This is a genomic window from Burkholderia sp. LS-044 (assembly GCF_004803625.1).
In the GTDB taxonomy this organism is placed as follows: domain Bacteria; phylum Pseudomonadota; class Gammaproteobacteria; order Burkholderiales; family Burkholderiaceae; genus Burkholderia; species Burkholderia cepacia.
This window is the reverse complement of the sequence record NZ_SSWO01000024.1, coordinates 1-55,727: the sequence shown is the minus strand read 5'-3', so window position 1 is coordinate 55,727 and position 55,727 is coordinate 1. Positions and strand designations below refer to the sequence as shown.

The 55,727-nt window shown below is 68.1% G+C and carries 52 protein-coding genes and 3 pseudogenes (1 of these 55 running past the window's edge); 35 read left to right on the top strand and 20 right to left on the bottom strand.

Going from position 1 to position 55,727, the window contains the following annotated elements:
- Positions 1-1,581, top strand: the 3' portion of a protein-coding gene (locus E9536_RS37385; RefSeq protein WP_027788986.1) for a Na+/H+ antiporter. 87 nt of this gene lie to the left of the window's left edge; only the last 1,581 of its 1,668 coding nucleotides appear in the window; its start codon lies off the left edge, out of view; the stop codon is at positions 1,579-1,581.
- 93 nt (positions 1,582-1,674) lie between these two features.
- On the opposite strand, the gene E9536_RS37380 is transcribed toward E9536_RS37385, so the two are convergent.
- Together E9536_RS37380 and E9536_RS37375 are read right to left on the bottom strand one after the other, a co-directional pair.
- On the bottom strand, positions 1,675-5,247 hold the full coding sequence (locus E9536_RS37380; protein WP_136472650.1) for an indolepyruvate ferredoxin oxidoreductase family protein: 3,573 nt from the start codon (positions 5,245-5,247) through the stop codon (positions 1,675-1,677).
- A gap of 1,876 nt (positions 5,248-7,123) precedes the next feature.
- Positions 7,124-7,681 carry a sugar O-acetyltransferase gene (locus E9536_RS37375; protein ID WP_060171966.1) on the bottom strand — a complete coding sequence of 186 codons (558 nt, stop codon included), beginning with the start codon at positions 7,679-7,681 and terminating at the stop codon, positions 7,124-7,126.
- 362 nt (positions 7,682-8,043) lie between these two features.
- Between E9536_RS37375 and E9536_RS37370 the strand changes: the two genes are divergently transcribed.
- Positions 8,044-8,658 carry a glutathione S-transferase gene (locus tag E9536_RS37370; RefSeq protein WP_060082766.1) on the top strand — a complete coding sequence of 205 codons (615 nt, stop codon included), beginning with the start codon at positions 8,044-8,046 and terminating at the stop codon, positions 8,656-8,658.
- A 43-nt stretch (positions 8,659-8,701) separates the two neighbouring features.
- Here E9536_RS37370 and E9536_RS37365 read toward each other — a convergent pair whose 3' ends face one another.
- Together E9536_RS37365 and E9536_RS37360 are read right to left on the bottom strand one after the other, a co-directional pair.
- Positions 8,702-9,664: an ion channel gene (locus tag E9536_RS37365; RefSeq protein ID WP_027788982.1), complete on the bottom strand. Its 963-nt coding sequence runs from the start codon at positions 9,662-9,664 to the stop codon at positions 8,702-8,704.
- 178 nt (positions 9,665-9,842) lie between these two features.
- Positions 9,843-10,862, bottom strand: coding sequence for a sulfate ABC transporter substrate-binding protein (locus E9536_RS37360; RefSeq protein WP_048026803.1), 1,020 nt, complete (start codon positions 10,860-10,862; stop codon positions 9,843-9,845).
- Positions 10,863-11,313: 451 nt separating this feature from the next.
- On the opposite strand from E9536_RS37360, the gene dapA reads away from it, so the two are divergent.
- On the top strand, positions 11,314-12,207 hold the full coding sequence (gene dapA, locus E9536_RS37350; RefSeq protein ID WP_136472648.1) for a 4-hydroxy-tetrahydrodipicolinate synthase: 894 nt from the start codon (positions 11,314-11,316) through the stop codon (positions 12,205-12,207).
- 2 nt (positions 12,208-12,209) lie between these two features.
- On the opposite strand, the pseudogene E9536_RS42295 reads toward dapA, so the two are convergent.
- From E9536_RS42295 to E9536_RS37335, 3 genes and pseudogenes are all read right to left on the bottom strand, one after another.
- A pseudogene (locus E9536_RS42295) lies at positions 12,210-12,386 on the bottom strand (PIN domain nuclease); the annotation flags it as partial.
- Complete coding sequence (locus E9536_RS37340; RefSeq protein WP_060199409.1) at positions 12,386-12,595, bottom strand: hypothetical protein; 210 nt, start codon at positions 12,593-12,595, stop codon at positions 12,386-12,388. The gene E9536_RS37340 and the pseudogene E9536_RS42295, both read right to left, overlap by 1 nt.
- 115 nt (positions 12,596-12,710) lie before the next feature.
- A complete protein-coding gene (locus E9536_RS37335) occupies positions 12,711-13,763 on the bottom strand; it encodes a LysR substrate-binding domain-containing protein (protein WP_136472646.1) in 1,053 nt (350 codons plus the stop codon).
- A gap of 106 nt (positions 13,764-13,869) precedes the next feature.
- Here E9536_RS37335 and E9536_RS37330 point away from each other — a divergent pair, with 106 nt between their 5' ends.
- Positions 13,870-15,141, top strand: a complete 1,272-nt coding sequence (locus E9536_RS37330; protein WP_136472644.1) for an MFS transporter — start codon at positions 13,870-13,872, stop codon at positions 15,139-15,141.
- 54 nt (positions 15,142-15,195) lie between these two features.
- On the opposite strand, the gene E9536_RS37325 is transcribed toward E9536_RS37330, so the two are convergent.
- Positions 15,196-15,834, bottom strand: a complete 639-nt coding sequence (locus E9536_RS37325; RefSeq protein ID WP_136472642.1) for a glutathione S-transferase N-terminal domain-containing protein — start codon at positions 15,832-15,834, stop codon at positions 15,196-15,198.
- Positions 15,835-15,946: 112 nt separating this feature from the next.
- On the opposite strand from E9536_RS37325, the gene E9536_RS37320 reads away from it, so the two are divergent.
- The 3 genes and pseudogenes from E9536_RS37320 to E9536_RS37310 all read left to right on the top strand — a co-directional run.
- A complete protein-coding gene (locus E9536_RS37320; protein ID WP_136472640.1) occupies positions 15,947-16,867 on the top strand; it encodes a LysR substrate-binding domain-containing protein in 921 nt (306 codons plus the stop codon).
- A gap of 266 nt (positions 16,868-17,133) precedes the next feature.
- Complete coding sequence (locus tag E9536_RS37315; protein ID WP_027788974.1) at positions 17,134-17,418, top strand: hypothetical protein; 285 nt, start codon at positions 17,134-17,136, stop codon at positions 17,416-17,418.
- Between the two features lie 45 nt (positions 17,419-17,463).
- Positions 17,464-17,859, top strand: a pseudogene (locus tag E9536_RS37310) (alkaline phosphatase family protein); the annotation flags it as partial.
- 165 nt (positions 17,860-18,024) lie between these two features.
- Here the strand turns inward: E9536_RS37310 and E9536_RS37305 are convergent.
- Positions 18,025-18,648, bottom strand: coding sequence for an alpha/beta hydrolase (locus E9536_RS37305; protein ID WP_027788972.1), 624 nt, complete (start codon positions 18,646-18,648; stop codon positions 18,025-18,027).
- Between the two features lie 359 nt (positions 18,649-19,007).
- Here E9536_RS37305 and E9536_RS37300 point away from each other — a divergent pair, with 359 nt between their 5' ends.
- From E9536_RS37300 to E9536_RS37285, 4 genes are read left to right on the top strand one after another with little or no spacing between them, the layout of a single operon-like run.
- Positions 19,008-19,949 carry a glyoxylate/hydroxypyruvate reductase A gene (locus E9536_RS37300; protein ID WP_136472668.1) on the top strand — a complete coding sequence of 314 codons (942 nt, stop codon included), beginning with the start codon at positions 19,008-19,010 and terminating at the stop codon, positions 19,947-19,949.
- A gap of 26 nt (positions 19,950-19,975) precedes the next feature.
- Positions 19,976-20,908, top strand: coding sequence for a hydroxymethylglutaryl-CoA lyase (locus E9536_RS37295; RefSeq protein WP_027788970.1), 933 nt, complete (start codon positions 19,976-19,978; stop codon positions 20,906-20,908).
- Positions 20,909-20,934: 26 nt separating this feature from the next.
- Positions 20,935-21,441: a YbaK/EbsC family protein gene (locus tag E9536_RS37290; protein ID WP_027788969.1), complete on the top strand. Its 507-nt coding sequence runs from the start codon at positions 20,935-20,937 to the stop codon at positions 21,439-21,441.
- Positions 21,438-21,644 (top strand): DUF1289 domain-containing protein, encoded by a 207-nt coding sequence (locus tag E9536_RS37285; protein WP_059695266.1) that lies wholly within the window; start codon positions 21,438-21,440, stop codon positions 21,642-21,644. The genes E9536_RS37290 and E9536_RS37285 overlap by 4 nt, the downstream gene beginning before the upstream one ends.
- Before the next feature lie 264 nt (positions 21,645-21,908).
- Here E9536_RS37285 and E9536_RS37280 read toward each other — a convergent pair whose 3' ends face one another.
- A complete protein-coding gene (locus tag E9536_RS37280) occupies positions 21,909-22,811 on the bottom strand; it encodes a DMT family transporter (protein WP_027788967.1) in 903 nt (300 codons plus the stop codon).
- A 113-nt stretch (positions 22,812-22,924) separates the two neighbouring features.
- Here E9536_RS37280 and E9536_RS37275 point away from each other — a divergent pair, with 113 nt between their 5' ends.
- On the top strand, positions 22,925-23,416 hold the full coding sequence (locus tag E9536_RS37275; protein WP_011353413.1) for an Lrp/AsnC family transcriptional regulator: 492 nt from the start codon (positions 22,925-22,927) through the stop codon (positions 23,414-23,416).
- A gap of 27 nt (positions 23,417-23,443) precedes the next feature.
- On the opposite strand, the gene E9536_RS37270 is transcribed toward E9536_RS37275, so the two are convergent.
- Positions 23,444-24,340 carry an alpha/beta hydrolase gene (locus E9536_RS37270; RefSeq protein ID WP_060208720.1) on the bottom strand — a complete coding sequence of 299 codons (897 nt, stop codon included), beginning with the start codon at positions 24,338-24,340 and terminating at the stop codon, positions 23,444-23,446.
- A gap of 290 nt (positions 24,341-24,630) precedes the next feature.
- Here E9536_RS37270 and E9536_RS37265 point away from each other — a divergent pair, with 290 nt between their 5' ends.
- Complete coding sequence (locus E9536_RS37265) at positions 24,631-25,590, top strand: nitronate monooxygenase family protein (protein ID WP_027788966.1); 960 nt, start codon at positions 24,631-24,633, stop codon at positions 25,588-25,590.
- Positions 25,591-25,692: 102 nt separating this feature from the next.
- Here the strand turns inward: E9536_RS37265 and E9536_RS37260 are convergent, their stop codons facing one another.
- The 3 genes from E9536_RS37260 to E9536_RS37250 form a co-directional block, all read right to left on the bottom strand.
- Positions 25,693-26,655 carry a LysR family transcriptional regulator gene (locus E9536_RS37260; protein ID WP_021157442.1) on the bottom strand — a complete coding sequence of 321 codons (963 nt, stop codon included), beginning with the start codon at positions 26,653-26,655 and terminating at the stop codon, positions 25,693-25,695.
- 180 nt (positions 26,656-26,835) lie between these two features.
- Positions 26,836-27,912: a porin gene (locus E9536_RS37255; protein WP_027788965.1), complete on the bottom strand. Its 1,077-nt coding sequence runs from the start codon at positions 27,910-27,912 to the stop codon at positions 26,836-26,838.
- 345 nt (positions 27,913-28,257) lie between these two features.
- On the bottom strand, positions 28,258-28,740 hold the full coding sequence (locus E9536_RS37250; protein WP_124673891.1) for a peptide-binding protein: 483 nt from the start codon (positions 28,738-28,740) through the stop codon (positions 28,258-28,260).
- 346 nt (positions 28,741-29,086) lie between these two features.
- Here E9536_RS37250 and E9536_RS37245 point away from each other — a divergent pair, with 346 nt between their 5' ends.
- From E9536_RS37245 to E9536_RS37215, 6 genes are all read left to right on the top strand, one after another.
- Entirely contained in the window at positions 29,087-30,118 is a 1,032-nt protein-coding gene (locus E9536_RS37245) for a bile acid:sodium symporter family protein (RefSeq protein WP_059492026.1), read from the top strand.
- A gap of 462 nt (positions 30,119-30,580) precedes the next feature.
- Entirely contained in the window at positions 30,581-32,419 is a 1,839-nt protein-coding gene (locus E9536_RS37240; RefSeq protein WP_027788962.1) for an EAL domain-containing protein, read from the top strand.
- Between the two features lie 384 nt (positions 32,420-32,803).
- Positions 32,804-33,823 carry a LacI family DNA-binding transcriptional regulator gene (locus E9536_RS37230; protein ID WP_021163757.1) on the top strand — a complete coding sequence of 340 codons (1,020 nt, stop codon included), beginning with the start codon at positions 32,804-32,806 and terminating at the stop codon, positions 33,821-33,823.
- Positions 33,820-35,100: an AGE family epimerase/isomerase gene (locus tag E9536_RS37225; RefSeq protein ID WP_027788958.1), complete on the top strand. Its 1,281-nt coding sequence runs from the start codon at positions 33,820-33,822 to the stop codon at positions 35,098-35,100. Before E9536_RS37230 ends, E9536_RS37225 begins: the two co-directional genes overlap by 4 nt.
- Positions 35,097-36,005, top strand: coding sequence for a carbohydrate kinase (locus tag E9536_RS37220; protein WP_124546649.1), 909 nt, complete (start codon positions 35,097-35,099; stop codon positions 36,003-36,005). Before E9536_RS37225 ends, E9536_RS37220 begins: the two co-directional genes overlap by 4 nt.
- 101 nt (positions 36,006-36,106) lie before the next feature.
- Complete coding sequence (locus tag E9536_RS37215) at positions 36,107-36,328, top strand: hypothetical protein (protein ID WP_021163760.1); 222 nt, start codon at positions 36,107-36,109, stop codon at positions 36,326-36,328.
- A 24-nt stretch (positions 36,329-36,352) separates the two neighbouring features.
- On the opposite strand, the gene E9536_RS37210 is transcribed toward E9536_RS37215, so the two are convergent.
- Both E9536_RS37210 and E9536_RS37200 read right to left on the bottom strand, forming a co-directional pair.
- A complete protein-coding gene (locus tag E9536_RS37210) occupies positions 36,353-36,547 on the bottom strand; it encodes a DUF2905 domain-containing protein (protein WP_021163761.1) in 195 nt (64 codons plus the stop codon).
- Between the two features lie 296 nt (positions 36,548-36,843).
- On the bottom strand, positions 36,844-38,037 hold the full coding sequence (locus tag E9536_RS37200) for an SAM-dependent methyltransferase (RefSeq protein WP_059695260.1): 1,194 nt from the start codon (positions 38,035-38,037) through the stop codon (positions 36,844-36,846).
- 13 nt (positions 38,038-38,050) lie between these two features.
- On the opposite strand from E9536_RS37200, the gene E9536_RS37195 reads away from it, so the two are divergent.
- From E9536_RS37195 to E9536_RS37155, 9 genes and pseudogenes are all read left to right on the top strand, one after another.
- On the top strand, positions 38,051-38,794 hold the full coding sequence (locus E9536_RS37195) for an SDR family oxidoreductase (RefSeq protein ID WP_060082750.1): 744 nt from the start codon (positions 38,051-38,053) through the stop codon (positions 38,792-38,794).
- A 78-nt stretch (positions 38,795-38,872) separates the two neighbouring features.
- Positions 38,873-39,277, top strand: coding sequence for a dihydroneopterin aldolase (locus E9536_RS37190; RefSeq protein WP_027788955.1), 405 nt, complete (start codon positions 38,873-38,875; stop codon positions 39,275-39,277).
- Positions 39,274-40,269 carry a tRNA 2-thiocytidine(32) synthetase TtcA gene (gene ttcA / locus E9536_RS37185; protein ID WP_136472634.1) on the top strand — a complete coding sequence of 332 codons (996 nt, stop codon included), beginning with the start codon at positions 39,274-39,276 and terminating at the stop codon, positions 40,267-40,269. The genes E9536_RS37190 and ttcA overlap by 4 nt, the downstream gene beginning before the upstream one ends.
- A 135-nt stretch (positions 40,270-40,404) precedes the next feature.
- A complete protein-coding gene (glmU, locus tag E9536_RS37180; RefSeq protein WP_027788953.1) occupies positions 40,405-41,766 on the top strand; it encodes a bifunctional UDP-N-acetylglucosamine diphosphorylase/glucosamine-1-phosphate N-acetyltransferase GlmU in 1,362 nt (453 codons plus the stop codon).
- A 55-nt stretch (positions 41,767-41,821) separates the two neighbouring features.
- The gene (glmS, locus tag E9536_RS37175; protein ID WP_027788952.1) at positions 41,822-43,639 is read left to right on the top strand and encodes a glutamine--fructose-6-phosphate transaminase (isomerizing); all 1,818 of its coding nucleotides are present in this window, start codon (positions 41,822-41,824) and stop codon (positions 43,637-43,639) included.
- A 157-nt stretch (positions 43,640-43,796) separates the two neighbouring features.
- Positions 43,797-44,000: pseudogene (locus E9536_RS37170) on the top strand (type II toxin-antitoxin system RelE/ParE family toxin); the annotation flags it as partial.
- A complete protein-coding gene (locus E9536_RS37165; protein ID WP_060199360.1) occupies positions 43,996-44,316 on the top strand; it encodes a DNA-binding transcriptional regulator in 321 nt (106 codons plus the stop codon). The pseudogene E9536_RS37170 and the gene E9536_RS37165, both read left to right, overlap by 5 nt.
- A gap of 82 nt (positions 44,317-44,398) precedes the next feature.
- Positions 44,399-44,854 (top strand): hypothetical protein, encoded by a 456-nt coding sequence (locus E9536_RS37160; RefSeq protein WP_059695250.1) that lies wholly within the window; start codon positions 44,399-44,401, stop codon positions 44,852-44,854.
- Entirely contained in the window at positions 44,854-45,072 is a 219-nt protein-coding gene (locus E9536_RS37155) for a hypothetical protein (protein ID WP_021162109.1), read from the top strand. The genes E9536_RS37160 and E9536_RS37155 overlap by 1 nt, the downstream gene beginning before the upstream one ends.
- A gap of 109 nt (positions 45,073-45,181) precedes the next feature.
- Here E9536_RS37155 and E9536_RS37150 read toward each other — a convergent pair whose 3' ends face one another.
- Together E9536_RS37150 and E9536_RS37145 are read right to left on the bottom strand one after the other, a co-directional pair.
- Positions 45,182-46,018, bottom strand: a complete 837-nt coding sequence (locus tag E9536_RS37150) for an FTR1 family protein (protein ID WP_136472632.1) — start codon at positions 46,016-46,018, stop codon at positions 45,182-45,184.
- A 12-nt stretch (positions 46,019-46,030) separates the two neighbouring features.
- The gene (locus tag E9536_RS37145) at positions 46,031-46,363 is read right to left on the bottom strand and encodes a cupredoxin domain-containing protein (RefSeq protein ID WP_136472631.1); all 333 of its coding nucleotides are present in this window, start codon (positions 46,361-46,363) and stop codon (positions 46,031-46,033) included.
- A gap of 363 nt (positions 46,364-46,726) precedes the next feature.
- Between E9536_RS37145 and E9536_RS37135 the strand changes: the two genes are divergently transcribed.
- The gene (locus E9536_RS37135) at positions 46,727-46,927 is read left to right on the top strand and encodes a heavy-metal-associated domain-containing protein (protein WP_021162112.1); all 201 of its coding nucleotides are present in this window, start codon (positions 46,727-46,729) and stop codon (positions 46,925-46,927) included.
- Between the two features lie 62 nt (positions 46,928-46,989).
- Here E9536_RS37135 and E9536_RS37130 read toward each other — a convergent pair whose 3' ends face one another.
- Positions 46,990-48,480: an aldehyde dehydrogenase gene (locus tag E9536_RS37130; RefSeq protein WP_060350020.1), complete on the bottom strand. Its 1,491-nt coding sequence runs from the start codon at positions 48,478-48,480 to the stop codon at positions 46,990-46,992.
- 97 nt (positions 48,481-48,577) lie between these two features.
- Positions 48,578-49,129: a cupin domain-containing protein gene (locus E9536_RS37125; RefSeq protein WP_059490496.1), complete on the bottom strand. Its 552-nt coding sequence runs from the start codon at positions 49,127-49,129 to the stop codon at positions 48,578-48,580.
- A 413-nt stretch (positions 49,130-49,542) separates the two neighbouring features.
- Here E9536_RS37125 and E9536_RS42290 point away from each other — a divergent pair, with 413 nt between their 5' ends.
- The 6 genes from E9536_RS42290 to E9536_RS37095 form a co-directional block, all read left to right on the top strand.
- Entirely contained in the window at positions 49,543-49,767 is a 225-nt protein-coding gene (locus E9536_RS42290) for a hypothetical protein (RefSeq protein ID WP_072437498.1), read from the top strand.
- A 283-nt stretch (positions 49,768-50,050) separates the two neighbouring features.
- Positions 50,051-50,839, top strand: coding sequence for a gamma-glutamyl-gamma-aminobutyrate hydrolase family protein (locus E9536_RS37115; RefSeq protein WP_136472627.1), 789 nt, complete (start codon positions 50,051-50,053; stop codon positions 50,837-50,839).
- A gap of 29 nt (positions 50,840-50,868) precedes the next feature.
- On the top strand, positions 50,869-52,206 hold the full coding sequence (locus tag E9536_RS37110) for a glutamine synthetase family protein (protein ID WP_027788944.1): 1,338 nt from the start codon (positions 50,869-50,871) through the stop codon (positions 52,204-52,206).
- Between the two features lie 37 nt (positions 52,207-52,243).
- Positions 52,244-53,677, top strand: a complete 1,434-nt coding sequence (locus E9536_RS37105; RefSeq protein WP_136472625.1) for an aspartate aminotransferase family protein — start codon at positions 52,244-52,246, stop codon at positions 53,675-53,677.
- Positions 53,678-53,738: 61 nt separating this feature from the next.
- Positions 53,739-54,854, top strand: coding sequence for a polyamine ABC transporter substrate-binding protein (locus tag E9536_RS37100; RefSeq protein WP_027788942.1), 1,116 nt, complete (start codon positions 53,739-53,741; stop codon positions 54,852-54,854).
- Positions 54,855-55,042: 188 nt separating this feature from the next.
- Positions 55,043-55,727: ATP-binding cassette domain-containing protein (locus E9536_RS37095; protein WP_136472623.1), on the top strand; the 685-nt coding region annotated here is incomplete at its 3' end.

The following is a 55,727-nucleotide window of genomic DNA, read 5'->3' as shown; positions in this document are numbered from 1 at the left end:
TTGCCGCTGATGCAGATCGCCTTCGGCGCGATGCTCGCGTGGCCGAAGCTGAACCTGCACGTCACGTTCGATCCCGAAATCTTCATGCTGCTGTTCATTCCGCCGCTGCTGTTCGCGGACGGCTGGCGGATTCCGAAGCGCGAGCTGTACCTGCAGCGCCGCGCGATCCTGATGCTCGCATTCGGGCTCGTGTTCATGACGGTACTCGCAGTGGGCTACTTCGCGCACTGGCTGATACCCGAGTTGCCGCTGCCGATCGCGTTCGCGCTCGCGGCCGTGCTGTCGCCCACCGACGCGGTCGCGCTGTCGGGCATCGCAGGAAAGGGCCGGATTCCGCCGCAGCTGATGCACATCCTCGAAGGCGAAGCGCTGATGAACGACGCGTCGGGCCTCGTCGCGCTGAAATTCGCGATCGCGGCCGCGCTGACGGGCATGTTCTCGCTGCGCGATGCGTCGGTCACGTTCGTGATCGTCGCGGCCGGCGGCCTTGCGACGGGCGCGATCGTGTCGTGGGCGTTCAGCGCACTGTCGACGCGCTTCCTGAACGCCGAGCAGGAAGGCGATCCGGCCCCCGGCATCGTGATGACGCTGCTCGTGCCGTTCGCGGCCTACCTGTTCGCCGAGCACCTCGAGCTGTCGGGCGTGCTGGCGGCCGTGTCGGCCGGGATGATGATGAATTACACGAGCTTCTCGCGCAAAAGCACCGTTGCATCGCGCGTGCGCGCCGAAAGCACGTGGGCGATGATCGAGTTCGTGTTCAACGGCATGGTGTTCATCATGCTCGGGCTGCAGCTGCCGCACATCATCGGCCGCACGCTCGTCGACGCGCACCACACGAGCGACGCGCTCGTCGGCCGGATGATCTTCAACGTCTGCGCGATGATGCTCGCGCTGTACGCGATCCGCTTCCTGTGGGTCTGGCTGCTGCGCTGGTTCGCGAGCCGTCGCGCCGCGCGCCAGGGCCTCGCCGGCACGATGGCCGGCACCCGCACGATCGCGGTGATGACGGTCGGCGGCGTGCGCGGCGCGGTCACGCTCGCCGGCGTGCTGTCGATTCCGGTCGCGCTGTCCGACGGCGTGCCGCTGCCGGGCCGCGACACCGCGGTCTTCATCGCGTCGGCGGTGATCCTCGGCTCGCTCGTCGTCGCGGTGATCGGCCTGCCGCTGCTGCTGCGCGGCGTGCGTTCGTCGCGCAGCCCGCTCGGCGACGAGGAACGCGCCGCGCGCGCGGCCGCCGCGCAGGCCGCGATCCGCGCGATCGACTCGTCGCACGACGCGATCTCGGCCGATCTCGACGAATCGGGCGCCGCGCGCTGCGCGGATATCTCCGCACGCGTGATGGACCAGTACCGCCGCCGCCTCGCGACGCTCGCCGAGGACGGCCCCACGCCGCGCGCCGAAGCGAAGCAGGCCGAAACGATGGAACTGCAGATGCGGATCGCGGCCGTGCGCGCGGAACGCACCGCGCTCTACCGGCTGCGCAGCGACAGCAAGATTTCCGACGAGACGCTGACGAAACTGCTGCGCGAGATCGACCTGTCGGAAACGGCGCTGTCGACGCGCAAGAAAGGCATTCTCTGACGGACGGCCGCCGCTGCCGGTGCGCAGCCGCCGCTCATGAAAAAAAACGGCGACGCACCAGCGTCGCCGTTTTCACATCCGCCCGAGCGCGCGTTACTTCGCGACCACGACCGGAATCCCCTTCAGCATGCCCGCGCCCTTCATCTCGTCGAGCGCATGCTGCACGGCCGCGCTCGTCGCCGCGTCGATGCCGAGCTGCAGTGCGAGCTCGCGCTCCGCGCGCTTCACGCCGGCCAGGTTGCGCACCTTCACGTGACCGAAGCCGCGCACGCGGGCATGCAGGTCGGCCAGTTGCGCGACCAGCGCCGCATTGCCGGCCGTCATCGCGGCGAGCGCCCGTGCGAGCGTCGTCTCGTAGTCGTCGGCGAGTGCGCGTTCCATCTTGCGCTCGACGGTGCGGCCGAACGGGTCGAGCCACGTGCCGCGCAGGCTGCGCACGCGCGCCAGCACGCCGAACACCGGCCACATCCACTGGCCGAACACGCGCTTCTTCGGCACGCTGCCGTCGCTGCCGGCCTTCGCGACCGTCGGCGGCGCGAGGTTGAACTTCACGCGATAGGCCTGCCCCGGCACGCCTTCGAACTGCGCTTCGAGCGCCGTGCGGAACGCGTCGTCCGTGTACAGCCGCGCGACCTCGTATTCGTCCTTCACCGCGAGCAGCCGGTAGAACGTCGTCGCGACCGCGCGCGTGAGCGCCTCGTCGCCCTTCGCACGCGCCGCGCTCACGAGCGCACGGTAGCGCTCGACATAGCGGGCGCCGCCGTACGCTTCGAGACGCGCCTCGCGATCGGCGATCAGCTCGGCGAGCGTCTCCGGCGCGGCATGCGCGGCCACCGTGTGGCGCGCGTTCCACAACGCCTCGAGGCCCGCCGCGTCGCCGGCCGCCATCCGGCCGATCGAGAACGCGAGCTTGTTCATCGGCACCGCGACGTTGTTCAGCTCGATCGCGCGCATCATCGCCGCGAGCGACACCGGCACGAGGCCGAGCTGCCATGCATAACCGAGCATCAGGATGTTCGCGCCGATCGAGTCGCCGAGGAACTTCGCGGCGAGCGCCTGCGCGTCGCAGCTCGACAGGTAGCCGTCGCCGGCCGCGTGACGCATCTTCTCGAGCAGCGCGTCCGCATGCAGGTTCGCGTCGGGGTTCTGCACGAACGATGCATTCGGGATCCGGTGCGTATTGACGACGATCCGCGAACGTTCGTGACGCACCGTCTGCAACGCCTCGGCGCTCGCGCCGACGACCATGTCGCACGCGAGCAGCACGTCGGCCTGCTGCGTGTCGATGCGCACCTGGTTCAGCCACCGGTCGCTCGACGCGATCCGCACGAACGACAGCACCGAGCCGCCCTTCTGCGCGAAGCCCATGAAGTCGAGCACCGACGCGCTCTTGCCTTCGAGGTGCGCGGCCATGCTGATCAGCGCGCCGACCGTCACGACGCCCGTGCCGCCCACGCCCGTCACGAGCATGTCGAACGGCGCCGCGTCGAGATGCGTCGCGGGCACCGGCAGCGCATCGACGCGCGCGGCGAGCGCGGCTTCGTCGAATGCGGCACCGGCGGCCTTCTTCAGCGCCGCGCCTTCGACCGTCACGAAGCTCGGGCAGAAGCCGTTCACGCACGAATAGTCCTTGTTGCACGACGACTGGTCGATGCGGCGCTTGCGGCCGAGCGGCGTTTCGAGCGGTTCGACCGACAGGCAGTTCGACTGCACGCCGCAGTCGCCGCAGCCTTCGCACACCGCGTCGTTGATGAACAGGCGCTTGTCCGGGTCGGGGAATTCGCCCTTCTTGCGGCGGCGGCGTTTCTCGGCCGCGCAGGTCTGGTCGTAGATCAGCACGGTGACGCCCGGCGTCTCGCGCAGCTCGCGCTGCACCGTGTCGAGTTCGCTGCGGTGATGGAACGTCGTGCCTTTCGGGAACAGCCCGTGGTGACCGTCGTACTTCTCCGGTTCGTCGGACACGACGACGAAGCGCGACACGCCTTCCGCCTCGACCTGCCGCGCGATCTGCGGCACCGAGATGCTGCCGTCGACCGGCTGGCCGCCCGTCATCGCGACCGCGTCGTTGTAGAGGATCTTGTACGTGATGTTCGCTTTCGCGGCGACCGCCTGGCGGATTGCGAGGATGCCCGAGTGGAAGTAGGTGCCGTCGCCGAGGTTCTGGAACACGTGCTTCGTGTTGGTGAACATCGCGTGCGCGGCCCAGTCGACGCCCTCGCCGCCCATCTGGATCAGCCCCGTCGTGTCGCGCTCCATCCACGACGCCATGAAGTGGCAGCCGATGCCGGCCTGCGCGATCGAGCCTTCCGGCACCTTCGTCGACGTGTTGTGCGGGCAGCCCGAGCAGAAGTACGGCGTGCGCTTCACGGCATCCGCCTCGTTCGACAGGATCTGCGGCGCGACGAGATCGACGACGCGCTCGCGGCGGTCGAGCGCCGGCTTGTGGCGCGCGAGCCATTCGGCGAACACGGGCAGGATGCGCGACGGGCGCAGCTCGCCAAGCTCGGACAGCAGGCAGGCGCCTTCGGCATCGTGCTTGCCGAGCACGCGCGGGCGCGCGCCCTCGGTGCGGTTGTACAGATAGTCCTTGATCTGCTGCTCGATGACCGGGCCCTTCTCCTCGATCACGAGCACTTCGGCGAGCCCGTCGACGAAGGTCTCGATGCGCGTCATCTCCAGCGGATACGACAGGCCGACCTTGTAGATCCGCACGCCGGCCGCGTCGAGGTCGGCCACCGTCAGGTCGAGGCGGCGCAGTGCTTCCATCAGGTCGAGGTGCGCCTTGCCGCAGGTCACGATGCCGACATTCGCCTGCGCGCTCGGCGCGATCCACTTGTCGATGCTGTGGGTGCGCGCGAAATGGCGCACCGCGTCGAGCTTCGCGGCAAGGCGCGCTTCGATCGTCAGGCTCGGCAGGTCCGGCCAGCGGTTGTGCAGGCCGCCCGCCGGCGGCGTGAAGCCTTCAGGCGCCGGCCAGTGCGTCTGCAGCGCGTCGAGGTCGACGGTCGAGCCCGACTCGACCGTTTCGGAGATCGCCTTGAAACCGACCCACGCGCCCGAGTAGCGCGACAGCGCCCAGCCGTACAGGCCGAATTCGAGCATGTCGGCGATGTTCGCCGGGTTCACGACCGGCATGTGCCACGCGATCATCGCGAAGTCGCTCTGGTGCGGCATCGACGACGACACGCAGCCGTGGTCGTCGCCCGCGACGACCAGCACGCCGCCATGCGGCGACGAACCGTACGCGTTGCCGTGCTTCAGCGCGTCGCCCGCGCGATCGACGCCCGGGCCCTTGCCGTACCACATCGCATACACGCCCTCGACCGTGCGCTCGGGATCGGCCTCGACGCGCTGCGTGCCGAGCACGGCCGTGCCGCCGAGTTCCTCGTTGATCGCGGGCAGGAAGCGCACGCCGCCGGCATCGAGCAGCTTCTTCGCCTTCCACAGCTGCTGGTCGACCATGCCGAGCGGCGAACCGCGATAGCCGCTGACGAAGCCGGCCGTGTTGAGCCCCTGTTCGGCGTCGACCGTGCGCTGCATCAGCAGCAGGCGGACCAGCGCCTGCGTGCCGGTCAGGAAGATCCGGCCGCGCGTCGCGGTCAGGTTGTCGGTCAGGCGGTAGTCGGACAAGGCGGGCGTGCCATCGACGGGCAAGCGGGCGGTCATGGGGGAAGTCTCCTGATTGTGCTGTTCTGGGCTGCGCGGCAGGCGTCGGACGACGCGTGGGGCACGGCAGCGAATGGCTCTATTTTTTCGCGCGCAGCCGAGAATGTTTTTTCTCATCTTGCTCGGACGGAGCTGTAGCGAGAAAAACTGCGCAGGTTTTTGACCGAATTTGAGATAGTTCTCGCGCGCGGCGGCCGGGCGAGATGGGCGACGTGTCGGGGCAGACGGGCTGTTTGCCGGGAACGCGCGGGATTGCCCGACGACGGCCCGGGTATGCGGCGGTTGACGCTCGCGCCCCGTGTGACAAGGGTTTCGGCGGGTGGAGGCGGTCACGCTCACCGTTGAAATGCACAGCGTTCCGATTGGGCGGCGGCGCGGGATGTCCACAATCCCGCTCTCGTGCTCACCATTCGATTGCACAGGGTTTCGAGTGGCGCAGGGGCCGGGATATCCACACCGTTCTCGGCATGCGGCACGCTCGAGTGCCGACGCTCACCGTTGAAATTCACAGCGCGGCGAGTGGGTTTCGGCGATGGATATCCACACCGGAAATGGCGCATGACGCCGATCCGGCGTTCACCCTCACCGATCGAATACACAGGGGCGCGACTGGGTTTGTCGGCCGGTGTCTCGCCCGGACAGGCAGGCCGGAACCCGCATGCGGCACAATCGCGGGCTCGCGCTCACCGTTGCAATACACAGGGCTTCGAGTGGCTGCCATGGCGGTTATCCACGTCCGATCCGGCAGAACCGCCCACCACGCGGGCACCCTCACCGTTGAAAACCACAGCGCTTCGAGTGATCCGGCGCGCGGGATATCCACATGGGCAAGAATCCGCCGGGCGACAGCGGGTGCGCCCCGGAAGGCGCCGCCGGCCGGCATTCCGCGCCGGAAGGGGCTCATCGGTCGGTCGAGCGCTGATGCTCACCGTCGCAGCGCTTCGAGTAATCGGGAACGCAGGATATCCACATGGACGAGAATCCGCCGAGCCATGGCGGAGGGCCTGGAAGCGCCACCGCGCCGGCGGCATTCCGTGCCAGAAGCGGCTCATCGGCCAGTCGAGCGCTGATGCTCACCGTCGAAATACACAGTGCCGCGAGTCGTTTCGGCTGCCGGATATCCACACGGGAGCCCGCGCTATCTTCGCTCACATGCTCGCGTGCGAGCCGGATGTGCACGACGCTTCAGGTGGTGTTGGCTTGGGCTTGAGCGGCCGAATGATCGCATGCTGGTGCGCTGACCGCCTATCGCGTGTCGATGCGCGCCTTTGCGGGCACGTCGAGTCGCTCGCGAACGCGGCGATGCGCGGCAAAATCGGCGCATTGCAGACCATTCCACCGCGCTCACCGTTAGAATGCACGGCCCTTCGGGTGGCAGCCGATGCCGGGATATCCACGTCGCGGCGCATCCGCGGTTCGGCCACGATGCGCGCGTTCGGCTAGAATGCGCGGCGCGCCGAACCTCGGCAAAAGTCAGGAAACCCCGCCGGGAAAGGCGCGCCGCGGGATCGGCGCCGACCCTCACCGTCGAATTCCACAGCATTTCGCCTCGTTCCGCGGGCGAGTTGTCCACAACCCGCTTCATGCACTTCGCATCATCCGGCGACCCTCACCTGTGAAATCCACAGGGCGCCGAGTCGTTTCGGCGTGAGGATATCCACATCCGATCGCACTGCGCGGCCTTCGTCGAAACATCGGCAGGCGCGGCCCGAGCCTCCACCGGCGGCTATCGGGCAGACACCGGAAAGCCCCGTCCGGACGGCCTCGACGGCACCCTCACCATTCAAATGCACAGCGTTTCGAGTCGCCTCGAGGGTCGGTTATCCACATCCGTCCGGCCAGACTGCTTCGAACGGGCACGCGCCCTCGTGCTGCGTCATTCGGCAATCGACCGGATGACCGCTGCCGGATTACCGCCAACCAGCACATTCGGCGCAACATCCCGCGTGACGACGGCCCCGGCCGCGACCACCGAGTTCTCGCCCACCGTCACACCGCCGACGATCGTCGCGCCGGCGCCGATCCATACGTTGCGTTCGATCACGATCGGCTTCGCGACGACGAAATCGCGCCGCCGCGAAGGTTCGACGGGATGGCCCGACGTGATGAGACTGACGTTCGGCCCGATCATCACGTCGTCGCCGATCGCGAGTCCGCCCAGGTCGTAGAACGTGCAGTTCTGGTTGACGAACACGTTGCGACCGAGCTTCATGCCGGTGCCGCCCGTCGCATGGAACGGCGGGATCAGCACGAAGCCGTCGTCCACCGGCGTGCCGATCAGTTCGCCGAACAATGCGCGGACTTCCGCGGCATCGTCGAATGTCAGGCGGTTGATCCGCGCGGCGATCGCCATCGCCCGCTTGATCTCGGCCACCATCGCCGCCGACTCCGGCGTTCTTCCCGGAATGATCGTGGTGCGATCGTCGTTTGCCATGCGTGAGTTGTCTCCCATGATTTCCCTGTTTCGTGTCGTATCGGCGAATGCGGCCGGATGCGAGTCTTGCCGTGCGCACGGGCACTGCGGGCGTCACGACGCCGGGCAAGTGACGCTGGCTTGCGCCGGAATTTTTCATCGTGTTTATAACTAGTATGAATATGACTAGTTATTAGCTTACTTCCTTGTCGCATCGAGCTTTGCCCGGTTTTCCACTCGAAACGCCACGCGTCCGGCCATCATTCGCAGATAGTCGCCGCTCGCCGGGCGCCCCTGGCCGGGCGCCCCTGTCCGAACCTCCGGCGCTCGGGTACGCTTGAGCATCCACCGGACCGACGGCTGCACCCAATCACGGAGGCACGATGAAGCTCTACTACTGGCCGAAGACCCGGGCATTCCGGGCGCTGTGGATGCTCGAAGAGCTCGGTGTGGTGTACGAACTCGTGCCGATCGACCTGCGCTCGCATGAACAGGGCAGCGACGCGTTCGTGCAGGTCAACCCGATGGCCAAGCTGCCCGCGCTCGACGACGGCAGCGTGCCGTTCGCCGAATCGGGCGCCGTGCTGCTCTATCTCGCCGACCGCTGCCCGGGTGCCGGGCTCGGCATCGCGCCCGACGATCCGCTGCGCGGCCGCTTTCTCCAATGGATGTTCTTCACGCCGACCTGCCTCGAACCGGCGATGGCCGAAAAATTCACCGGCGCGTCGGGCAATCCGGTCGCATTCGGCTGGGGCAACATCACGCGCGTGCAACGCGCACTCGCGCAAACGCTCGCCCATCATCCATGGCTCGTCGGCGACCGCTTCACCGCGGCCGACCTGCTGCTCGCCAGCACGCTGAAGATCGCGTTCGACGCGCATCTGCTGCCGCACGAAGGCGTGCTCGGCGACTACGTCGCGCGCGCCGAGGACCGCGACGCATTCCGCCGCGCGGTCGCGATCGAACAGCGCGAAGCGGCGCGCCTGCTGCATGCGTGACGCGTCGCGCGCGGGCGGTGCCGCCAGCCGCCCGCGGGCGTACCTACGCAGCCGGGCCCGGCGCCGCTGCGTCGGCATCGACCACCGCGCCCGGCGAGCCGCGCTCGTCGGTATCGGTGTCGACCGGCACGACTTCATGAAAATGCGTGTAGTCGATGTGCGTGATGCCGTCTTCGTCGTGCATCAGGTCGACATAGCGGTGACGCCAGCGGATTTCGCCATGCACCCACGTGTGACGCGCCTGCATCACCTGCGCGGTCGTCTCGTCCGAGCCTTCGATCGTGATCAGCAACGACGCGTCGCGCGCGGCGAGCGATTCGGGCGTCTCGCCGAACAGCGCGCTCGATTCGTCGATCACGTGCATCAGGTTCCAGCCGAGCAGGAAAATCGGGTGCTCGCTGCGCACGAGCGGCAGGTCGTGGATCTTGCGCAGCGTGTAGCCCTCGTGCGTGCCCTCGATCCGCATCAGCCGCAATTTCGCCTGCGCCTCGGCAATCACGTTCTGGCGCGCGTTCGCGGCGCGCACCATCAGCGTCATCCTGCCGTTCAGCGGCCGGACGATCGCGTAGCGCGCGAACAGGATCTTCGCCTGCGGTCGCGAAAACCGCGCGAACACGAGCCCCGTGGCCAGCGCGATGCCCGACATCCCGATGAAGATCTCGAATGTCGCGACCAGGTGCGCATAGACGGTTTGCGGATGCATGTCGCCGTAGCCGACGGTCGCGAGCGTCTCGACGCTGAAGAAGAACGCGCCGCCGAACCCGGCCGGTGACTGGTTCGCGATCGACGCGTGGCCGAGCAGGTAGAGCATTGCAAAGCCGCCGTTGAGTAGCAGGAACAGCACGGCGAGCGACAGGAAGAAAACGGGCCAGCTCACCGTCAGCGCGCGGTGATAGAGGTCGCGCCAGCCGAGCGGCGGCATCCCGTACGCAATGACCGGGCGTGTGCCCGACCAGATCTTGCGGCCACGGCCGCGGGAGGCTGGGGAGGACGAATCGACATTCATCGCGCGGCGCCGGAAGCAGGAAGGCGATGAGCGTAGCACGCGCGGCTGCGGCCGGGTATGCGTGCCGGTTCGGAATGAGCGTCCGCCGCGCCGCCGGCCGCCAGGCACAAAAAAGCCGGCCGCGGAAGCGGCCGGCTGCGTCGTCAGCGCGTGGACAGGCGCGCGGTGTGCGCGGCGCTCACTTCCGGTCGACGATCACCTGGTCGAACGTGCCGCCGTCCGCGAAATGCGTCTTCTGCGCGTTCGCCCAGCTGCCGAAAACCTGCTCGACGCTGAACGTCTTCAGCGGCTTGAACTCGGCAGCATGCTTCTTCAGCACGTTCGCGTCGCGCGGGCGCAGATGGTGCTGCGCGATGATCTCCTGCGCTTCCGGCGTGTACAGGTAGTCGAGATACGCCTGCGCGACCTTGCGCGTGCCCTTCTTGTCGACGACCTTGTCGACGACGGCGACGGGCGGCTCCGCGAGGATGCTCGCCGACGGATACACGGCGTCGAACTGCGCGCCCGACGCACCGGTGTCCATCAGCGCGACTTCGTTCTCGAACGTGACCAGCACGTCGCCGATGCCGCGCTGCGTGAACGTCGTCGTCGCACCCCGGCCGCCGGAGTCGAGCACCGGCACGTTGCGGAAGATCGCCTTCTCGAAGTCGATCGCCTGCTGGTCGGTCGCGCCCTTCTGCTTCTGGAAGCCCCATGCGGCGAGATACGCATAACGACCGTTGCCCGACGTCTTCGGGTTCGCGATGATCACCTGGACACCCGGCTTCGCGAGATCGCTCCAGTCCTTGATCGCCTTCGGGTTGCCCTTGCGCACCAGGAACACCATCGTGGTCGAGTACGGCGAGCTGTTGTCCGGGAAACGCGCACGCCAGTCCTTCGGCAGCAACTGGCCGCGCTCGGCGAGCAGGTCGATGTCGTTCGGCTGGTTCATCGTCACGACATCGGCCTGCAGCCCCTGCAGCACCGACAGCGCCTGCGCGCTCGACGCGCCGTGCGACTGCTTGATCGCGACCGTCTCGCCGGTCTTCTGCTTGTACGCGGCGGCAAAGCCCGTGTTGATGTCCTTGTACAGCTCGCGCGTCACGTCGTACGACACGTTCAGGATCGACGTGTCCGCGTGCGCGGCCGACGCCGCCACGACCAGCGCCGCCGCCGCGCCCGTGTGCAGCCAGCGGCCGATCCCCTTCATGCTTGCCATCGTGATATGCCCCGCTTCCAGTGGTGGTGAATGTGCGTGACGGCACGCGTACGCGCTGTCATCGAAACGTAAGCGGGCATTCTAGCGGCCGGGCGCTGCGCGCTTTCCAATCAGTCGTGGAAAGCAAATCTCGATTCCTGCTAAACAGCGGCGGACACTCGCGTGCGCAGCGAATCCGGTGTTAAGATCGCCGCTCAGCCCATTCACGGTTCCTCCATGTCCGCTGCCCTGCGCTCGCTTCCGATCCTCGCCGCCGTCGCGGCAGGTGCGCGCGCGGCCGGGCTGAAACTGAAAAAACGACTCCTCGACTGACGGGGACGTCGCGTCCCGTCAGGCGAATGCCGGACGGGATGCCCGCAGGTCGTTTCATTCTCCTTGCACGCATGCCTCGCTCCGGCCCTCCGCCGGCGGAACGGTTCCTTCCCACTCCGTTTCCACCATGAGGCTTTGCATGAACACACGTTTCGAAGGTATCTGGCTGCCGATCATCACGCCGTTCCACCACGGCGAAGTCGACCATGCCGCGCTCGCGCGACTCGCTCGCCACTATGCGGACGCGGGCATCGCGGGCTTCGTCGCGGGCGCGACGACGGGTGAAGGCGTGCTGCTCGACGCACGCGAACAGGACGCCGTGTTCGCGACGCTGCGCGACGCGGCGCCCGGACTGCCGATCGTCGTCGGGCTGACCGCGAGCGCGACGCATTTCGCGGCCGCGCGTGCGCGCGAACTCGCGGAGTTGCGGCCGGACGGGCTGCTCGTCACGCCGCCCGTGTACGTGCGGCCGACGCAGGACGGCATCCGCCGCCACGTCGAGGCGATCGTCGACGCCGCCGACCTGCCGGTGCTCGTCTACAACATCCCGTACCGCACCGGCGTGAACGTCGAACTGGACACGCTGCAGGCGCTTGCGCGCGACCCGCGCGTCGCGGGCCTCAAGGAATGCGGCGGCACGCTCGACCGGATGAGCCGGCTCGTGCACGACACGCCGCTCGCGATCCTGTCCGGCGACGACAACCAGAACTTCGCGGCGATGTGCGCCGGTGCGCACGGCGCGATCGCGAGCAGCGCGCACGTGCTGCCCGAATGGCATGTGCGCATCCATGCGCTGCTGCGCGACGGCCGGCTCGCCGATGCGCGGCGCCTGTCGGTCGCGCTGCAGCCGCTCGTCGCGGCGCTGTTCGCGGAGCCGAATCCGGCACCGGTGAAAGCCGTGCTGGCCGCGCAAGGTTGGTGCGAGGACGGGTTGCGGCTGCCGTTCGTGCCGGCGAGCGAAGAGTTGCGGGAGCGGCTGGCCGCGCTCTGCGCGGAACTGGACGAAACCGCACCGGACGCCGCAGCGGCATGACGCTTGCCGACGTCGATATCGAGCTTCCCCAAGCCGGCCTTGATGGCGGCCTCCCAGCTACTCGCGCTGCTGACGAAACGCTCGTCGGCGGCCGAAATCAGTCAGCACGCCCGTGCGCTGAGCTTGGGGTCATCGGTCACGATCCACAAAAAGACGTGCGTGTCGAGCAACAACCGCATCAGCGCCCTTCGAACGCATCCAGCAGGTAATCGGGCAGCGGCGCATCGAAATCGTCCGCGATCCGGGCTTGCCCTTGCAGGACACCGAACCGAACGGGCGGATTGGCAGACGCGAGTCGACCGGCTGACGCCCCGTCGCCGCGGATCGTGGTATCTGCCCGTTGGGCCGGATCGACCGCACCGGCACCGGGCGTATTCGCGTTTTGCATGACGACCTCCGTTTCAAGTGATCGTCACTGTAGTCAGGTTCACCCGATCGATCCATTCGGCCAATCGGCAGAGGGATTGCCGAACCGCAACCCGCGGCGGCAATCGAACGTTTCGTCACGCCGCCAGCGCCGCCACCGCCCCCTCCGTCGCATCCCGCACCGCCTGCGTCACGATCCACGCGAGCCGGTCGACGGTCGGCGTCGCCGACGACGTGCGCCGCAGCAGGATCAGCGGCAGGCTCGGCAACGCAGGCAATCCGAGCGAAGCCGCATCGAGCACGCGCACCGACGCGGGCAGTCCGTAATGCGAACGCACCGTCAGCCCGAGGCCGGCCGCCGCCGCGGCCCATAACCCGGCGAGACTCGGCGTCGTGAATGCAACGCGCCACGGCACGCCCGCGCGGTCGAGCGCATCGGTCGCGGCGCCGAAGAACCGGCACGGCCGGTCGAACACGACGAGCGGCAGCGCCTCGCCCGCGGCACGGCCGCCCGTTGAGGCGTGCGCGGCAGCCGCCCCGACTTCCGCCCCTTCGTCGGCCCCACCCGGCACGCCGAACCCGCCCGCCCCCGCCGCCCCGACCCACTGCATCGGCACCTGCGCGATCACCTCGCTGTCGATACCCGGCCGCGACAGTAGCGCAGCCGACACCGGATCGCCCCACACCAGCGCGAGATCGAGCTGGTTCGCGTCGAGCCGGTCGAGCAGGTCGGCATTGCGCGCCACGCGCGCCTCGATCCTCACCTTCGGATGCGCACGCGCGAACCGCCCGAGCACGTCGGGCAAAATCGCCTCGCCGAAATCCTCCTGCAACCCGACGCGCACCCAACCGTCGAGATTGACGCCGCGCACGGCCGCGGCCGCCTCGTCGTTCAGCTCGATCATCCGCCGCGCATAACGCAGCATCGCGTCGCCGGCATCGGTCAGCGCAAGCCCGCGCCCGGATTTCACGAACAACGGCGTGCCGGCCTGCTCCTCGAGCTTGCGGATCTGCGCGCTCACCGCCGACGACGAGCGCGCGACGCGGTCGGCCGCCTTCGCGAAACTGCCGAGATCCACGCCCGCGACGAGGCTGCGCAGCGCCGCCACGTCGAAGTTGGGCCGGGCCAGCGCGGCATCGGCCAGCGCGAGCGACTCGCCGCCGCCGCGTGGAATGTCTTGTCCGGGCATTTCAACCATCCTGTTTTATCGAACGATTCATCAAGAACTTTCCGATTTTCAGGATGAATGTAGGTCGCCAGACTGTGGATGTCAATTTCCAACCGGGCCTGCCGCCATGGATACCACCTGCATCGCCTCCCCCTCCTCGCCCGCCCGCGATGTACGCGGCCCGGCCCATCGCTGGCGCGTGCTGGCCGCCGGCGTGGCCGCGAACATGAGCTTTTCGGCCGCGGCGGCCGGCATCCCGACCACCGCCGTGTGGATGCGCACGGCCTACCACCTCGACAACGGCTCACTCGGCCTCGTGCTCGGCGCGCTCGGCTTCGGCGTCGCGCTGTCCGAGCTGCCGTGGGGGATCGCCGCCGACCGCTTCGGCGATCGCCGCGTGCTGCTGACCGGGCTCGTCGCGACGGCCGCGATGCTCGCGCTGATGGTGTGCACGATCGTCCCGAGCGCGCACGCGGTGCCGCCGCTGGCGCGCGTCGTCGTGGCGATGTGCTGCGTCGGCCTGCTCGGCGGCAGCGTGAACGGATCGAGCGGACGCGCGGTGATGCGCTGGTTCGGCGAGCGCGAACGCGGGCTCGCGATGAGCATCCGCCAGACGGCCGTGCCGCTCGGCGGCGGCGTCGGCGCGGCGCTGCTGCCGTCGCTCGCGTCGCATCTGGGCTTCGCGGCGGTATTCGGTGCGCTGATGCTGCTGTGCGCCGGGTCGGCCGTGCTGACCTGGCGCTGGCTGCACGAACCGCCCGCCGACCCGGCTGTCGCACACGGTGCCGCGCATCGACCGGCCGCTCGGCCGCAACCCGCGCGGCTCGCGCACGGCCCGCTCGCGAGCGCCCGCGTGTGGCGCATCGTGCTCGGCATCGGCCTGCTGTGCGCGCCGCAGTTCGCGGTGCTCACGTTCGCGACGGTGTTCCTGCACGACTTCGGCCGGCTCGGCCTCGCCGGCATCAGCGCGGCGATGGTCGTGTTGCAGCTCGGCGCGATGGTGATGCGCGTATGGAGCGGCCGCCATACCGACCGGCACGGCAACCGGCGCGCGTACCTGCGCGGCTCGGTGCTCGTCGCGGCCGGATCGTTCACGCTGCTTGCCGCCGCGACGGCCGGCAGCCCGCACGTGCCGCTCGCCGCGATCGTCGCGATTCTGGTGTTCGCGGGCGTGTGCGTATCGGCGTGGCATGGCGTCGCGTACACGGAGCTCGCGACGCTCGCAGGCGCGAACCACGCGGGCACTGCACTCGGGATGGCGAACACGGTCGTCTACCTCGGGCTGTTCGCGACGCCGCTCGCGATCCCGCCGCTGCTCGCCGTCAGTTCGTGGAGCGTGGTCTGGCTCGCGGCCGCGCTGGTTGCCGGCGCGACCTATCCGCTGTTCGCCACGCGCTAGCGGCCGCACGCGGCACGCGGGCACCGCGGCCCCGCCACGACGCCCGCATCCCGGTCAGGCCGCTTCGCGCGCCAGCGCGCGGCGCACGGCCGGCCGGTCGGCCTCGCGCTGCGCATGCGCGGTCCATGCGGGGTGCCGCGCCATGTCGAGCCCGATCGCGACACCCCAGCGATACAGCACGAACAGGAACGGATCGACGATCGAATGCGCGCCCGGCTCGGCCCACGTGCGGCCGTCGGCGAGCGCGGCTTCGATCGTCTCGTTCGCGGCTTCGATCACGCCGCGCCCGTGCGTGCTGACTGCCCCGTGCAGCGCGGGATCGCCGATGAAGCGGCCCGGCCGCCACAGCGCACCGTAGCCGACGCCATGCACCCAGCCGACCAGCCAGGCGAGCCATTCGTGGCATCGCGCCTCGCGCAGCGGATCGCCGAGCGGCAGCAGTTGCGCGTCCGGATAACGGCGCGCGAGATACGTGAGGATCGCGGGCGTTTCGGTCAGCACGCGCGGCTCGCCCGGAATCTCGAACACGGGCACGCGTGCCTTCGCGTTGATCGCGAGATAACGCGCTTCGAGGTTCTGCTGCTTCTGCACGGAGACGATCTCGACGTCGAACGGCGCGCCGGTTTCCTCCAGCGCGATGTGAGCGGCGAGCGAGCAGGCGCCCGGCGAAAGATAGAGACGATATGCGTTCATGGTGGCGTGGCCCGACGGGACTGTGGAAGACGGAACCGAGTGTAGGAACGCGTGCATGCCCGCCGCAAACGATGAATTGTCGTGCTCGGGCATTAGTGCTACTAATACCCGCATGAAACGCATCCACCTTCCTCCGCTGCAGACGCTGCGCGCGTTCGAGACCGCCGTGCGGCTGCAGAGCTTCACGCGCGCGGCCGACGCGCTCGCGCTCACGCAAGGCGCCGTCAGCCAGCACATCCGCGCGCTCGAGGCGCAGCTCGGCTACCCGCTCTTCACGCGCGAGCGCAACGGCGCGACACCGACGCACGCCGCGCACGCGCTCGCGCTGCAGGTGCGCCAGGGCCTCAGCGTGCTCGAGCGCGCGTTCGAGCCGGCCCTCGCCGCGCGCAGCCGCCCGCGCACCTGCGACGTCACGCTGAACGTCAGCGTGCTGCCGAGCGTCGCCGAACGCTGGCTCGCGCCGCGCCTGCCGCGCTTCTCGGCCGCGCATCCGCACATCGCGATCGCGCTGCACCCGGACGTGGCGCTCGCGCCGCTGCGCAAGCGCGACCGCATCGACGTCGCGCTGCGCTACGGGCCCGGCACGTGGCCGGGCGTGGTCGCCGAGAAGCTGATGAACGAGACGATCTTCCCGGTCGCGAGCCCCGCGTACCGCAATCGCGACGGCGTCGCACCGCGCGCGCCGGCCGATCTCGTGCGCGCCACGCTTCTGCGCCATCCCGCGCAGCCGTGGGAACCGTGGCTCCAGGCCGCGCGGCTCGACCTCACCGAATCCGCGCGTGCGCCGCGTTTCACCGATGCGAACGCGCTGATCGACGCAACCTTGAAAGGGCGCGGCGTCGCCCTCGCGCGCCGCTCGCTGATCGAGCCCGAACTCGCGGACGGCACGCTCGTGCGCGTATCGTTGGTGCGCGTGACCGACGTGTATGCGCACTACGTCGTGTGGCGCCCCGGCCATCCGCACGAATCGGCGATCCGAACCTGGCTCGACTGGCTGCGCAGCGAAGTGCGGCGGCGCACGCCGCGGCACTGACGCGACGCGATCGGTTGCTCGCGTTCATCGTCAACGGTCAGGCTGCCTTGGACGCGCTCACGCATCGCATCGCGCGCCCGGGTAAAAGTGCCCGCCTCGCAACGTCCGCCGGGAAATATTGCGCGCCCGCCACGCCGTGCAGGCGGATGGTCAGGATATCGAAAGCAATCCGCGATCACGCGACAGTCGCAAACGATTCACCGAAACGTCGCATCGCACCGGCATACTCGAAAACGTTTCCCGATCAGCCTGCCAGGAGAGAAGTCATGCGTCGCGTTTCCGCCGTCGTCGTTTTTTGTGCCGCCGCTTTCGTCGCCGCCTGCAGCGACGACGCGCCGCACGACGCACACACGACCGACGCGTCCCAGCAGGCCGGCGCATCGGCCGGCTCCGCCAGCGCATTCAACCGCGATGCATCCGCGAACGCCGCCGCGTCCGACGCAGCGCCGCTCGCGCCGCCCGTCGTGCACTACCCGCCCGATGACGACGACGACGCGAAACCCGCGGCGAATGCGGCCGCGTCGAGTGCCGCCGCGTCGTCACCGGGCTGACCCCGCCGCTTCCGTCCCCCGACCGCAGAACCGAGGTGAAATAACATGACGTCATCGAGCCGCCGCCGTTTCCTGCATACCGTCGCACAATCCGCGGGCGCCGCCGTCGCGCTCAACGCCTTCCCCGAATCGATCCGCCGCGCGCTCGCGATTCCCGCCGCGCGCGGCACCGGCACGATCCGCGATGTCGAGCACATCGTCGTGTTCATGCAGGAAAACCGCTCGTTCGATCATTACTTCGGACACCTGCGCGGCGTGCGCGGCTACAACGACCGCTTCCCGATCCCGCTGCCCAACGGCAAGCCGGTGTGGTACCAGCCGTCGAAGGCCGACCCGGGCAAGCCGGTGCTGCCGTTCCGGCTGAACACGCTGACGACGAGCGCGCAGTGCGTCGGCGATCTCGACCACTCGTGGTACAAGACGCACGCGGCGATCGACGGCGCGGCCGGCACGTTCTCGCGCCGTTTCGCGGGCCACGTCGAAAACGGCCGGCCGAGCTATTCGGATCCGGCGGCGGTGCGGCCCGTGTCCGCGGCATAAGCGCGACGGCACGGCATGGCGCGGCACCCGCCGCGCCGCACGGGTCGCCCGCCCGGCCCGGCGGAATCAGATCGCGTGCGCGAGCGCGCGATCGACGAGCGCGGCCTCGAAGCCGTCGTCCGCGTCGCGAAAGCGCAGTGGTGCCGCGCAGTGGACGAGCGTGTCGATGAAGTACTTCGCGCGCGGCCACGGCCCGAAGCCGGCCGCGGTGTTGATGTGCCCGGCGTCGCCGAGGTTCACGAACGCGCTGCCCAGGTGCTGCGCGAGCGTGCGCGCGTCGGCAAGCGGCATCCACGGATCGGTCTCGCTGCCGATCACGATCGACGGCACGGCGAGCCGGCGCGCGTCGAACGGCCCGGCAAACGTGAATTTCTTCGGACTGGCGGGCGCGACGAGCAGCACGCCCGCGACATCGCCCGTACGCGGCCACTGCGCGAGCGCATGCGCGGTCGCGAGGCAGCCGAAGCTGTGCGCGGCCAGCACGAACGGCCCGCGTTCGCGGTCGAGCAAGGTGCGCACCGATTGCGCCCAGCGCGCGAGATCGGGCGCGTCCCAGTCGTCCTGCTCGACGCGCAGCGAGCGCGGGAACTGCCGTTCGAGCCAGGTCTGCCAGTGAGCGCCTTCGCTGCCGTGCAGGCCCGGGACGGTAACGAGGCGCGGCGGCCACGCCGATTTGCTGCATGCGCGCATGATTGCCCTCGCTTGCTTGAAGACGGGATTCGATTGTGGCGCGGCGCGCCCGGCGGCCGAACCAATATTTTGTGCTTTGCTTTTGCGCGGGGCGGCCCTCCGCGGGGCGGCCTTCCGCGGGGCGGCCACGCCGGTCGCCCACGCCGGTCGCCCGCCCCGCGCACCGGCGCGCGATGCGCCGCGAAACCGTAGAATGTGGGCTTCCCGTCAGCTTCACACGGAACCGGGGCCGGGCGCCGATGCGCGCCGGGCGCCCGGTCGTCAGGAGACGCCCGATGTCCGCTACGCCCGCCGGCGCGCCGCGCCCGGCTCCGCTCGCCGTTCCCGTGACGCGCCTCGCCTGCGCGCGCAGTCGTCCAATGAAGATCCTGTTCCATTCCCCGCACCAGGAAGCAGGCGCGTGGCGCGACGAGATCGCGCATGCGCTGCCGGAAGCCGAACTGCGCGCGTGGCAGCCGGGCGACACGGCCGCCGCCGATTACGCGCTCGTCTGGCGCGCGCCGCGCGAATTCTTCACCCCGCGCGACGGCCTGCGCGCGATCTTCAACCTCGGCGCCGGCGTCGACGCGCTGCTCGCGCTCGACCGCGCGCAACCGGGCACGCTGCCGCCGCACGTGCCGCTCGTGCGGCTGGAAGATTCGGGCATGGCGCAGCAGATGGTCGAATACGTGACGCACGCGGTGCTGCGCTACCTGCGCCGCTTCGACGAATACGACGCGCAGCAGCGCGAGCGCCGCTGGCAGCCGCTCGAGCCGCATGCGCGCGCCAGCTTCACCGTCGCCGTGCTCGGCCTCGGCGTGCTCGGCGCGCAGGTCGCGCTCGCGCTCGCCGCGCTCGGCCTGCCCGTGCGCGGCTACAGCCGCAGCGCGAAGCAGCTCGACGGCGTCACGACCTTCGCCGGCGACGGTGCGTTCGATGCGTGCATCGACGGCGCGAAGGTGCTCGTCAACCTGCTGCCGAGCACGCCCGACACCGACGGCATCCTGTCGTCCCGCACATTCGCGCGGCTCGCGCCCGGTGCGTATGTCGTCAACGTCGCGCGCGGCGCGCATCTCGTCGAGGCCGACCTGCTCGATGCGCTCGCGAGCGGCCGGATCGCCGCCGCGACGCTCGATGTGTTCCATCAGGAGCCGCTGCCGGAGGATCACCCGTTCTGGCGCGCGCCGCGCATCACGATCACGCCGCACAGCTCGGCCGAGACACTGCGCGCAGAGGCCGTCGAGCAGATCGCCGGCAAGATCCGCGCGCTCGAGCGCGGTGAGCGCATCGGCGGCATCGTCGACTACACGCGCGGCTACTGAACCTGCAAGCAAACCTGGAGACAACCATGACGTTCCCCACCGCCGTCAAGATCGTCGAAGTCGGCCCGCGCGACGGGCTGCAGAACGAGAAGACCTTCGTGCCGACCGACGTGAAGATCGCGCTCGTCGACCGGCTGTCGCGCGCCGGCTTCCGCAACGTCGAGGCCGCGTCGTTCGTGTCGCCGAAATGGGTGCCGCAGATGGCCGACGGCGCCGACGTGATGGCCGGCATCGAGCGCCGCGCGGGCACCGTGTACTCGGTGCTCACCCCGAACCTGAAGGGCTTCGAGAATGCGCTCGCCGCGCGCGCCGACGAAGTCGTGATCTTCGGCGCGGCCAGCGAGGCGTTCTCGCAGCGGAACATCAACTGCAGCATCGCCGAGAGCATCGCGCGCTTCGAGCCCGTCGCGAAGGCGGCGAAGGATGCGGGCGTACGGCTGCGCGGCAGCGTGTCGTGCACGCTCGGCTGCCCGTACCAGGGCGAAGTGCCGGTCGCATCGGTCGTCGACGTCGTCGAGCGCTTCGCGGCGCTCGGCTGCGACGAGATCGACATCGCCGATACGATCGGCGTCGGCACGCCGAAGCGCACGCGCGAAGTGCTGTCGGCCGTCACGCGCGTGTTCCCGCGCGAACGCCTGTCGGGCCACTTCCACGACACCTACGGCCAGGCACTCGCGAACATCTACGCGGCGCTGTTCGAAGGGATCGAGATCTTCCACGCGTCGGTCGCGGGCCTCGGCGGCTGCCCGTACGCGAAGGGCGCGACCGGCAACGTCGCGACCGAGGACGTGCTGTACCTGATGCAGGGCCTCGGCATCGACACCGGCATCGATCTCGCGCAGGTCGTCGCTGCCGGCGACTTCATCTCGAACGCGATCGGCCGCGCGAACGTGTCGCGCGCCGGTCGCGCATTGCTCGCCAAGGCGCAGAGCGCGGCCGACGCCGCGAACTGCGTATAACCCCGGTATTCGATGGATTCCTCAACATGACGACACCCGCTTCATTCGATTCCCTCCCCGATTCCGCGCGACGCGTCGCGCTGCTGCTGCGCGAGCGCGGCCATGCGAAAGGCATCGTGATGCTCGCCGAAACCGGCAAGACGTCGGCCGAGGCCGCGGCCGGGCTCGGCTGCTCGGTCGCGCAGATCGCGAAGTCGATCCTGTTTCGCCGCCAGTCGGACGGCGCGCCGGTGCTCGTGGTCGCGAGCGGCGTCAATCGCGTCGACGAGAAGAAGGTCGCCGCGCAGGTCGGCGCGGTCGGCCGCGCGGACGCGAAGTTCGTGCGCGACAACACCGGCTATGCGATCGGCGGCGTCTGCCCGATCGGCCATCTCGTCGAACCCGTCACGCTGATCGACGCCGACCTGCTCGAACTCGACAGCCTGTGGGCGGCCGCCGGCCATCCGCACGCGGTGTTCAACCTGTCGCCGAACGAACTGGTGTCGCTGACGGGCGCGCCGGTCGCGGACGTCGCATTGCGGGAATCCGCATGAGCGACGCCGTGGCACCGGTCGGCACGGTGGCCTCGCCGTGCACCGACGTATGCCGGATCGATCCGCGCACCGACTGGTGCGCGGGTTGCCTCCGTACGCGCGACGAGATCAAGGGATGGCGCACGTCGGATGACGACGCGAGGCGTGTGCTGCTCGCGCGGCTCGATGCGCGGCGGCGCCTGATTGCGAGGAGCGGCGCATAAAAAAAAGCCGTTCAGCCTGACGGGCGAACGGCATCGAGATCGGAATCCTGTGAACGTGATCAACGTCACAGCCCGCATCATACGAGCGACGCGCACCGCTCGCATCGGGTGTTTCCCTACAACTTCTTACAGCGTCTTCCACGCGTGCGCGGGCTCCGCTTTTGCTCGCCATGCGCACGCCATCCGCGCGCAATATCCGCTCCCGAAACTCGCATTCGACGCGCCGCCGCGACACCCGCCGCGACGCCGAATCGTACGACCGTTTCAGTTGCCGACCGCCGCGCGACGCGCGGGCACGATGCGCCAGCCGAGATTCACGCCGGCCGCCGCGAGCAGGATCAGCAGCGCGCCGAGCACCTGCGTCCACGCGAGCGTCTGCCCGAACGCGAAGTGATCGACGACGATCGCGACGACCGGATAGACGAACGACAGCGCGCCGGTCATCGCGGTCGGCAGCTTCTGGATCGCGCCGTACAGCAGCACGTACATCAGGCCCGTGTTGACGACGCCGAGCACGATCAGGTCGAGCCACTGCCCGGCCGTCGCGGGCAGCGTGCCGAAGTGGGCGAACGGCGCGAGCAGCACGATGCCGATACCGGCCTGCAGCAGCGCGAGCAGGTGCGGCGGCGTCCCCTTCAGGTGCTTCGTGACGATCGACGAGATCGCATACAGGAACGCCGCGCCGAGCGACAGCGCGACGCCCTCCAGATATTCGCCCGGTACCGCGAGCACGGCCGGCTCGACGCGCACCACGGCGACGAGCCCGACGAACGCGAGCGCGAGCCACGCGAGCGTCGACGCGGTGATCCGCTCGCGGAACACGATCGCGCCGAGCGCGACGAGCATGAACGGCTGCGTGTTGTAGACGGCGGTCGCCATCGAGATCGATGCGCGCGAATAGGCGGCGAACAGCAGCAGCCAGTTCGCGACGATCGCGATGCTGCCGAGCGTCGCGAGCGCGAGCATCCGCGGCGAGAACAGCGCGCGGCGCAGGAAGCCGAATGCCGCGCAGACGATCGCGAGCGTCGCGGCACCGAACAGGCAGCGGAAGAACACGACGTTCGTCAGCGGCTGCTGCGACGACATCACGAGCCAGCCGATCGTGCCGGACATCAGCATCGCGACGACCATCTCGGCGGCACCGCGGCGAATTTCATTCGAGGCCATCATGAACTCCATTGAAAGAGAGTGGATGACCTCGATTCTAGAAACTTGCTTTCGCCGCAACCACGACTAAACTGAAGCGAATCAGCCGATTGACCTTCGAAAGCAAAGCGATCATGCCGAAACGCCTTTCCCCGCCCGCCGTCGCGTCGCTCGACGCGACCGACCGCGCGATCCTCGCGGCGCTGGCCGACGACGCGCGTATCGCAACCAGTGAACTCGCCCGGCAGATCGGGCTGTCGGCCCCGGCGACCGCCGATCGTGTGCGGCGGCTCGAGGCGCAAGGCGTGATCGCCGCGTTCACCGTCGAGCTCGACCCGCGCGCGCTCGGCTACACGCTGCAGGCGATCGTCCGCGTGAAGCCGCTGCCCGGCCAGTTGCATCTCGTCGAGGAGATGCTGCGCCGGATTCCCGAATTCGTGGAGTGCGACAAGGTCACCGGCGACGACTGCTTCATCTGCCGGCTCTACCTGCGCACGATCGCGCACCTCGACGACATCCTGTCGAAAGTGACGGAGCGCGCCGAGACGAGCACCGCGATCGTGAAATCGACGCCGGTGCCGCGCCGGCTGCCGCCGCTCGTCGAGGACGACGGCGCGCACCGCTGAGCACCGGCACGCGCCGCCCGTGTGCCGTCAGGCGGCCGCGTCGCGCGCCTCGAAGAACGCGAGCAGTTCGTCGATCAGCGCGACGGGCGCCTCTTCCGGAATGTAGTGCCCGCACTCGAGCGCGCGGCCGCTGACGTCGCGCGCGACGCGGCGCCATTCGTCGAGCGGATCGAAGCAGCGGCCGACGATCCCGTGCTCGCCCCACAGCACGCGCAGCGGGCACGCGACCTTGTTGCCGCGCTCGAGATCCGCACGGTCGTGCTCGAGATCGATCGTCGCGGATGCGCGGTAGTCCTCGCACATCGCATGCACGGCGCCCGGCTGCGCGAGCGCGGCCCGGTACGCGGCGAGCGCCTCGGGTGCGAACGGCGCGAGCCCGGCGGACCGGTTGCCCATCACGCGTTCGATGTACGCATCGGTATGCGCGCCGACCAGCGTCTCGGGCAGCGGCTCCGGCTGAATCAGGAAGAACCAGTGGAAATACGCGGTCGCGAACGCGCGATCGGTTTTCTCGTACATCGCGAGCGTAGGCGCGATGTCGAGCAGCATCATCCGCTCGACGGCATCCGCATGATCGAGCGCGAGCCGATGCGCGACCCGCGCGCCGCGATCGTGCGCGCACACATGGAATTGCTCGAAGCCGAAGTGCCGCATCACGGCGACCTGGTCGGCCGCCATCGCACGTTTCGAATACGGCGCGTGCTGCGCGTCGCTCGGCGGCTTGCCCGACGCGCCGTAACCGCGCAGGTCGGTGGCGATCACCGTGAAATGATTCGCGAGCGTCGCGGCAACGCGATGCCAGATCATGTGGGTTTGCGGATGTCCGTGCAGCAACAGGAGCGGCGGACCCGCGCCTCCTTTGACACCGAAAATGTCGGTGTCCTGCACCGTCACGCGAAACGGTGCAAACGCCTCAAACGACATGGTTTGTTTCTCGTTGGTTTGTTATGGCGGTTATTTTAGGAGCGCCGGCGCGTCTTCACAGCGCGGTAAACACCAGAATCCCTAGAAAGAGAACACTCACTCGATTGCCGCCACACCGCGCGATTTGCTAAGCTCGCGTAGAATCGCACGATCGTTCGTATTAATAAGGACGACCTCGTTTTGCAGCTTCGCTTTACCGCTTCGTTCCGCAGCTACACTCGAATGACCGTTCGACCGCAAAGCATGGCGGCGGCGCGACCGCGGCCGCCCCTGGAGACTGGAGACATTACATGGCATTGCCCACCGTCCTGCAGAACCTGACGCTGCCCGTCATCGCGTCGCCGATGTTCATCGTCAGCTACCCCGAACTCGTGCTCGCGCAATGCAAGGCGGGCATCGTCGGTTCGTTCCCCGCACTCAACGCCCGTCCGGCCGAACTGCTCGACGAGTGGCTCACGCAGATCCAGTCCGAGCTGGCCGACCACAAGGCGAAGCACCCCGACGCCGTGATCGGCCCGATCGCGGTCAACCAGATCGTCCATCAGTCGAACACGCGGCTCGAGCACGACGTGCGCGTGTGCGTCGAGCACAAGGTGCCGATCTTCATCACGAGCCTGCGCGCGCCGGCGCGCGAGATCGTCGACGCGGTGCACAGCTACGGCGGCATCGTGCTGCACGACGTGATCAACCTGCGTCACGCGCAGAAGGCGCTCGAAGCCGGTGTCGACGGGTTGATCCTCGTCGCGGCCGGCGCAGGCGGCCACGCGGGCACGACGTCGCCGTTCGCGCTCGTCGGCGAAGTCCGCAAGATCTTCGACGGCCCGATCGTGCTGTCCGGCTCGATCGCGAACGGCGGCTCGATCCTCGCCGCGCAGGCAATGGGCGCCGATTTCGCGTACATGGGCACGCGCTTCATCGCGACGCAGGAAGCGCACGCGATCGACGACTACAAGCACGCGATCCTGAACGCGAAATCGTCGGACATCATCTACACGAACCTCTTCACGGGCGTGCACGGCAACTACATCCGCGAGAGCATCGAGAAGGCGGGCCTCGATCCCGACGCGCTGCCGGAATCCGACAAGACCAAGATGAATTTCGGCGGCGACAAGACGAAGGCGTGGAAGGACATCTGGGGCGCCGGCCAGGGCGTCGGCCTGATGGACGACCTGCCGAGCGTGGGCGCGCTCGTCGAGCGCCTGAAGCGCGAGTACGACGACGCGAAGGCGCGGCTCGGCATCCCGCGCTGACGGCCGCCGCCGGCGCGCATCCCGTCGGACCAAACAAAAAGCGCGAGCTGCAACGGCTCGCGCTTTTTGTTTTCATCGCCCCGCCGCGGCGGGATGCGCGGTTCACACCGCGCGCTTCATCCGCGTGATCGGCAGCACGCGCAGGCGCGATTCGATCGACGGGCACAGCGACTGCCCTTCGAAACGCGCCGCCAGGAAATCGACGAACGAACGCACCTTCGCGGACACGTGACGGCGGCTCGCGTAGACCGCATAGATCGGCGCCTCGTGCGGCGGCACCGCATCGATCAGCACCGGCACGAGCCGGCCGGACTCGATGTCGTCGCCGACCACCTCGGTGCCGAGCAGCGCGATGCCCGCGCCCGCGAGCACGGCCGCACGCAGCCCTTCGAGATGGTTCACGATCAGGTTGCCGTTCAGGTTCACGCGCGACGCGGCGGCCGCGTCGATCACCAGCGCGTCGAGCATCGTCGAATTCGAGTCGCGCCGCAGGTAGTTGTGGTGCGCGAGATCGGCGATCGTCTGGGGCGTGCCGTGCTTCTCGAGATACTCGGGCGACGCGACCAGCAGGATGTGCGCGGTCGCGATCTGCCGCGCGACCAGCGACGACGATTTCAACCCGTTCGGCGCCGCGCGCACCGCGACGTCGTAGCCTTCCTCGATCAGGTCGACCACACGATCGGACAGCGTCATGTCGACGGTCACGTCCGGGAACCGGCCCGCATAATCGGTGACGGCCTGCATCACGTGCCGCAGCCCGAACGCGGACAGCGACGTGACGCGCAGCCTGCCTTGCGGCACCACGCTCGCGGCGCCGACGGCCTGCCCGGCTTCGTCGAGTTCCGACAGCGCCTGCACGAGGCGCTCGTAGTATTCGCGTCCGGCCTCGGTAGGCGCGACGCGTCGTGTCGTGCGATGCAGCAGCCGCGCACCGAGCTGCTGCTCGAGATGCATCACGTGCTTGCTCGCCATCGCAGCCGACATCTGCATGCGCTCGGCCGCGCCGACGAAGCTGCCCACTTCGACGACGTAGCGAAACACATTCATGCTGACGAGGGTATCCATCGAACTCGCTCGTAATGACGGGGGAATGGTCCAATTACGAGATAGGGTAACAAAGGCGGGGAAACAGAAAGGTCAAGAAAGGCAAAACGGCGCCGCGGGTGGCGGCGCCGTTCTGGCGGGAAAACATGCAGCCCGGACGCGCTTTTCGCGCGCATCCGGCGCGGCGGTCGCGCGTGCGCGTCAGAACTTCGCGCGGATGCCGGCGCCGAACGTGTTGCCGTTCGACAGGCCGCTGATGTGGTCGTTCATGTAAGCAGCGTAGACGTCCGTGCGCTTGGACAGCGGATAGTCGTAGCCGACGGCCCAGGTCTGGCGCGTCTGGTCGAGGCCGCCCGCGTCGCGCGAGTACGCGTACGACGCCATCGCGTTGCCCACGCCGAGCGGCACCGACACGCCGCCCTGCGCGGTATTCACGTGCCAGCTGCCCGCGACCTGGTCGTTCTTCGTATACATGTACTGGCCGAACAGCTTCACGTACTTCAGGTCGTAGGTCGCGCCGACTTGCGCGATGCCCTGGCTCTTCATGCCGGCCACCAGCGCGCTCAGGTCGCGCGGGCCGTTGTTGAAGTTCACGTACTGGTAGACCGCAGTCGCCGCGAACGGGCCGTTCGCGTAGTTGAACTGCGCGCTCCACTTCTTCGAGCCGTTGTCGCCGGCCTGGTTGCCGAACGCGTACATCGCGCCGAAATTCAGGCCACCGAACGAAGGCGACGTGTACGACAGCGCGTTGTTCCAGCCCGAATCGCCGACGGCACCCTGGTCGCTCGGGTAGGTCGGGAACGTGCCGAGGCCGAGGAACACGTGGTACACCATCGGCGAGAAGGTGTACGAGTCGTAGAACGGGTTGAACAGGATCGTCGACAGGAACAGGTGCGTCGTCAGGCGGCCGGCCGTCACCGTGCCGTACGGCGAATCGATGCCGACGTACGCGTTGCGTGCGAAGAACGTGTCGCCCTGGAAGCGGCCGAACTGGCCGTTCTGCGCGCGGAAGAAGCTTTCCAGCGTGAAGATCGCCTTGTAGCCGTTGCCGAGATCCTCGGCGCCGTGCATGCCCCAGTACGACGTCGACATCCCGCCGCCGCTCACGTTCCACGCGCGGTCGCCGCCCGGGAACTTGGTGGCGCCGACCCATTCGTCGACCTGACCGTAGAGCGACACGCTCGACTGTGCATGGACGGGAGCGGTAGCCGCCACGCAGGCAGCCGCGGCGATCAGCTTGACGGACGTGCGCGACGCACGGCGAGCGAATGCTTTCATTGGATCTCCAGATTTTGTCGAATTGTCGATAAGTGGCGCGAGCGTTGTTTTTTGGAGCCGAGTGCTTGCGTCGTATGGGGCGCAGCCATCTTTACGGATCATTCGTCCGGTCAAAATTGCGCACACTTATTGCGGGTATAGCGGCAGCATTAACTTCGCGGAATTGATACATGGCCAGGTACCCGCCGGCGGCCCGGCGTGGACGCGGTCGCACGGCCGGGCGGCCGCGTGGCACATGCGAGCCGGGCGCGAAAGATAGCGCAATGCGACGGGAAAATCAGCGGAAATCTGTGCGCGACTGTGGCGAATTCGCATCAGCCGCCGGAGGGACGAGCGCGCGGGCGCTCAGTTTCGGTAGAACGGGGAGAAATACGGCGAGTGCGTAGGCTCTTCCTGCGAGCGGGGCGGCGGCATCGGACGGCCGCCGCGCTCCTCGTTGTAGCGCGCGACGTCGGCGCGGATCGAACCGGCGCGCAGCGGCACGTTGCCGCCGCCCGGCGGGCGCGGCATCTGGCGCACGTCGGCGCTGATCGGGCGATACGGGCTTTGCGCGGCGTAATGACCGTACGACGGCGTCGGCCGCAGCCCCCAGCGGGAACCGTAGCCGCTCACGCCGCCGGCGCGTGCACCGACGGGGGGCGTGACGTGGCGCCAGACGGGAACCCCGCCGGCCGGCTGACCGTATGCGCGCATGTCGCCACCACCGAAACCGTGGCCGCCGAATGCATGACCGCCGTGCGGCGGCTGCGCGAGCGCGAACGGCATCAGCAACGCGCCGAGTGCGCCTGCGACCCATCGTCCGATCTTCCGTTTCACCCGTTCCGTCATCGTGCAATGCCTGTCCATGCCCGCCGCCGGCTCCTTTCGGCCGACCCAAGGCTTTCAGCAGTAATTTATGAGCGCGCCGAAAGCGTGTCGAGCCAAAAAGTGTTATGTCGCCGGCATCGGTGTAACACCATGTTACTGCTAGGTTTTTTCACTTCGGCACGCGACCGGGACAGAACATTCTTCTGCCGTTTTGCGCATGGCCGGGCCGGTGCCGTGGACGCAGTCGCATGAGACTGATTCATCAATCGATTCCCACAATGAATTTGTGTAGTGAATCATCAACCGGGACAATGGCGCCATCCGCGCGCGCGACGCGCGCCCCCGTCGTTTCCGAATCGAGTTCCCGATGGCCCGTCCCCGTTTTCTTCCCGACAACTTCACGCTCGCGCTCGTCGGCACCGTCGTGCTCGCGAGCCTGCTGCCCTGCCGCGGCCCGGCCGCCCACGCGTTCAACTGGGCGACCAATATCGCCGTCGGCCTGCTGTTCTTCCTGCACGGCGCGAAGCTGTCGCGCGAAGCCGTCGTCGCGGGCGCGACCCACTGGCGGCTGCACGCGGTCGTGCTGCTCAGCACGTTCGCGCTGTTCCCGCTGCTCGGCCTCGCGCTGAAGCCGGTGCTGCAGCCGCTCGTCACGCCGACGCTGTATGCGGGCGTGCTGTTCCTGTGCACGCTGCCGTCGACGGTCCAGTCGTCGATCGCGTTCACGTCGATCGCGAAGGGCAACGTGCCGGCCGCCGTGTGCGCGGCATCCGCGTCGAGCCTGCTCGGGATCTTCGTCACGCCGGCGCTCGTCGGGCTGATGATCACGTCGCAATCGGCCGCCGCCGCGTCGCCGTGGAGCACCGTCGGCAGCATCGTGATGCAGCTGCTCGTGCCGTTCATCGCCGGCCAGTTGCTGCGGCCCGTGATCGGCGGCTGGATCGACCGCAACCGCGGCGTGCTGCGCTTCGTCGACCAGGGCTCGATCCTGCTCGTCGTCTATGTCGCGTTCAGCGAGGCCGTCAACGAAGGCCTCTGGCACCAGATCCCGCCGCGCGCGCTCGGCGGCCTGCTCGTCGTCAACCTCGTGCTGCTCGCGATCGCGCTCCTGCTGACCGCGTTCGTCAGCAAGCGGCTCGGCTTCAACCGCGCCGACCAGATCACGATCATCTTCTGCGGATCGAAGAAGAGCCTCGCGGCCGGCGTGCCGATGGCGAAGGTGATCTTCTCGGCGAACGCGGTCGGGGCGATCGTGCTGCCGCTGATGCTGTTCCACCAGATCCAGCTGATGGCGTGCGCGGCGCTCGCGCAGCGCTGGGGCGCGCGCGACATGAGCGGCGAGCATGACGAGGGCGACGCGGCATCGGCGCCCGGCGCGCTGAGCGCGGGCAAGCGCTGACGATCGGGGCAGCGGGACGGCCGCCGGGTGGTGCCGTCCCGGGGCTATTCCTTCCGCCTTCTGCCTTCCGCCTCCCGCCTTCTGCCTTCTGCCTTCTGCCTTCTGCCTTCTGCCTTCTGCCTTCCGCCTCCCGCCTCCCGCCTCCCGCCTTCCGCCTTCCGCCTTCCGCCTTCCGCCTTCCGCCTTCCGCCTTCCGCCTTCCGCCTCCCGCCTTCCGCCTTTCCGCCTTTCCGCCTTTCCGCCTTTCCGCCTTTCCGCCTTTCCGCCTTTCCGCCTTTCCGCCTTTCCGCCTTTCCGCCTTTCCGCCTTTCCGCCTCCCGGCGCAACGCCCTTCCACCCACGCACCGACACGCCCCCGACGCGATGCACCAGCAACGCCCATCGCGTCACGAAATCTTCATTCAACTCTCCGCGAGCGGTGCCGTTAAGTCGGGCGTCCCGTCGATTCGGCTGCCCTCGCCCATGCCCGCGCCCCACCCCGACTCCGCCGCCACCCGCACCACGCGCCTGATCGCGGATCGTGCGCTGGCCGCCGTCTTCCAGCCGATCGTCGATCTCGGATCGGGGACGGTCGTCGGCTACGAGGGCCTGATACGCGGCCCGCGCGGCACCGACCTCGAAACGCCCGCCGCGCTGTTCGCGCAGGCCGCGCGCGACGGCGAGACCATCGCGCTCGAACAGGCCGCCGCGCTCACCTGCCTCGACGCGTTCGCAGCGCTCGGCTGCGACGGCAAGCTGTTCCTCAATTTCAGCGCGGGCACGATCCTGCAGCTCGCGCGCGAACGCGAGCGCGCCCGCCAACTGCTCGACCGTGCGCGGGTCGGCGCCGAGCGCATCGTGATCGAACTGACCGAGCAGAACGCGACGACGGACATCGCCCACATCGAGCCGGCCGTCGCGTCGCTGCGCGACGCCGGCATCCAGTTCGCGCTCGACGACTACGGCACCGCGAACGCGAGCATGAACCTGTGGCTGCGCCTGCATCCGGACGTCGTGAAGATCGACCGCTTCTTCATCCACGACATCGCGCGCGACCCGCTGAAGTTCGAAGCCGTGAAGGCGATGCAGCACTTCGCGCAGGCGAGCGGCGCGCAACTGATCGCGGAAGGCATCGAGAACGAAAGCGACCTGATCGTCGTGCGCGACATGGGCATCTGCTGCGTGCAGGGTTTCCTGCTCGGCCGGCCGAACGCGCGGCCGTCGCGGGTCGTCGCACCGGCCGCACGCGACGCGATCCGCGCGCCGCACATCGCGGTGTTTCCCGGCGCGACGCGCCCGGTGCGGCCGGCCGGCACGATCGCCGGGAAGATGCTGGTTCCGGCGCCGGCGCTGCCGCGCGACGCGACCAGCAACGACGTGCTCGACCTGTTCAACCGGATGCCCGACCTGCATGCGGTCGCACTCGTCGAACGCGGGCGGCCCGTTGCGCTCGTGGATCGCCGCGGCTTCATCGACCGCTTCGCGCTGCCGTACCACCGCGAGGTGTTCGGGAAGAAGCCGTGCCTGCCGTTCGCGAACGACGCGCCGCTGATGATCGACAACGCGACGACGTTCGAGCAGCTCGCGATGCTGCTCGCGAGCCACGACCAGCGCTACCTCGCGGACGGCTTCGTCATCACCGAACACGGCCGCTATGTCGGGCTCGGCACCGGCGAGAGCCTCGTGCGCGCGGTGACCGAGATGCGCATCGAGGCCGCCCGCTATGCGAACCCGCTGACGTTCCTGCCCGGCAACATCCCGATCAGCGCGCACATCGACCGCCTGCTCCAGCGCGACGCCGGCTTTCATGCGTGCTACGTCGACCTGAACCAGTTCAAGCCGTTCAACGACCAGTACGGCTACTGGCAGGGCGACGAGGTGCTGAAGTTCGCCGCGACGGTGCTGGCCGGCGTGTGCGATCCGCAGCGCGACTTTCTCGGGCACGTCGGCGGCGACGATTTCCTCGTGCTGTTCCAGCGCGACGACTGGCGCCAACGCGCCGCCGACGCGATCGCGCGCTTCAACGACGGCGCGCAGCGCTTCTACACGCAGGCCGACCGGCAGGCGGGCGGGCTGCGCGGCGAGGACCGCCACGGCAACCCGGCGTTCTTCGGTTTCGTGACGATGGCGATCGGCGCGGTCGGCGTGCCGGCCGGCGCGCACGGCGCGAAACGCTACGGCAGCGACGAGATCGCATCGGTCGCCGCGCTCGCGAAGCGGCGCGCGAAACAGCAGCCGGACGGGCTTGCGGTCGTCGACCTCGACGCGGGCCGCGCCGCGCTGCGCGATCGCGGCGAACCGCCGGCCATGGCAATACGCTGACCGGCGGGCAGCCGGCCTCCCTCGTTCGCGCACGCGAGGTGCCCGATGCGGCGGCGATGCGCCGTCGTCCGTCACGCCCGGACGCCCGCCGCGCTGCCGGGCCGGTCGTTGCGCCCGCCCTTCCCGCCGGCCTGAGCAAGCCGCCGGGCACGCGTGCGCGCATGCGCGAAGCCGGCACGCTGGCCGCCACTTCCCGCTCGCCGGACACCCGCACGTCCACCTTGCCTTTTTCGCGTTTTGTTTAGTATTTTTAGTAACGTCGTTTTCGCAGATTAGCGCTTAAAAACCGGTAATTTTCGGGTATTCCCCGGTTATCCGGCCCGAATTCCGCGATGCGTTTTACTATACAATCGCTTTCACCCTAAACAAACCGGACCCCGAACGATGGGTACCACCATTCGCGATGTGGCACGGGCGGCAGAGGTCTCGATCGGCACCGTCTCCCGCGCGCTGAAAAACCAGCCGGGCCTGTCCGAAGCCACGCGTGCGCGCATCGTCGAGATCGCGCAGCGGCTCGGCTACGATCCCGCGCAGCTGCGGCCGCGCATCCGCCGGCTCACCTTCCTGCTGCATCGCCAGCACAACCGCTTTCCGGCCAGCCCGTTCTTCTCGCACGTGCTGCACGGCGTCGAGGACGCCTGCCGCGAGCGCGGCATCGTGCCGACGCTGCTGACGGTCGGGCCGAACGACGACGTGCTGCGCCAGATGCGCCCGCACGCGCCCGACGCGATCGCGGTGGCCGGCTTCATCGAGCCGGAGACGATCGAGGCGCTCGCCGCGACCGGCCGGCCGCTCGTGCTGATCGACCTGTGGGCGCCCGGCCTGCGCTCGGTGAACATCGACAACGCAACGGGTGCGGCGCTCGCGATGCGTCACCTGCTCGCCACCGGCCGCACGCGGATTGCGTTCATCGGCGGCTCGCCCGCGCACTACAGCATCGCGCAGCGCGCGATCGGCTACCGGCGCGCGTTCTTCGAAGCCGGGCGGCTGTTCGATCCCGCCTACGAAGTGACGATCGACGCGGGGCTCGATCCCGACACGGGCGCCGCGCGCGCGATGGAGCAACTGCTCGACGCACCGGGCCCGCGCCCCGAAGCCGTGTTCGCGTACAACGACGCGGCCGCGCTCGCCGCGCAGCGCGTGTGCACCGCGCGCGGCCTGCGGATTCCGGACGACATCGCGATCGTCGGCTTCGACAACATCCCGGCCGCCGCGCACGCGAGCCCGCCGCTCACGACGCTCGCGGTCGACAAGGAAGCGCTCGGCCGCCGCGGCGTCGAGCTGCTGCTCGCCGACTCGCCCGAACGCACCGAGATTTCCCTGCCCGTCGAGCTGATCGTGCGGGCCAGCAGTCAGCCCGCCGGCTCCCCGGCACTCGATACCGCCACGGTCACCGAATCATGAACATGCCCCCGGTCCAACCCTGCACGGCCGCGCCGGCCGCCCACACGCAAGCCGCGCCGTTCGTCGCGAGTTTCCGCGATCCGTCGTTCCTGCTGTCGCACATCGAGGACACGCTGCGCTTCTACGCAACCAACGCGTTCGACCCGACGGGCGGCTTCTACCACTACTTCCGCGACGACGGCAGCATCTACAACCGCACGTCGCGCCACCTCGTCAGCAGTTGCCGGTTCGTCTTCAACTACGCGATGGCGTACCGGCATTTCGGCGATCCGCGCCACCTGGAATACGCACGCCACGGGCTGCGCTTCCTGCGCGACGCGCACTGGGACGACGAACTGCAGGGCTACGACTGGGAACTCGACTGGCGCGACGGTGCGAAGCGCGCGACGCTCGACGGCACGCGCCACTGCTACGGGCTCGCGTTCGTGCTGCTCGCGGCGGCGCACGCGACGATGGCCGGCATCGACGAGGCACGCCCGCTGATCGCGGCCACCTACGAGCTCGCCGAGCACCGCTTCTGGGACGCAGCCGCGGGCCTCTACGCGGACGACGCGACGCCGAACTGGATCGTGTCGTCGTACCGCGGCCAGAACGCGAACATGCACATGACCGAGGCGCTGCTCGCGGCCCACGAGGCGACCGGCCATCTCACGTACCTCGATCGCGCGGAAAAGCTCGCGTCGCACATCACACAGCGCCAGGCCGCACTGTCGGGCGGGCTCGTGTGGGAGCACTACCATGCGGACTGGTCGGTCGACTGGGACTACAACAAGGAAGACAGCTCGAACATCTTCCGCCCGTGGGGCTTCCAGCCCGGGCACCAGACCGAATGGGCGAAGCTGCTGCTGATCCTCGAACGGCACCGCCCGCTCGACTGGCTCGTGCCGCGCGCGGCCGAGCTGTTCGACGCCGCGCTCACGCACGCATGGGACGCCGACCACGGCGGCCTGTACTACGGCTTCGGCCCCGACTTCACGATCTGCGACCACAACAAGTATTTCTGGGTGCAGGCGGAGACCTTCGCGGCGGCCGCGATGCTCGGCGCGCGCACCGGCAGCGAGCGCTTCTGGGACTGGTACGACGAGATCTGGCGCTATAGCTGGGCCCATTTCGTCGACCACCGCTACGGCGCGTGGTACCGCATCCTCACCTGCGACAACCGCAAGTACAGCGACGAGAAGAGCCCGGCCGGCAAGACCGACTATCACACGATGGGCGCGTGCTACGACGTGCTGGCAACCCTCGCGCGCGCGCAACGCAGCGAGCCGACGCAATGAGCGGCGGCACGTTTCCGGCTTTCGTGTCGGCAGGCGACATCCTGACCGACATGGTGCGCGCGGGCGATGCGCAATGGACGTCGGTACCGGGCGGCGCCGGCTGGAACGTCGCGCGCGCGGTTGCGCGGCTCGGCGTGCCGAGCGCGCTCGCGGGATCGATCGGCGAAGACTGCTTCTCCGACGTGCTGTGGCGCACGAGCGACGCGGCCGGGCTCGACCTGCGCTTCCTGCAGCGCGTCGCACGGCCGCCGCTGCTCGCGATCGTTCACGAGACACGCCCGCCCGCGTATTTCTTCATCGGCGAAGCAAGCGCCGATCTCGCGTTCGATCCGGCGCGGCTGCCGGCCGGCTGGACCGACCACGTGAAATGGGCGCATTTCGGCTGCATCAGCCTCGTGCGCGAGCCGCTCGCCGGCACGCTGGCCGCACTCGCGGCCGACCTGCACGCGCGCGGCGTGAAGATCAGCTTCGACCCGAACGTCCGGAACCTGATGACGGCCGCGTACCGGCCGACGCTGGAAAAGATGGCCGCGCTCGCCGACCTGATCAAGGTGTCCGACGAGGACCTGCGGCACCTGTTCGGCGGCGACGGCCCCGACGCGATTGCCGCGGTGCGCATGCTGAACCCGCGCGCGGCCGTGCTCGTCACGCGCGGCGCACAGGCGGCGACGCTCTACGCGGACGGCGACGTGCATGAAGCCAGCCCGCCGCGCGTCGAGGTGGCCGACACCGTCGGTGCGGGCGACGCGTCGATCGGCGGCATGCTGTTCAGCCTGATGGCCGCGCCGCAGCGCACGTGGCGCGAGCATCTCGTGTTCGCGCTGGCCGCGGGTGCCGCGGCGTGCCGGCATACGGGTGCGCACGCGCCGACGCTCGACGAGGTCGTCGCACTGATCGAACGCTGACGGCACGGACGGTGACCGGACGCTGTTCGGTCACCGATAAGCGGCGCTGTACATGCTGCGCCGCAGTGCTACGATGAAGTGTCCTTTTGCGGGAGAGCACCATGGACACGAACACGTTCACGAAAGGCATCTACACGGCCAAGGCGCATACCCAGCACGCGGGCAACGGGCAGTTCCAGGGTTACGTGATCCTCTCGCGCGACGACGGCGACGACACCGAGAACACGCGTTACGACGTCCACTCGACGAGCCCCAGCGAGGAAGAGGCGTTCGACGAGGCGAAAGCGCTCGCGCACCGGATTCTCGGCGAGATCGAGCTGTAACGCGCACCGACCTTCAGGCGCGGCTCAGAGCAGCCGCGCCACCATCGATACCAGCATCGTCAGCACCAGCGTCGACATGAACGGGAACGGGTAGCGCCGCCCGCCGAGCGTCAGCGTGACGTCGCCCGGCATCCGCCCGATGCCGAGCTTGCCGAGCCACGGCCAGCAGCGCGTCAGGATCATCACCGCGACGAACGTCGTCAACAGCCAGCGCAGCATGCTAGGGCCTGTTTCCATATGGAACGCGCATGCGTTGCCACGAGAACGGCCGCTCGCGAGGCGCGCGACGCCGCGAATACTGGACGTATTCGCAAGGAGCGCAACGCGGCGAGCGGCCGTTCTCGTGGCAACCCCAAATTAAAAGAATCATGTCACGGGAATGCCCGAAATCGCCCGTATGGCGGCGTCGCTCGTCGCTTGTTTGGCACGGCCAAGCGGCGCTCCTCACTCCTTGCCCTACGAGCGATTTCGGGCATTCGCATGTGCGTTCCATATGGAAACAGGCCCTAGCCCCGTCAGAGTGCGTGCGAGCGATCGCCGCGCGCGAACGCGTCGAGCGTGCCGTCGATGCCGCGCGAGAACGCGATCACCTTGAACAGCTCGCCCATCTCGGCCTCGGAAATCAGCTTCTGCACCGCGTTCGCGGCCGGCAGGAATTCACGGATGTCCGACGGGTCGATCGCGGCCAGCGCGTCAGTGATGCCCGCGTTCAGCAGGAAGCGCGCCTGCGACGTGTAACCGAGCAGGTCGGCGCCGGTCGCGATGGCCGCGTCGTAGATGCCGGTGAATTCGACGTGCGCGGTGATGTCCTGCAGCCCCGGGTACAGGAACGGATCGTCGTGCGCATGGTGCCGGTAGTGGCACATCAGCGTGCCGCGGTCGCGCTGCGGGTGGTAGTACTCGTGCGCGGGAAAGCCGTAGTCGACCAGCAGCACCGCGCCGCGCCCGAGCATCGTGCAGACGGTGCGCGTGAAAGCCAGCGCGGCCTCGTGCGTCTCGGTCACGTAACCATCGCCCGCCTCGTCGAGCCCCGCGAGCACCGCCGGCAGGCCGGCCGGCGCGGCAGGACGGTCCTCGAACACGAACGCCTGCCGCGCGTCGAGCGCGACACCGCGCTCCTGCCATGCGCCGCCCGCCTTCGCGAACAGGCGCACGGGCATCGCATCGAGCACCTCGTTGCCGACCACGACGCCGTCGAACCGCTCGGGCAGCGCGTCGAGCCAGCGCACCTTCGCGGCGAGCGCCGGCGCGGCGGCCGTGATCGTGTCGCGCTGCCGTTCGCGCAGCTCGCCGGACAGGTCGACGATCAGGTATTCGTCGAGTCCGGCTCCCAGCGCGTCGAGCGCCGCGAGCAGACCGGCCGCGAGCTTGCCCGTGCCGGCGCCGAATTCCATCACGCAACGCGTGCCGCTCGCCGCGAGCGCTTCCGCGACCGGTTGCGCGAGCGTCTGTGCGAACAGCGGCGACAGCTCGGGCGCGGTGACGAAGTCGCTGCCGTCGTCGGCGCGGCGCCCGAACTTGCGCGCGCCGCCGCTGTAATAGCCGAGGCCGGGCGCGTACAGCGCACGCTCCATGAAGCGGTCGAACGGCAGCCAGCCGCCGGCCGCCGCGATCTCGTCGCGCAGTTGCGCGGCAAGGGTTTCGGACTGCGCGAGCGCGTCAGGGCCGGGAGCAGGTAAACTAGCGGGTTCGTGAGCTTTCGGGTTCATCCCGGCATTGTAAATGACCGTTTCAGCCGATACGTCGACCCTGCGCGTGGCGCTCGTCACCGGTGCCCTGGGCAGCGCGGCCGACGCCGCGTCGATCGGTCGTGCGCTCGCGACGGGATTCGCCCGGCACGGCTGGGACGTCGCGTTGCAGCGCAGCCCCGGCACGCCGCATGCGGCCGCCGACGCGCTCGTCGCCGAAGTCGCGGCGCTCGGCCGCCGCGCGGTCGTGCTCGACGCCGATCTGGCCCTGGAAGCCGATGCCGCCGCACTCGTCGCCGCGTGCGGCGCGGCGCTCGGCCGGCCCGCGTGCGCGGTGTTCGTGAGCGCCCGCGCGGGCGCCGACGACGCGCACACGGTAGACGGCGCGTCGCTCGCCGGCGCACTCGCGCGCAACGTGACGGCGCCGCTCGCGCTGGCGCGCGCGCTCGCCGATGCGACGCCCGACGCCGCGCGCGAGCACGAAGCGCTGCGCGCATGCGCGATCCACGTGCTGGACCAGGCGCTGTTTCACCCTGCGCCTGCGCAGTTGTCGCACGCGTTGATGCAGGCCGCGCTGAACCGCGCGACGTCGGCGCTGGCGCTGGCGCTCGCGCCGAAGGTGCGGGTCGCGGCGCTCGTGCGCGGCCACGCGGCGCACGCGGACGACATCGCCGCGGCCGCCTGCTATCTCGCGAGCGCGCCCGGCGTCACGGGCGCGACGCTGACCGTCGACGGCGGCGAGCACCTCGTGCCGCCCGCCGCCGGCCCGAATGAATGAACTGCGCGGATCGCGCGGCCTGACTGCCGCCGCCCGCGCCGCTTTGCGTGTGCGCACGCCAATTTGACTGGGACGACCATGTTTTCCGCTCTCCTGCACCCCCGCCTCGCGGACTGCCGCAGGCTCTACCTGCGCGACTACGAAGTGCACATCAACATCGGTGCCTTCGAACACGAGAAGCGCGGCGAGCAGCGCGTCGTCATCAACGTCGACCTGTTCGTGCCGCTCGCGATGTCCACTCCCGTGGACGACCGGCTGCATGAAGTCGTCGACTACGACCTGATGAAGCAGAGCGTCGCGCAATGCGTGGCGCGCGGCCACATCCACCTGCAGGAAACGCTGTGCGACGCGATCGCCGCGCACCTGCTGGCGCACGACGCCGTGCGCGCGGTACGCGTCTGTACCGAGAAACCGGACGCTTATCCGGACTGCGACGCCGTCGGCGTCGAAGTCTTTCGCATCAAGGACGAGGAGCGCGCATGAACGCCCCCCACATGAATGACGCGGCGGCCGATGCCGCCACCCACGACGCAGCCGCCGACCCGGCCGGCCGCCCGGCGCTGACGCGCCGCGAACAGAAGGAAGCGTACGAGAACAACAAGCTGTTCAAGCGGATCGTGCGCCAGGTCGGCCAGGCAATCGGCGACTTCAACATGATCGAGCAAGGCGACAAGGTGATGGTGTGCCTGTCGGGCGGCAAGGACAGCTACGCGATGCTCGACGTGCTGCTGCGCCTGCGCGAGCGCGCGCCGATCGATTTCGACATCGTCGCGGTGAACCTCGACCAGAAGCAGCCGGGCTTCCCCGAGCACGTGCTGCCCGAGTACCTGAAGCAGGTCGGCGTGCCGTTCCACATCGAGAACCAGGACACCTACAGCATCGTCAAGCGGCTCGTGCCCGAAGGCAAGACGACCTGCTCGCTGTGCTCGCGCCTGCGCCGCGGGATCCTGTACCGCGTGGCCGGCGAGCTCGGCGCGACCAAGATCGCGCTCGGCCATCACCGCGACGACATCGTGCAGACGCTGCTGCTCAACATGTTCTACGGCGGCAAGCTGAAGGGGATGCCGCCGAAGCTGCAGTCGGACGACGGCAAGAACATCGTGATCCGCCCGCTCGCGTACGTGAAGGAAACCGATCTCGAGAAATACGCGGAACTGCGCGAATTCCCGATCATCCCGTGCAACCTGTGCGGCAGCCAGCCAAACCTGAAGCGCGCGGAAATGAAGGCGCTGATCCGCGAATGGGACAAGCGCTTCCCGGGCCGCGTCGACAACATGTTCAACGCGCTCGCGAAGGTCGTGCCGTCGCACCTGATGGACACGACGCTGTACCCGTTCCAGTCGCTGCGCGCGACCGGCGAGGCCGATCCGCAAGGCGACATCGCGTTCGACGAGGAACCGTGCGCGTCGGGCGACGACGCGGCGCCGCCGGGTGGCGCCCGGCCGATCTCGATCGTCCAGTTCGACGACCTGTAAGCAGGGCCCGAACACCCGCCGGAACGGGGCCGCGCGGCCCTTTTCCGGCGCCGTCGCCCCGCCGCGACAGGCCCGGAACGGCAGGGGCCGCATGCTAAAATGGTCGGCTTCGAACTCCTCTGACAAGCTGGCGCCATGAATATCGTGATTTTGGCGGCAGGCACCGGCAAGCGCATGCGTTCCGCGCTGCCGAAAGTGCTTCACCCCCTGGCCGGCAGGCCGCTCCTCTCCCACGTCATCGACACCGCGCGCACGCTGCAGCCGTCCCGGCTCGTCGTCGTCGTCGGTCACGGTGCCGAGCAGGTCCAGGCCGCCGTCGCCGCGCCCGACGTCCAGTTCGCGGTGCAGGCAGAGCAGCTCGGCACCGGCCACGCGGTGCGTCAGGCGCTGCCGCTCCTCGATCCCGCGCAACCGACGCTCGTGCTGTACGGCGACGTGCCGCTCACGCGCGCGTCGACGCTGCAGCGCCTCGTCGATGCCGCGCGCGAAGGCCGCTACGGGATTCTGACCGTCACGCTCGACGATCCGACCGGCTACGGCCGCATCGTGCGCGACGCGGCCGGCTTCGTCACGCGCATCGTCGAGCAGAAGGACGCGTCGCCCGACCAGCTGAAGATCGCCGAGATCAACACGGGCATCATCGTCACGCCCACGGCCCAGCTGTCGATGTGGCTCGGCGCACTGAAGAACGAGAACGCGCAGGGCGAGTACTACCTGACCGACGTCGTCGAACTCGCGATCGAGGCCGGTTTCGAGGTCGTCACCGCGCAGCCCGACGAGGAATGGGAAACGCTCGGCGTGAACAGCAAGGCGCAGCTTGCCGAGCTCGAACGCATTCATCAGCGCAATATCGCGGAAACGCTGCTCGTCGACGGCGTCACGCTCGCCGATCCGGCCCGCGTCGACGTGCGCGGCACGCTGCGCTGCGGCCGCGACGTGTCGATCGACGTGAACTGCGTGTTCGAGGGCAACGTGACGCTCGCGGACAACGTGACGATCGGCGCGAACTGCGTGATCCGCAACGCGTCGGTCGGCGCGGGCACGCGCATCGACGCGTTCACGCATATCGACGGCGCCGAGCTCGGCGCGCACACCGTGATCGGCCCGTACGCACGGCTGCGCCCCGGCGCGCAGCTCGCGGACGAAGCGCACGTCGGCAACTTCGTCGAGGTGAAGAACGCGGTGATCGGCCACGGCTCGAAGGCGAACCACCTCACGTACATCGGCGACGCCGACATCGGCGCGCGCGTGAACATCGGCGCGGGCACGATCACCTGCAACTACGACGGCGCGAACAAGTTCCGCACCGTGATCGAGGACGACGTGTTCGTCGGCTCCGACACGCAGCTGGTCGCGCCCGTGCGCGTCGGCCGCGGCGTGACGATCGCCGCCGGCACGACGATCTGGAAGGACGTGGCCGAAGGCCTGCTCGCGTTGAACGAGAAGACCCAGACCGCGAAGAGCGGCTACGTCCGCCCGGTCAAGAAGAAAAGCTGAACCTTTTGCGGGCGCCCCGACGGCGCCCGCGTCGACTTACAGGACTGACTCATTCATGTGCGGCATTGTCGGCGCAGTTGCGCAACGTAATATCGTTCCGGTGCTGATCGAAGGTTTGCGGCGCCTCGAATACCGTGGCTACGACTCGTGCGGCGTCGCCGTGCTCGAGCCGGGCGCGCCGAAGCGCGCGCGCAGCGTCGAACGCGTCGCCGATCTCGACGCGCAGGTGCGCGAATCGCATCTCGAAGGCACGACCGGCGTCGCGCACACGCGCTGGGCCACGCATGGCGCGCCCGTCACGCACAACGCGCACCCGATCTTCTCGTCGAACGCGCTCGCGCTCGTCCACAACGGCATCATCGAGAACTTCGAGCCGCTGCGCGAAGCGCTGCGCGCGAAGGGCTACGAATTCGTGTCGCAAACCGACACCGAAGTGATCGCCCACCTCGTGCACAGCCTGTATCGCGGCAACCTGTTCGACGCGGTGCGCGAAGCCGTGCAGCAGCTGCACGGCGCGTATGCGATCGCCGTGATCCACAAGGACCAGCCGCACACCGTCGTCGGCGCGCGACAGGGCTCGCCGCTCGTGGTCGGCCACGGCGACGGCGAGAACTTCCTCGCGTCCGACGCGCTCGCGCTCGCGGGCAGCACCGACCGCTTCACGTTCCTCGAGGAAGGCGACGTGTGCGAGCTGTCGCTCGACGGCGTGAAGATCGTCGACCGGGACGGCGCGCTCGCGCAGCGCGAGATCCGCGTGGTCAGCGCATACGGCGGCGCGGTCGAGCTGGGCCCGTATCGCCACTTCATGCAGAAGGAAATCTTCGAGCAGCCGCGCGCGATCAGCGATACCGTGCCGCAGACGGAAGCCTTCGACGCGACGCTGTTCGGCGACGCCGCGCCCGCCGCGTTCGCGGAGATCGACAGCCTGCTGATCCTCGCATGCGGCACGAGCTACTACTCGGGCCTCACCGCCAAATACTGGCTCGAATCGATCGCGAAGATCCCGACCCAGGTCGAGATCGCGAGCGAGTACCGCTACCGCGAATCGGTGCCGAATCCGCGCCAGCTCGTGCTGGTGATCTCGCAGTCGGGCGAGACCGCCGACACGCTCGCGGCGCTCAAGCACGCGCAGTCGCTCGGCCACACGCACACGCTCGCCGTGTGCAACGTCGCGACGAGCGCGATGGTGCGCCTCACCGAAATGCAGTTCCTGACGCACGCGGGCACCGAGATCGGCGTTGCGTCGACGAAGGCGTTCACGACGCAGCTCGTCGCGCTGTTCGTGCTGGCCGCGACGCTCGGCAAGCTGCGCGGTCACGTCGATGCCGCGCAGGAAGCCGGGTTCCTGAAGCAGTTGCGCCACCTGCCGGCCGCGCTGAACAGCGTGCTCGCGCTCGAGCCGCAGATCATCGCGTGGTCGGAGGAGTTCGCGCGCAAGGAAAACGCGCTGTTCCTCGGCCGCGGGCTGCACTACCCGATCGCGCTCGAAGGCGCGCTGAAGCTGAAGGAAATCTCGTACATCCACGCCGAGGCCTATCCGGCCGGCGAACTGAAGCACGGGCCGCTCGCGCTCGTCACGGAAGCGATGCCGGTCGTCACGGTCGCACCGAACGACACGCTGCTCGAGAAGCTGAAGTCGAACATGCAGGAAGTGCGTGCGCGCGGCGGCGAGCTGTACGTGTTCGCCGATGCCGACACGCAGATCGTCAACGACGACGGCCTGCACGTGATCCGGATGCCGGAGCATTACGGGCAACTGTCGCCGATCCTGCACGTCGTGCCGCTGCAACTGCTCGCGTATCACACCGCGTGCGCGCGCGGCACCGACGTCGACAAGCCGCGGAACCTCGCGAAATCGGTGACGGTGGAGTAAGGCGGGACGATCGGGACGGCCCCGCGAAGCCGTCCCGACCCCGTATCGGCCCGTATCGGCACGAAACAGGCCATTCGGGCAGGCCATTCGGCCAGGTCGAAATATGTACCACGTAGTGGCATATAATCCTATGCTGACCTGATCGGCCCGACGTGCCGGTAATCGGCAGCGCGGGATCGTGCCGAGCAAGGTCGGGCAGGTGCGGGTTTTCGTATTCCTGTTCGCCAAGCCCGACCGGGACGACATCGACGAACGCGAACGGCGTGCCTTCAGAAAGCTCGCCGCGAATGTCGGGCGCCGCGCCGGCGCCGATATCGCGACGCTGGTCACACTGAAAGAGCGGGTGGAGATTTGCAATGGCCAGGAGTCGATTCAAGAGCGACGCAACGGAGGCGACCCACAGCGCCGCGTCGGGCCTCTATCGTGCCGCGTTGATCGACAAGAAGACGATGCGCGAATACGACGATCTCCGCATCGAAGCCGCCCCGCGGTTCGATCCGGAAGCCATCGCCCGCATCCGCAAATCCGTCAATGTCAGCCAGAGCGTGTTCGCGCTTTACCTGAACACGACGACGTCGACGATCCGCCAATGGGAACAGGGCGACAAGCGGCCGAGCGGCATCGCCGCACGGATGCTCCAGATCGTCGAGAAACACGGGCTCGAGGTGTTCTCCTGAACCGGCCCCCCGAATCCCCCTGCACGGCCGCCCCCGCACCGGATACCGCGACGCGCCCCGCAACGAATATGACGGAGACACAATGGTAGTAAGACTCTTTGGATGCGGATTGCTGGCGCTGACGTTCGCGTCGACGGGCTGGGCCGCCGAGCACTACGTCGAAGTCTGGAACCCGCCCGAGGCGCGGCAGCCGGCCGCCCGCACGCCGGCCGCGCACACCGGCGCCGATGCTCGCGCCGGCAAGAGCGTGGAGAAGCACGCGAATGCCACGCCGAAAGCCGCGGTGAAACCGCACAAGCGCCGCGTCGCGCAGGCGGTGAAAGCCGGCTCGCATCGTCCGCCCGCCACCGCGGCCGAGACGCCGGCCGCTCCGCGCCCCGTCGCGCAGCCCGCACCGGGACGCCTGACGGTCATGCAGCCGGCTGCGCCCGATGCGCAGCACGCACTGAATTACTCCGACATCCCGCGGCAATACACACCGGACGGCAACGTGCTGCGCGTCGGCACGCACAACCGCTCCGCGGAGGTGACTCGATAATGGAAGCGCAAACCTACCACGGCTACCAGATCTGGGGCCACGCGATCCTGCAGCAGGACGAGATCCTGCAGCCCGAGCGCTTCGCGGCGAGCGGCACGATCACGCAGAACAACAAGCTGGTGGAGGCGTCCGGCGTGCTCGGCGTGTTCGACACCGAGGACGACGCGCGCGAAGCGGGGCTCGAATGGGCCCGCGCCTGGATCGACAGCCACCGCTGAGCGTGCGCAACCTGCGCGCCGTGATCGACGCCGGACACGAGTCGGCCGCGAGCCGGCAATGAAAAAAGGGGCGTCATCGACGCCCCTTTGTCATTCGAACCAGGACAACTCAAGCCGCGGCCCGTGGCGGCCGCACCGCCGCCTGCGGCCGGCCGACGAACCGTGCCAGCCCGACAATCGCGGCCAGCGTCGCGAAATACGCGACGATCTGGATGCCCGCCGGGCGCGCGGTGTAGCCGATCAGCGTATGCAGCGCCTTGCCGACGATGCTCGATTCCTTGAGCAGCCACGACGTATCCCAGACCGCATCGCCCCACGACGGCACGAGGCCTGCCGCGAGCAGGAAGCCGACGCACTGGCTGGCCATCCCCGCCGCGAGCAGCACGATCAGCCAGTTGGTGACGGAGAACAGGCGCTTCAGCGGAATCTGCAGCAGGCCCGCATACATCCCGTAGCCGAGCCCGGCGCCGCCGAGCACGCCGAGCAGCCCGCCGACGATCATCTGCGGTGTCTGTCCCGGATCGCCCGCCGCGATGCCGTACAGGAACAGCACGGCCTCGGAGCCTTCGCGCAGCACCGCGACGCCGACCACGATCGCGAGCCCCGTCAGCGGCTTGCTGCCGGCCGCGACGGCACGCCCGACCGCGGTCATCTGCATCGCCATCTCGCGACCGTGCCGGCTCATCCAGATGCTGTGCCATGCGAGCATCAGCGTCGCGACGAACATCACGCCCGCGTTGAAGACCTCCTGCCCCATGCCGGACGCCCATTGCGAGATCACGTCGGCGAACGCCGCGATCAGGCCGGCGCCGATCACGCCGCCCGCCAGCCCGCCGCCGACCCACCAGCCGCGCCGCGGCACGCCTTTCGTCGCGGCCATCACGATCGACACCACCAGCGCGGCCTCGAGCACTTCACGAAAGACGATCAGGGCAGTCGACAGCATGTCCGTATCCGCTTACTTGACGGTCAGCTGCGTCTTCGACTGCGCTTCGTGATACTCGTCGTGGAACTCGTAGGTTCCGGCCTTCAGCGGCCCGACCAGGATCTCCACCGACTTGCCGGCAGGCACGACCTTCTCCGCCTTGAAATCGTCGCTCTCGAATTCGGCGGGCGTCGCGTCGAGGTTCTTCACGACGAACTTCACCTTCTTGCCGGCCGGGATCGTCACGCCGTCCGGCGAAAACTTGTGATCCTTCAGGGTCAGGTTGACGACATCGTCGGCCGCGAATGCGGACGTTGCCGATGCGCCCAGCAGCACCAGCGAAAAGCCGAAAGCAAAACGGTTCATGGGGGTAACGAATTGGAATATCGAAGGGAGCTGATACTAAGATCGATTCGCATTTCCAACTCGCGTACCCTTACTGGCGACATGGTGATCGTGCTCCATGGAGCGCCGCCGCGCCTTGCCCGGCAAGGCATCCGCCACGCTTCGCCCGGAACGCTTCACCGTCAATCGGGACAAGTGCCGAATGACGTCAAAAGCCCGCCCGCCATTCATCAGACATCACCTTTACAACACGCTGTCGCCGCACTACCGTCGTCACACAGGAGCCGCGACACGGATCTTCGTCGACACGCGTACGCTTGACCTTCCCACCGTGGCAAGCTTCATGCTGTCGATGCTTGTCAATCGTCAACTCAGGAGAACACGATGGAATTCGAAGTCCAGGACATGACCTGCGGCGGCTGCGCCAATGCAATCACGCGCGCGGTGACGGCCGCCGATCCCGCCGCGAAGCTCGACATCGACGTCGCGGCGAAGATCGTCAAGGTCGAGTCGGCGCAAGGCGCCGAGCGCGTGCAGTCGATCATCGAAGCCGCCGGCTTCCACCCCGCGCTGCGCACCGCATAACTTACGCACAACGCGAGCGCGGGCACACGCCGTACGGCGCTGCGCCCGCGCCCCGCAGTGCATCAGCGCAGCCGGATCAGCGTCGACTTCAGTTCGGTGTACTTCTCGAGCGCGTGCAGCGACTTGTCGCGGCCGTTGCCCGACTGCTTGTAGCCGCCGAACGGGAAGTTCATGTCGCCGCCCTCGTCGTAGCAGTTCACCCAGACGGTGCCCGCGCGCAGCCGGCGCGACACGTCGTGCGCGGTCGTCAGGTTCGACGTCCACACGGCCGCGGCCAGCCCGTACTCGGTATCGTTCGCGATCCGCACAGCCTCGTCGACGTCGTCGAACACGATCACCGACAGCACGGGCCCGAAGATTTCCTCGCGTGCGATCCTCGCATCCGGCTTCACCTCGAACACCGTCGGCTCCACGTAGAAGCCGCCCGTTTCCGCCTTCACGCGCGCACCGCCGGTGACGAGCCGGCCCTCGCTGCGCCCGGCCTCGATATAGCCGAGCACACGCTCGAGCTGGATGCCGTCGACGATCGCGCCCATCGACACCGACGGATCGAGCGGATTGCCGGGCACGTACGCACGCGCGGCCGCGACGAGCTTCTCGATGAACACATCCTTGATGTCGCGATGCACGAGCAGCCGCGAGCCGGCCGTGCACATCTCGCCCATGTTGTAGAAGATCGCGCCGGCGGCCGCCTGCGCCGCGCGGTCGAGATCGGGACAATCGGGCAGCACGATGTTCGGCGACTTGCCGCCGAGCTCGAGCCACGCGCGCTTCAGGTTCGACTGCGCGGCGTACTGCATGATCAGCTTGCCCACTGCCGTCGAGCCGGTGAATGCGATGCAGTCGACGTCGCGATGCAGCGCGAGCAGCTTGCCGGGCTCGCCGGCCCCCGGTACGACGTTGAACACGCCCGCCGGAATGCCGGCTTCGTACGCGAGCTGTGCGACGCGGATCGCGGTCAGCGGCGATTTCTCCGACGGCTTCAGCACGACGCTGTTGCCGGCCGCGAGCGCGGGGCCGAATTTCCATGCGGCCATCAGGATCGGGAAGTTCCACGGCACGACGGCGGCCACCACGCCGACCGGCTCGCGCGTGACGAGACCGACGAGATGATGATCGGCCGGCGCGACCTCGCCGCCCACCTTGTCGATCGCTTCCGCGAACCATTCGACGCAATACGCGGCGCCCGGCACGTCGACCGTCGTCGTGTCGCCGATCGGCTTGCCCGCGTCGAGCGTTTCGAGCAGCGACAGCTCGTCGAGGTGCTCGCGCATCAGCGCGGCCCAGCGCAGCAGCACGGCCTTGCGCGCACGCGGGTTCAGCCCGGCCCACACGCCTGCGTCGAACGCGCGACGCGCCGCCGCGACGGCCGCGTTCACGTCGGCTTCGCCGCAATCGGCGACCTTCGCGAGCACGCGGCCGTCGATCGGGCTCACGCAGTCGAACGTCTTGCCGCCGTGCGCGTCGCGCGACGCGCCGTCGATGAATGCGCGCCCTTCGATCTCGAGCGACGCCGCCTTGTCCTGCCAGTCAGCCAAAGTCAACTTGTTCATCAGGATGCCTCAGTTTTTTGGCATTCGCGATGCGACGCGCCGCTGCGCGTGACGCGCAGCCGGCCGGCAGCGAATGCGGTGATGCGCGGTCGGGAGGTCAGAAGGTCGCCGGCGAATTGGCCGAGACGACCTCGCAGATCAGGTCCGCGCTGGGATTGCGAAAACGGTGCGGCAAACGGCTTTCGAAGTAATAGCCGTCTCCGGGGTCGAGCAGCCACGTCGCGCCGTCGACGGTCAGCTCGAGCCGGCCCGACACGACGACACCGCCCTCGTGCCCCGCGTGCACGAGCATCTCGGGCCCCGTATCGGCGTGCGGCTGGTAGACCTCGCGCAGGATGCACATGTTGCGGTCCTTCACGCTCGCGCCGACCAGATGAAACGCGAGCGTGTCGTTGCCGAGGTTCGGCATCTCGTCGCGGCGCGACACGACCGAACGCGATTCGACGAGCTCGAACGTGAAGAACTCCGCGAGACTCATCGGGATACATTCCAGCAGCTTCTTCAGCGAGCCGACCGACGGGCTCACGCGGCCCTGTTCGATCAGCGAGATCGTGCCGTTGGTCACGCCGGCCCGCTTCGCGAGTTCGCGCTGCGACAGGCCATGCTTGTTGCGCACGAAACGCAGGCGCTCGGCGACTTCGGTGGACATCGATTCGGTTTCGGACACGATAGGTGCGATGACAAAGTGAAACGACGCAGTGAACAGCCGTTGAATATTCTAATCACTTTATGCCGCACATCAGCGGGGAAAACCCTGAAAGGCGTTCGAAATAATGAACACCCCGTCGATTATTCCGTTTGCGAATCTTTTGTTTGCACTGCTCGGGAAAGCCCTGATGCAACACCGTTAAAAAACATTTGACGCCGTTTTTGGCTCGTATATGCTGGCTCTCAGGTTCGCGTCATCAAGCGTTCATCGGCAGCAAAAAGCGTTATTGCAACGCAAAAATTGATGCCCTTCGATGTAAATGACGCGTAACCGGCGCCTTGATTATTTTAAACGCCCAGTGCGTCGAAACGGTCGGGTGTTCAATACTTTCAACAACCCAGTCGAGTGTAATCGTGAGAGTCCGTGGCCCTCTGGTGAGGTGGGATCGAAGCGTGGCGCGAAGTTCGCGCAGCGCGGCATCCCCTTCCGATGGCAGTTGCGGCTGGCATAGTCCTCGCCTGCAGCATCTGTCGATCTACACCATCCTTTCCCGTCGTTCCGTTCGGCGCCACAACGCCGTTTCCGCACGCGCATTCGTCGCCGTCGATACCGACGAAGTGGCGTCGCTGCTGCCGTAGCGCCTCTCCTTTCTTTACGTCGTTCGTTTCGTCTGCTGATTCGCCAACCGCATGGTCCATGCGGTGACGGAACGCGTTCGCGCATTCGTTGCCGCGTCGCGTATCGCAATGAAACGAACGACGGCCTGATCGTCGCGCGCAGCGCGGATCGCCACGCCATCCCGTTGCGCCCATTCACCAGCGGCCTTGCGCTTTGCGCCAGGCTGCGGGGCTGTTGCACGCCGGCGTTTCGCCACATCCGGCAAGACATACGCGACAACCCTCCGGATAACTGATTGACGTCATGGAAAGAAGGAAACCACTCGTCGGCATCACCGCCGACCTCACGCAGATCGGCGCACACGCGTCGCATACGGTCGGCGACAAATACGTCGCCGCGATCGTCGACGGCGCGCAGGCGCTCGCGATGGTGCTGCCCGCGCTCGGCGAGCGCCAGTCGGTCGACGACATCCTCGACACGGTCGACGGCCTGCTGTTCACCGGCAGCTACTCGAACGTCGAGCCGCACCTGTACGGCGGCGAACCGAGCGCACCCGGCACGAAGCACGACCCGGCCCGCGATGCGACGACGCTGCCGCTGCTGCGCGCGGCGATCGCCGCGGGCGTGCCGGTGCTCGCAGTCTGCCGCGGCTTCCAGGAGCTGAACGTCGTCTGCGGCGGCACGCTGCATCAGCGCGTGCATGAAGTGCCGGGCTTCGCCGATCACCGCGAGGACGACGACGCGCCGATGGACACGCAATACGGCCCCGCGCACGTCGTGCGACTGACGCCCGGCAGCAAGCTGCACGCGCTCGCCGGCGGCCGCGACGAAGTGCGCGTGAACTCGCTGCACAAGCAGGGCATCGCGCAGCTCGGCTCCGGCCTCGCCGTCGAAGCCGTCGCGCCGGACGGCCTGATCGAAGCCGTGAGCGTCGTCGATGCACCGGCTTTCGCCCTCGCCGTGCAGTGGCACCCGGAATGGCGGCATGCGCAGGACCCGCTGTCGAGCGCGATCTTCCGCGCCTTCGGCGATGCCTGCCGCGCGCGCCGCGCCGCCCGCACGTGCGCCACGGCCGCCGCCGCGCTCGCCTGAGCGCGCCGACCCAACCAACGAGAACAGACATGCAAGACATCGAAGATTTCCTGAAGCAGTACCGGATCACCGAGATCGAAGCGATCATTCCCGACATGGCCGGCATCGCGCGCGGCAAGATCACGCCCCGCAACAAGTTCACGTCCGGCGAATCGATGCGCCTGCCGCAAGCCGTGATGGTGCAGACCGTCACCGGCGAATATCCGGAAGACGGTTCGCTGACCGGCGTGACCGACCCCGACATGGTGTGCGTGCCCGACACGTCGACGATCCGCCTGATTCCGTGGGCCGTCGACCCGACCGCGCAGGTGATCCACGACTGCGTGCACTTCGACGGCTCGCCGGTCGAGATCTCGCCGCGCTACGTGCTGCGCCGCGTGCTCGACCTGTACAAGGCGAAGGGCTGGAAGCCCGTCGTCGCGCCCGAGCTCGAGTTCTACCTGGTCGACATGAACAAGGACCCCGACCTGCCGCTGCGTCCGCCGGTCGGCCGCACGGGCCGCCCGGAAACGGGCCGCCAGTCGTATTCGATCGAGGCCGTCAACGAGTTCGACCCGCTGTTCGAGGACATCTACGAGTACTGCGAATCGCAGAACCTCGACATCGACACGCTGATCCACGAAGTCGGCGCCGCGCAGATGGAGATCAACTTCATGCACGGCGACGCGCTGTCGCTGGCCGACCAGGTGTTCCTGTTCAAGCGCACGGTGCGCGAGGCCGCGCTGCGTCACAACATGTACGCGACGTTCATGGCCAAGCCGATGGAAGACGAACCGGGTTCGGCGATGCACGTGCACCAGAGCATTGTCGACGAGGAAACGGGCCAGAACCTGTTCACGTCGCCCGAAACCGGCGGCGCGACGTCGATGTTCTACAACTACCTCGCGGGGCTGCAGAAATACACGCCGGCGCTGATGCCGATCTTCGCGCCGTACATCAACTCGTATCGCCGCCTGTCGCGCTTCATGGCCGCGCCGATCAACGTGCAGTGGGGCTACGACAACCGCACGGTCGGCTTCCGCATCCCGCACTCGGGCCCGTCGGCGCGCCGCATCGAGAACCGGATTCCGGGCGTCGACTGCAACCCGTACCTCGCGCTCGCCGCGACGCTCGCGGCCGGCTATCTCGGCATGACGCAGCGCCTGGAACCGACCGAGCCGCTCGTCAGCGACGGCTACGACCTGCCGTACCAGCTGCCGCGCAACCTCGAGGAAGGGCTGACGCTGATGGCCGCGTGCGAGCCGCTCGGCGAGATCCTCGGCCACAAGTTCCTGAAGGCGTATTTCGCGCTGAAGGAAACCGAATACGAAGCGTTCTTCCGCGTGATCAGCTCGTGGGAACGCCGCCATCTGCTGCTGCACGTCTGAGCGTGCACACAACCGAATACGGAAACACGGAGGAAACATGACGTACCGCAACGAATCTGCCTGGATCCAGCCCGCCGCGCCGGCCGCCTCACCGCGCACGACGCAGGCGCGCTCGACCGCCGAATACCGCGCGCTCGACGCCGCGCACCACATCCACCCGTTCTCGGACATGGGCGCGCTGAACCGCGCGGGCAGCCGCGTGATCGTGAAGGCCGACGGCGTCTACCTGTGGGACTCGGACGGCAACAAGGTCATCGACGGGATGGCCGGCCTCTGGTGCGTGAACGTCGGCTACGGCCGCAAGGAGCTCGCCGACGCCGCGTATCGCCAGATCCAGGAACTGCCGTTCTACAACACCTTCTTCAAGACCACGCACCCGCCGGTGATCGAACTCTCCGCGATGCTCGCGGAAGTCACGCCGAAGGGCTTCAACCACTTCTTCTATTGCAACAGCGGCTCGGAAGGCAACGACACCGTGCTGCGCCTCGTGCACCAGTACTGGCGCGTGCAGGGCCAGCCGCAGAAGAAGTACGTGATCTCGCGCAAGAACGGCTACCACGGCTCGACGATCGCGGGCGGCACGCTCGGCGGGATGGGCTACATGCACGAGCAGATGCCGTCGAAGGTCGAGCACATCGTGCACATCGACCAGCCGTATTTCTTCGGCGAGGCGGCGGCCGGCGAAACGCCGGAAGCGTTCGGCCTGGCCCGCGCGCAGCAGCTCGAGGCGAAGATCCTCGAACTCGGCGCGGAAAACGTCGCGGCGTTCATCGGCGAGCCGTTCCAGGGCGCGGGCGGCGTGATCTTCCCGCCGTCGACGTACTGGCCGGAAATCCAGCGGATCTGCCGCAAGTACGACATCCTGCTGGTGGCCGACGAAGTGATCGGCGGGTTCGGCCGCACCGGCGAATGGTTCGCGCACCAGCACTTCGGCTTCGAGCCGGACCTGATCACGATGGCCAAGGGCCTCACGTCGGGCTACGTGCCGATGGGGGCCGTCGGCATTCACGAGCGGGTGGCGCGGCCGATCATCGACAACGGCGAATTCAACCACGGCCTCACGTACTCGGGCCACCCGGTGGCGGCAGCCGTCGCGGTCGCGAACCTGAAGCTGCTGCGCGACGAAGGGATCGTCGAGCGCGTGAAGAACGACACGGGCCCGTACTTCCAGGCGCTGATGCGCGAGACCTTCGCGCGTCACCCGATCGTCGGCGAAGTGCATGGCCACGGCCTCGTCGCGAGCCTTCAGCTCGCCGAGGCGCCGGCCGAACGCCGTCGCTTCGCGAACGGCGGCGACGTCGGCACGATCTGCCGCGACTTCTGCTTCAACGGCAACCTGATCATGCGTGCGACCGGCGACCGGATGCTGCTGTCGCCGCCGCTCGTGATCTCGCGTCAGGAAATCGATGAACTCGTATCGAAGGCGAAAAAAGCAGTCGATGCAACCGCCCAGCAACTGGGTATTTCGTAACGGTTTTGCCTACAGGCGTGCGGCGGGCGCCGCACGCCGCCATAACCAGGGGAATTCCACCATGCGTGCCTGCTTTCTTCGCCAAGCCTGTTCCGTTGCCGCCCTTGCCGCCGCGGCCGCGTTTACGTCAGTCGCCAGCCCGTCGGCGCATGCCGAGGACCTGAACGTCTACAACTGGTCCGACTACATCGCACCGGACACGATCCCGAACTTCCAGAAGCAGACGGGTATCCACGTCAAGTACGACAACTACGACAGCGACGACACGCTTCAGGCGAAGCTGCTTGCCGGCAGTTCGGGTTACGACATCGTCGTGCCGACGTCGAACTACATGGCCAAGCAGATCCAGGCCGGCGTGTACCAGAAGCTCGACAAATCGAAGCTGCCGAACCTCGCGAACCTCGACCCGCTGCTGATGAAGATGATCTCGGACGCCGATCCGGGCAACCAGTACGGCGTGCCCTGGGCCTACGGCACGGACGGCATCGGCTACAACGCGCAGGCGGTGAAGAAGGCACTCGGCGACAAGGCGCCGGTCGACAGCTGGGCGCTGGTGTTCGACCCGGCCAACATGGAAAAGCTGAAGAGCTGCGGCGTGTCGTTCCTCGACCAGGCCGTCGACGTGTTCGCCGCGACGCTGCAATACATGGGCAAGAACCCGAACAGCACCAACCCCGGCGACTACCAGGCCGCGTTCGAAGTCCTGAAGAAAGTCCGCCCGTACATCACCCAGTTCAACTCGTCCGGCTACATCAACGACCTCGCGAACAACGACGTGTGCGTCGTGCTCGGCTGGTCGGGCGACGTCGGCATCGCGCATCGCCGCTCGGCCGAAGCGAAGCGCTCGTACGACATCAAGTTCTCGAACCCGAAGGAAGGCGGCCTGCTGTGGTTCGACGTGATGGTGATCCCGAAGGATGCACCGCACCCAGAGGCCGCCCTGAAGTGGATCAACTACGTGTCCGATCCGAAGGTCAACGCGGCGATCACCAACACGGTGTTCTACCCGACCGCGAACAAGGCCGCGCACCAGTTCGTCACGCCGGCCGTCGCGCAGGACCCGACCGTCTACCCGCCCGAAGACGTGCTGAAGAAGATGGTGCTGATGAAGCCGATGCCGGCCGACATCCTGCGCCTCGAGAACCGTCTGTGGGCCCAGCTGAAGACGGGCCACTGATCGCGAAGCATTCCGGCGGCGCAGGCATCGCTTCACGCCTGCCCGCCTGAGATCCGCGGACCTCCATCCGCCCGCGCGCGCCGCGCGCACTGTTCCATCCGGCACGAGCCGTTGTCCGTGAGTCGCATAACGCGCCTCGCGCGGGGACGCTCACGCCTGCAATCCGTGAAGAACGAATGGTGAATCCCATGCAATCGATACCCTCTTCCGCTGCTGCACGACAGACCCAACCGGCCCCCGCAGCCCGTACGCAAAACGACGCCTTCGTCCGCATCGAAAACGTCGTGAAGAAATTCGGCGACAGCACGGCCGTCGACAACGTGAACCTGACGATCGCGAAGAACGAGCTGTTCGCGCTGCTCGGCAGCTCGGGCTGCGGCAAGTCGACGCTGCTGCGCATGCTTGCCGGGCTGGAAACGGCCACCTCCGGCAAGATCTTCGTCGACGGCGAGGACCTCGCGTCGCTGCCGCCGTACCGCCGCCCGGTCAACATGATGTTCCAGTCGTACGCGCTGTTCCCGCACATGACGGTCGAATCGAACGTCGCGTTCGGCTTGAAGCAGGAAGGCACGCCGAAGAACGAGATCCGCGAGCGCGTGGCCGACGCGCTCGCGCTCGTGCAGATGAGCAAGTACGCGAAGCGCAAGCCGCATCAGCTCTCCGGCGGCCAGCAGCAGCGCGTCGCGCTCGCCCGCTCGCTGGTCAAGCGCCCGAAGCTGCTGCTGCTCGACGAGCCGATGTCCGCGCTCGACAAGAAGATCCGCCAGAAGACCCAGCTCGAACTGGTGAACATCATCGAGAAGGTCGACGTGACCTGCGTGATGGTCACGCACGACCAGGAAGAAGCGATGACGATGGCGAGCCGCCTCGCGG

Bases quoted from the DNA above. Each gene is read 5' to 3' on its own strand.
- E9536_RS37380 (WP_136472650.1), bottom strand. From the start codon at position 5,247: ATGACCGCCCGCTTGCCCGTCGATGGCACGCCCGCCTTGTCCGACTAC.
- E9536_RS37375 (WP_060171966.1), bottom strand. From the start codon at position 7,681: ATGGCAAACGACGATCGCACCACGATCATTCCGGGAAGAACGCCGGAG.
- E9536_RS37370 (WP_060082766.1), top strand. From the start codon at position 8,044: ATGAAGCTCTACTACTGGCCGAAGACCCGGGCATTCCGGGCGCTGTGG.
- E9536_RS37365 (WP_027788982.1), bottom strand. From the start codon at position 9,664: ATGAATGTCGATTCGTCCTCCCCAGCCTCCCGCGGCCGTGGCCGCAAG.
- E9536_RS37360 (WP_048026803.1), bottom strand. From the start codon at position 10,862: ATGGCAAGCATGAAGGGGATCGGCCGCTGGCTGCACACGGGCGCGGCG.
- dapA (WP_136472648.1), top strand. From the start codon at position 11,314: ATGAACACACGTTTCGAAGGTATCTGGCTGCCGATCATCACGCCGTTC.
- E9536_RS37340 (WP_060199409.1), bottom strand. From the start codon at position 12,595: ATGCAAAACGCGAATACGCCCGGTGCCGGTGCGGTCGATCCGGCCCAA.
- E9536_RS37335 (WP_136472646.1), bottom strand. From the start codon at position 13,763: ATGCCCGGACAAGACATTCCACGCGGCGGCGGCGAGTCGCTCGCGCTG.
- E9536_RS37330 (WP_136472644.1), top strand. From the start codon at position 13,870: ATGGATACCACCTGCATCGCCTCCCCCTCCTCGCCCGCCCGCGATGTA.
- E9536_RS37325 (WP_136472642.1), bottom strand. From the start codon at position 15,834: ATGAACGCATATCGTCTCTATCTTTCGCCGGGCGCCTGCTCGCTCGCC.
- E9536_RS37320 (WP_136472640.1), top strand. From the start codon at position 15,947: ATGAAACGCATCCACCTTCCTCCGCTGCAGACGCTGCGCGCGTTCGAG.
- E9536_RS37315 (WP_027788974.1), top strand. From the start codon at position 17,134: ATGCGTCGCGTTTCCGCCGTCGTCGTTTTTTGTGCCGCCGCTTTCGTC.
- E9536_RS37305 (WP_027788972.1), bottom strand. From the start codon at position 18,648: ATGCGCGCATGCAGCAAATCGGCGTGGCCGCCGCGCCTCGTTACCGTC.
- E9536_RS37300 (WP_136472668.1), top strand. From the start codon at position 19,008: ATGAAGATCCTGTTCCATTCCCCGCACCAGGAAGCAGGCGCGTGGCGC.
- E9536_RS37295 (WP_027788970.1), top strand. From the start codon at position 19,976: ATGACGTTCCCCACCGCCGTCAAGATCGTCGAAGTCGGCCCGCGCGAC.
- E9536_RS37290 (WP_027788969.1), top strand. From the start codon at position 20,935: ATGACGACACCCGCTTCATTCGATTCCCTCCCCGATTCCGCGCGACGC.
- E9536_RS37285 (WP_059695266.1), top strand. From the start codon at position 21,438: ATGAGCGACGCCGTGGCACCGGTCGGCACGGTGGCCTCGCCGTGCACC.
- E9536_RS37280 (WP_027788967.1), bottom strand. From the start codon at position 22,811: ATGGCCTCGAATGAAATTCGCCGCGGTGCCGCCGAGATGGTCGTCGCG.
- E9536_RS37275 (WP_011353413.1), top strand. From the start codon at position 22,925: ATGCCGAAACGCCTTTCCCCGCCCGCCGTCGCGTCGCTCGACGCGACC.
- E9536_RS37270 (WP_060208720.1), bottom strand. From the start codon at position 24,340: ATGTCGTTTGAGGCGTTTGCACCGTTTCGCGTGACGGTGCAGGACACC.
- E9536_RS37265 (WP_027788966.1), top strand. From the start codon at position 24,631: ATGGCATTGCCCACCGTCCTGCAGAACCTGACGCTGCCCGTCATCGCG.
- E9536_RS37260 (WP_021157442.1), bottom strand. From the start codon at position 26,655: ATGGATACCCTCGTCAGCATGAATGTGTTTCGCTACGTCGTCGAAGTG.
- E9536_RS37255 (WP_027788965.1), bottom strand. From the start codon at position 27,912: ATGAAAGCATTCGCTCGCCGTGCGTCGCGCACGTCCGTCAAGCTGATC.
- E9536_RS37250 (WP_124673891.1), bottom strand. From the start codon at position 28,740: ATGACGGAACGGGTGAAACGGAAGATCGGACGATGGGTCGCAGGCGCA.
- E9536_RS37245 (WP_059492026.1), top strand. From the start codon at position 29,087: ATGGCCCGTCCCCGTTTTCTTCCCGACAACTTCACGCTCGCGCTCGTC.
- E9536_RS37240 (WP_027788962.1), top strand. From the start codon at position 30,581: ATGCCCGCGCCCCACCCCGACTCCGCCGCCACCCGCACCACGCGCCTG.
- E9536_RS37230 (WP_021163757.1), top strand. From the start codon at position 32,804: ATGGGTACCACCATTCGCGATGTGGCACGGGCGGCAGAGGTCTCGATC.
- E9536_RS37225 (WP_027788958.1), top strand. From the start codon at position 33,820: ATGAACATGCCCCCGGTCCAACCCTGCACGGCCGCGCCGGCCGCCCAC.
- E9536_RS37220 (WP_124546649.1), top strand. From the start codon at position 35,097: ATGAGCGGCGGCACGTTTCCGGCTTTCGTGTCGGCAGGCGACATCCTG.
- E9536_RS37215 (WP_021163760.1), top strand. From the start codon at position 36,107: ATGGACACGAACACGTTCACGAAAGGCATCTACACGGCCAAGGCGCAT.
- E9536_RS37210 (WP_021163761.1), bottom strand. From the start codon at position 36,547: ATGCTGCGCTGGCTGTTGACGACGTTCGTCGCGGTGATGATCCTGACG.
- E9536_RS37200 (WP_059695260.1), bottom strand. From the start codon at position 38,037: ATGAACCCGAAAGCTCACGAACCCGCTAGTTTACCTGCTCCCGGCCCT.
- E9536_RS37195 (WP_060082750.1), top strand. From the start codon at position 38,051: ATGACCGTTTCAGCCGATACGTCGACCCTGCGCGTGGCGCTCGTCACC.
- E9536_RS37190 (WP_027788955.1), top strand. From the start codon at position 38,873: ATGTTTTCCGCTCTCCTGCACCCCCGCCTCGCGGACTGCCGCAGGCTC.
- ttcA (WP_136472634.1), top strand. From the start codon at position 39,274: ATGAACGCCCCCCACATGAATGACGCGGCGGCCGATGCCGCCACCCAC.
- glmU (WP_027788953.1), top strand. From the start codon at position 40,405: ATGAATATCGTGATTTTGGCGGCAGGCACCGGCAAGCGCATGCGTTCC.
- glmS (WP_027788952.1), top strand. From the start codon at position 41,822: ATGTGCGGCATTGTCGGCGCAGTTGCGCAACGTAATATCGTTCCGGTG.
- E9536_RS37165 (WP_060199360.1), top strand. From the start codon at position 43,996: ATGGCCAGGAGTCGATTCAAGAGCGACGCAACGGAGGCGACCCACAGC.
- E9536_RS37160 (WP_059695250.1), top strand. From the start codon at position 44,399: ATGGTAGTAAGACTCTTTGGATGCGGATTGCTGGCGCTGACGTTCGCG.
- E9536_RS37155 (WP_021162109.1), top strand. From the start codon at position 44,854: ATGGAAGCGCAAACCTACCACGGCTACCAGATCTGGGGCCACGCGATC.
- E9536_RS37150 (WP_136472632.1), bottom strand. From the start codon at position 46,018: ATGCTGTCGACTGCCCTGATCGTCTTTCGTGAAGTGCTCGAGGCCGCG.
- E9536_RS37145 (WP_136472631.1), bottom strand. From the start codon at position 46,363: ATGAACCGTTTTGCTTTCGGCTTTTCGCTGGTGCTGCTGGGCGCATCG.
- E9536_RS37135 (WP_021162112.1), top strand. From the start codon at position 46,727: ATGGAATTCGAAGTCCAGGACATGACCTGCGGCGGCTGCGCCAATGCA.
- E9536_RS37130 (WP_060350020.1), bottom strand. From the start codon at position 48,480: ATGAACAAGTTGACTTTGGCTGACTGGCAGGACAAGGCGGCGTCGCTC.
- E9536_RS37125 (WP_059490496.1), bottom strand. From the start codon at position 49,129: ATGTCCACCGAAGTCGCCGAGCGCCTGCGTTTCGTGCGCAACAAGCAT.
- E9536_RS37115 (WP_136472627.1), top strand. From the start codon at position 50,051: ATGGAAAGAAGGAAACCACTCGTCGGCATCACCGCCGACCTCACGCAG.
- E9536_RS37110 (WP_027788944.1), top strand. From the start codon at position 50,869: ATGCAAGACATCGAAGATTTCCTGAAGCAGTACCGGATCACCGAGATC.
- E9536_RS37105 (WP_136472625.1), top strand. From the start codon at position 52,244: ATGACGTACCGCAACGAATCTGCCTGGATCCAGCCCGCCGCGCCGGCC.
- E9536_RS37100 (WP_027788942.1), top strand. From the start codon at position 53,739: ATGCGTGCCTGCTTTCTTCGCCAAGCCTGTTCCGTTGCCGCCCTTGCC.